Origin of the sequence: Asanoa sp. WMMD1127, assembly GCF_029626225.1 — a bacterium.
Lineage (GTDB): Bacteria > Actinomycetota > Actinomycetes > Mycobacteriales > Micromonosporaceae > Asanoa.
Map to the genome: position 1 here is coordinate 56,768 of NZ_JARUBP010000001.1, position 55,361 is coordinate 112,128.

The following is a 55,361-nucleotide window of genomic DNA, read 5'->3' on the forward strand; positions in this document are numbered from 1 at the left end:
ACGGCCGCATCGGCATGTTCCCACTTGCCTAGCTCTCGGCGCCTGACCGAGGGAGGACTGCGTGGTCGGGCGGCCGCTGCGCTGGAGCGCCTGACGCGCTCCGCGGACCTGGCCGGGACGCACCGCGCACGGGTGCGGAGCGTTGACCGGTCCCACCTCCTACCACCCGACGGGCGTGTCGCCGCATCGGCGTGTCGTCCCGCGGGCGGAGGGGTCATCGAGAGCACACATGTTTTCGCATGTGCCTACATGCCAAAGCATGTCGGCTCTGAGAAGCACTGCCCTGTCCGTGCCGACACGCCGACGCAGCCAGTTGGCGCAAATGGAGGCCGCGGAGGAGTGCGGCGCTGACCGCCCGCCGTCGAAGAGCGGCCGCCGTCACAGACCGCCCGGCGCGGCGCAGACCACCCGCCGTCACAGACCGCCCGGCGCGGCGCAGACCACCCGCCGTCACAGACCGCCCGGCGGCGCGACCGCCCGCCGTCGCAGACCGCCCGGCGGCGCGACCGCCCGCCGTCGCAGACCGCCCGGGGTGGCGCGGCCTGTCGAGGGGCCGCCGGGCGCGGCGGAGACCGCCCACCATGGAGCGGATCGGTTTGCGTGACGTCGTCGCGTGTCGTGCGATGCCGTCGGCGGAGGCGCAGGCAGGGCCACGGCGGGCCCGGCGAGGCTGGTTAGAGCAGCGCACCTTCGTCGTGGAGCCAGTCGACGAAGGTGCTGGAGACGGCGGCGCCGCAGTCGAGCATTTCGACCAGGAGCGCGTCGTGGGCGCCGGCGCCCAGGGGGACCTGGATCTCCGCGTAGATGGGGAGCTGGCCCCGCTCCGTCGGATCACCCACGTAGGCCTTGCAGAAGCGGCGCGTGTGGTTCCACTCGTTGACGACGCGGTAGGCGCGGTCGGCCCAGTCCGGCGGGACCGTCGAGTGTGGACGGGCGCGGACCACCAGGATCTCGTCCTCCGGCCCTTCGAGGGTGAACAGCACCGCGTGTCGTTCCCACATCGCCAGCAGGCTGCCGTCGCCGTCGGCCAGGTAGCGGATGTCGAGCAGGTCGAGCGCGTCGCCGAGGCGGCGGAGGGTGACCGGCTCGACGGCCGCCGGTCGGTCGGACGTCTCCCGCGGCACGGCCAACTGGGCCAGTGGCTCGAGCACTACCGCGTTGGGATCGCGTTGCGGTGGCACTCCCAATCGGACGATGCCATCCTCGGCCCGAAGCTCGGACTCAACCCCACCGGCGTGGCCGGGACGCCATGACCACCAAGGCATCGCTCGCGCACCTCACTCCCCAGCGAATCCGTCCGCGTACGTTGCGTGGGACCCGGGGTGACGGTACCCGGAAGGTCGGCGGAGGGCATCCCCCCAACGCCAGGCCGGACCCGAACGGCCGTCCGTGGATCAGCCGAAAGTACGAGGCGATGCCGGTTTTAGGAGGAATTGCTGGACGGGCGGTAGCCACGCGACCCCGAAGGGTGCAGAGAGGCCGATCCATCTCCCGGATATACGTACGTCGATCGATTCGGTCGAGTCGCCGAGAAAGCCCATCCGAACGACGGCCTGGATCAACCGTTGCGACACATCGACGGTGGACTGTTCGGCTTTGACGACGATCGCCACGTGGTCGAGCAGCGCGTCCCGCAGCGCCCGCTGGCCGACCGCCCGGCCGCCCACGCCCTCGCGGGTCGCGGTGCGCAGCGTGCCGGCCGCGGCGGCGGCGACCCGGCGGATCTCGTCGGCCGGTACGGACTCCACGACCTGGCCACCGGAGGCCGGCGGCAGCGGCCAGCGCCAGTCGGCGTCCCGCCGCGGCGGCAGGTTGGCGCCGCCCCGGGCGACCTCCTCGAACAGGGCCGCGGCCGACACGGTGGCGTCGGCGGCCGCGCCACCGGCCACGGACCGGCCGACCAGCACCCCCCACGGCAGCGGCGCCCAGAGCTGGACATGCCCGTCGGCGGGACGCAGCCGGACCACCGTCGCCGCGTCGAGCCGGACCAGCCGGCTCAGGAACGCGCCCACGTCGGTGCGAGCCGCGAGACCGTGCGTCATGACGGCCCGAACGGCGACAGGAACTCGCGCTCCTCCGCCGAGAGGCGACGGGGCCGGGCCGCGGCCAGGTCGAACGGCACGCACACCGACCGCGCCCGGCTGGCGACCAGGCCGTCGTCGAACAGCTCGTAGCCGATCACGAACCGGGACGGCCGGATCTCCTCGACCCACATCTCGATCCGCACCGCGTCGCCGTAGTCGACCGGGCGCAGGTAGTCGATCTCGTGCCGCGAGATGACCACGCCCTCCTCCAGTGTCGTCAGGCCGTGCTCGCGCGCCGCCACGAACATCAGGGCAACGCGCGCCTCCTCGTAGAGCGTGAGGAAGCGCGCGTTGTTCACGTGCCCGTAGACGTCCATGTCGGACCAGCGCAGTGCGGCCTCGTAGACGAACCTGGCCACGACGTCAGTCGCGGGTCAGCTTGCGGTACGTCACCCGATGCGGCCGGGCGGCCTCGGCGCCGAGCCGGTCGATCTTGTTCTTCTCGTACGCCTCGAAGTTGCCCTCGAACCAGAACCACTTCGACGGGTTCTCCTCGTCGCCCTCCCAGGCCAGGATGTGCGTCGCCACGCGGTCGAGGAACATCCGGTCGTGCGAGATGACCACGGCGCAGCCGGGGAACTCCAGCAGCGCGTTCTCCAGCGAGGAGAGCGTCTCGACGTCGAGGTCGTTGGTCGGCTCGTCGAGCAGGATCACGTTGCCGCCGATCTTCAGCGTCAGCGCGAGGTTGAGCCGGTTGCGCTCGCCACCGGACAGCACCTTGGTCGGCTTCTGCTGGTCGGGACCCTTGAAACCGAAGGCGGCGACGTACGCCCGGGACGGCATCTCGACCTTGCCGACCATCAGGTGGTCGAGCCCGTCGGAGACGACCTCCCAGACCGTCTTGTCACCGTTGAGGCCCTCGCGGTTCTGGTCGACGTAGGACAGCGACACCGTGTCGCCGACCTTCACCGAGCCGGCGGTCGGCTCCTCCATGCCCACGATGGTCTTGAACAGCGTGGTCTTGCCGACGCCGTTCGGGCCGATGATGCCCACGATGCCGTTGCGCGGCAGCGAGAACGAGAGGTTGGAGATGAGCGTACGGTCGCCGAAGCCCTTGGTCAGCTCCTTGGCCTCGATCACCGTGTTGCCCAGGCGCGGGCCCGGCGGGATCTGGATCTCCTCGAAGTCGAGCTTGCGGGTCTTCTCGGCCTCGGTGGCCATCTCCTCGTAGCGGTCGAGCCGGGCGCGCGACTTGGTCTGCCGCGCCTTGGCGTTGGACCGCACCCACTCGAGCTCCTCGGATAGGCGCTTCTTCATCTTGGCGTCCTTGCGCCCCTCGACCGCGAGCCGGGCCGCCTTCTTCTCGAGGTACGTCGAGTAGTTGCCCTCGTAGCCGATCGCGCGACCGCGGTCGAGCTCGAGGATCCAGCCGGCCACGTTGTCGAGGAAGTACCGGTCGTGGGTGATCGCCAGGACGGTGCCCGCGTACTTGGCCAGGTGCTGCTCCAGCCACTGCACGCTCTCGGCGTCGAGGTGGTTGGTGGGCTCGTCGAGCAGCAGCAGGTCGGGCGCCTCGAGCAGCAGCTTGCACAGCGCGACCCGGCGGCGCTCACCACCGGAGAGCGTGGTCACGTCGGCGTCCGGCGGCGGGCAGCGCAGCGCGTCCATGGCCAGCTCGAGCTTGGAGTCGATGTCCCACGCGTCGGCGTGGTCGAGCTCCTCCTGGAGCTTGCCCATCTCCTCCATCAGCTCGTCGGAGTAGTCCGTCGCCATCTGCTCGGCGATCTTGTTGAACCGCTCCAGCTTGCTCTTGGTCTCGGTGACCGCCTCCTCGATGTTGCCGAGCACGGTCTTCGCGTCGTTGAGCGGCGGCTCCTGCGCCAGCATGCCGACGGTGTAGCCCGGCATCAGCCGCGCCTCGCCGTTGCTGGCCTGGTCGAGCCCAGCCATGATCTTGAGCAGGCTGGACTTACCGGCGCCGTTGGGACCGACGACCCCGATCTTGGCGCCCGGCAGGAAACTGAGCGTCACGTTGTCGAGCACGACCTTGTCGCCGTGCGCCTTGCGCGCCTTTTCCAGGACGTAGATGTACTGGGCCACGGTGCGGCCTACCTCCGTGTCATTGGTCGATACCGGCAGAACGCCATCGTCAATCCTGACAGGTGACCAGCCGAACGCCCACATCACCCCAGCCCGTCCTGGCTAAGGCCGCCGCTCGACCACCTCGTAGGTCGACTGGTTGCCGTCGTTCGACTGGGTCAGGGCCGTGCTGGTGACGTGGTAGGTCGTGCGCCCGTCGTCCGTTTCGTTGGTGGCCAGGTAGCCGTCGTCGGTGTTCTCGACCGTCGTCAGGAACAGGGCGTTCTCGCCCGGGCGCAGGTCGCCGCCGATCGGGCCCACGTAGCCCTGGTAGAAGATCGTGCCCGCCGTGTCGCGGCAGATCCAGACCTGCCGATCGTCCTCGGTGCGGATGTAGAGGATCTCCACCAGGCCGCCGGGCGAACCGGCCTCCGCCGCGGCCGACTCCGCCGCCGACGGGCATGGATCACCCCGCGGCGGGTCAGGCTCCCGCGTGCCGGTCGCCGAATCGCGCGCGTCGGCCACCCGTACCCCCGCGATCCAGCCGACCGCCGCGCCGATCACCGCGAGCAGCAGCAGCGCGACCAGGAAGGCCCCGACGCGTGGTTTCGACACGCCTACGAGCCTGTCATCCAAGAGCAACCGAACGGAAGGATCATTACCCGGGAGTACGGGTATCCCGTTTATCGGGGTCGGCCAGGCCCGTGAGCGCCGCAACGCCACGAAGGTAGGCTCGACGGCGGACCCGTGATCACCGGAGGTGTGCGGAGAGTGACGGTTCGTAGCTCTTTTGTCGTCGTAGCGAACCGGCTACCGGTTGACGAGGTGACCACCGACGAGGGGCGGCAGTGGCGGCGCAGCCCCGGCGGGCTGGTGACGGCGTTGCACCCGGTGTTGGCGGAACACAAGGGCACCTGGGTCGGGTGGGCGGGCGGCACCAGCGAGGAGGCGCCCGAGCCGTTCGACCTCGAGGGCATCCACATCCACCCGGTGCCGCTGACCGCGCTCGACCTCGAGCGCTACTACGAGGGCATGTCCAACGCCACGATCTGGCCGCTCTATCACGACGCGGTCGAGACGCCGGTCTTCAAGCGCCGCTGGCGCGAGTCCTACCGCCAGGTCAACGCCCGGTTCGCGGAGGCCGCGGCCGAGGTCGCCGCCGAGGGCGCGACGGTCTGGGTCCAGGACTACCAGCTCCAGCTGGTCCCGGCGATGCTGCGGGAGCGGCGGCCCGACCTCAAGATCGGCTTCTTCCTGCACATCCCGTTCCCGCCGATCGAGCTGTTCATGCAGATGCCGTTCCGCGCCGAGATCCTGCGCGGCCTGCTCGGCGCCGACCTGATCGGCTTCCAGCAGCGGCTCGCGGCGCAGAACTTCGTGCGGCTCGCCCGGCACCTGCTCGGCCTGCGCTACGAGGGCCAGGTCATCGACGTCGACGGCCGGCCGGTCAAGGCCGGGGCGTTCCCGATCTCGATCGACGTGGCCGAGATGGAGCGGATGGCCGCCGACCCGGCCGTGCAGAACCGGGCCAAGCAGATCCGCGGCGAGCTGGGCGACCCGAAGACCGTGATCCTCGGCGTCGACCGGCTCGACTACACCAAGGGCATCGAGCTGCGCCTCAAGGCCTTCCGCGAGCTGCTCTCCGACGGCAAGCTCAGCGTGCCCGAGGCGGTCATGGTGCAGGTCGCCACGCCGAGCCGGGAGCGGGTCGAGCACTACCAGACCCTGCGGGTCAAGGTCGAGCGCGAGGTCGGCCGGATCAACGGGGAGTTCGGTCGCGTCGGCGTTCCGGCCGTCCACTACCTTCACCAGTCGTACAGTCGCACCGAGTTGGCCGCGCTCTACTGCGCGGCCGACGTCATGATGGTGACGCCGCTGCGAGACGGGATGAATTTGGTGGCGAAGGAATACGTGGCGGCGCGCGCCGACACGGGTGGGGCGCTGGTGCTGAGCGAGTTCGCCGGCGCCGCCACGGAACTGCGACAGGCGTTCCTGTGCAACCCGCACGACCCCGACGGGGTCAAGGAGGCGCTGCTGCGCGCGGTGCACGTCGAGCACCCGGAGGCCAGGCGCCGGATGCGCCTGATGCAGCGACACCTGCGTACGCACGATGTCGGTCATTGGGCCCGGTCGTTCCTCAACGAGCTCGGCGTGCCTGACGTGGAGGCCGCGTGACCAACCTGGTCGAGGTCGATCAGAAGGCCGCCGGCCAGATCGACCCGGAGCTCCGCGCGGCCATCGGCCGGATCGCGCGGGTTCCGCAGCTCCTGATCGCGTGCGACTACGACGGCACGCTGGCCCCGATCGTGGCCGACCCGACCCAGGCGGTGCCCCTGCCGGAGAGCGTGGCGGCGGTCCGCGCCCTGGCGGCGCTGCCGCAGACCACCGTGGCCGTGGTGTCCGGGCGCGCGCTGCGTGACCTGGCCACGCTGTCGCGGCTGCCGAGCGAGGTGCACCTGGTCGGCAGCCACGGCTCGGAGTTCGACATCGGCTTCGTCGAGCGGCTGACGCCCGAGCTGGTCGAGGTGCGCACCCGGCTGCAGGTGGCGCTGCGCGAGATCGTGGCGGGCAAGCCGGGCGTACGCCTGGAGAACAAGCCGGCCAGCGTCGCCGTGCACTACCGCACCGCGGAGCCGCCGGTCGCCGACGAGGTCAAGGCGCGCGTGGCGGCGGGGCCGGGCACCTGGCCGGAGGTCACCGTCACGCACGGCAAAGAGGTGATCGAGCTGTCCGTGGTGCCGACCCACAAGGGCACCGCGGTCGACCAGCTCCGCACCTCCCTGTCGGCCAGCGCCGTGCTGTTCATCGGCGACGACATCACCGACGAGAACGCGTTCGCCAACCTGCACGGCCCCGACGTCGGCGTGAAGATCGGCCCGGGCGAGACGAAGGCCGGTCACCGGGTGGCCGAGCCGATCGAGGCGGCCCGGCTGCTCGGGCTGCTGCTGCAGACCCGGCAGCACTGGCTGTTCGGCGAGCGGGCGGTGCCGATCGAGCGGCACTCGATGATCTCCAACGGCGAGACGGTCGCGCTGGTCACGCCCGAGGCCAAAGTGACGTGGCTGTGCCACCCGCGGCCGGACTCGTCGGCGATCTTCGCCGACCTGCTCGGCGGCACCCCGGCCGGCCACTTCACGGTGGCGCCGGAGCGCGGCGGCCTGCCGCTGGGCCAGCGCTACCGGCCCGGCACGATGACCGTGGAGACCCGCTGGTCGGGCCTGACGGTCACCGACTGGCTCGACCGTTCCACCACCGAGGGCGGCTCCGTCCTGGTGCGGCGGCTGACCGGCAACGCCAAGGTCAGCCTCGAGTTCGCGCCGCGACCCGAGTTCGGCCAGGTCCAGGTGCGGCTCCAGGCGCTCGGCGACGGCCTGCTGGTGCTGGGCTCCAACGAGCCGGTCGCCCTCCACTCCCCCGGCGTCCGGTGGGAGATCAGCGCGGACGGCGGCTACGACACCGCCCGGGCCACCGTCGACCTGGCCGCCGTGGACGGCGAGCAGCTGCTGGAGCTGCGGTTCGGCACCAGCAGCCTGCAGTCGCACCCGGCGCCCGCCGCCGACCGGCAGGAATCGGCCGAAGACCCATGGAAGGCCTGGGTACGCGGCCTGCGCCTCCCGCCCGAGGGCCGGGAGCTGGTGGCCCGCAGCGCGCTCACGCTCAAGGGCCTGTGCCACGAGCCGACCGGCGCGATCCTGGCCGCCGCGACCACCTCGCTGCCCGAGGAGCTGGGCGGCGTCCGCAACTGGGACTACCGCTACTGCTGGCTGCGCGACGCCGCGATGACCGCGCGGGCCCTGGTCGACCTGGGCTCACTCGACGAGGCCGAGGGGCTGCTGCGCTGGGTCGACGGTTGCGTCGAGCGCACCGGCGGCCACCCGGAGCGGCTCCACCCGCTCTACACGGTCGAGGGCTACGAGCTGGGCGCGGAGGCGGTGATCGACACCCTGCCCGGGTACGCGGGATCGCGTCCCGTGCGGGTCGGCAACCTCGCCAACCACCAGCTCCAGCTCGACGTCTTCGGTCCCGTCGCCGACCTGCTGGCCGCCGTCGCGGACGCCCGCGGCTCGGTCCGCGAGGAGGAGTGGCGGGTCCTGGATGCGATGGTGCAGGCGGTCGAGCGCCGCTGGCACGAGCCCGACCACGGCCTGTGGGAGGCCCGTCTCCAGCCGCGGCACCACGTCTACTCCAAGGTCATGTGCTGGATGACCGTCGACCGGGCGCTGCACGTCGTGCGCAAGCACGCCGGTCAGGACCGGCCGGACTGGGTGGCGCTGCGCGACCGGATCGGCCACAACGTGCTGGAGCACGGCTGGCACGAGCACGCGGGCGCCTACACGGTGGCCTACGGCGACGAGGAGATGGACGCGTCGTCACTCTGGATCGGCCTGTCCGGTCTGCTGGCCGACGACGACCCGCGGTTCCTCGCCACGGTGCTCAAGGTCGAGGCCGACCTGCGCAGCGGCCCGGTCGTCTACCGCTACCGCTGGGACGACGGCCTGCCCGGCCGCGAGGGCGGCTTCCACATCTGCACCGCGTGGCTGGTGGAGGCCTACCTGCGCACCGGGCGCCGGGCCGACGCCGAGGAGCTGTTCGAGCAGATGGTCGCGACGGCGGGCCCGACGGGGCTGCTGCCGGAGCAGTACGACCCGCTGGCCGAGCGCGGGCTGGGCAACCACCCGCAGGCGTACAGCCATTTGGGGCTCATCCGCTGCGCGCTGTTGCTCTCGGGGCTCGTCAAGCCTTAGGGCAAGGAACGGTCCGTTCCTCACGCTTTACGCGGAGGAACGGACCGTTCCTAACGCCGCAGCGCGGTGACCACGTCGCCGACCACGGTGATGGCGGGGGCGCGCAGGCCGGCCCCCGCCACCGCGTCGGCGATCGTCGCGAGCGTGGCGGTGACGCGGCGTTCCGACGCCGTCGTACCCTCCTGGATCACCGCCGCCGGCGTCACACCGGGTCGGCCGTGGGCGATCAGCGTCGCCGCGATCGCCGAGAGGTGGCGCAGGCCCATCAGCACGACGATCGTGCCGGCCTGCTGCGCCACCGCGGGCCAGTTGACCAGCGACTCCGGGTCGTCCGGGGCCAGGTGACCCGAGACGACCGTGAACTCGTGCGCGACGCCGCGGTGGGTGACCGGAATGCCGGCGCCGGCCGGGACCGCGATCGCGCTCGTCACGCCCGGCACGACGGTGACCGGCACACCGGCCTCGGCGCAGGCGATCACCTCCTCGCCGCCGCGCCCGAAGACGAACGGGTCGCCGCCCTTGAGCCGCACCACGGCCTTGCCCTGCCGCGCCCGGTCCACCAGCAGCTGGTTGATCTCCTCCTGGGTGCGGGCCGGGCCGTAGGGGTTCTTGGCCGCGTCGATCAGCTCGGCGTCGGGCCGCAGCTCGTCGAGGAGCAGCCCCGGCGCGAGCCGGTCCGCGACCACCACGTCGGCCTCGGCGAGGAGCCGCCGGCCCATCACGGTGACCAGCTCGGGGTCGCCGGGGCCGGCGCCGACCAGCGCGACCCGGCCACCGGGATGGCCTCCCTCGGGGGCGGTGGCGGCGGTGGCGCTGGCCGCGGCGCCCGTCCAGCCCGACAGGAACGCGGCGATCGCGTCGCGGGTCGCGACCGCGCGGCGGGGGTCGCCGCCGCCGAGCACCGCGACCGTGACCGGGCCGCGTCGGGTGACGGCCGGCGTCCAGGCCGTGGCGGCGGTGCGGTCGTCGGCGCGGACGCAGAAGATCCGCTGCCGCTCGGCCGCCTCGGACACCCGCTGGGCGGCGGCCGGGTCGTCGACCGCGACCTGCACGAGCCACGTGCCGTCCACATCGGACTCCGTGAAGAGGCGCCGTTCCCAGCGGATCCGGCCGGCGTCGGCGAGGCCGTGCAGGGTCGGCGTCAGCTCGGGCGAGACCACGGTGACGTCGGCGCCGGCGGACAGCAGGGCAGGCACGCGCCGCGAGGCCACCGCGCCGCCGCCGACGACCAGCACCGGCCGGCCGTCGAGCCTCAGCGCCAACGGGTAGAGCTCCGTCATTTCTCGGCCACCCCGGCCGAGTCGAAGGTGGCGACGTCGTGCAGGACGCGGGCCGCGCTGGCCACGATCGGCCACGCGAGCACCGCGCCGGTGCCCTCGCCCAGGCGCAGCCCCAGGTCGACGAGGGGCTCCAGGCCGAGGTGGCGCAGCGCGACCGAGGCGCCCGGCTCGGCGGAGCGGTGGCCGGCGACCATCGCGCCGACCGCGTCGGGGGCCAGCGCCGCGGCGGCGAGCGCGGCCGAGTCGGCGATCACCCCGTCCAGGATCACGGGTACGCGCCGCGCGGCCGCCCCGAGCACGAAGCCCGCCAGGGCGGCGTGCTCCAGCCCACCGACCGCGGCCAGGACGGCGACCGGGTCGGTCGGGTCGGGCCGGTGCAGCGCCAGCGCCCGCCGCACGACCGACACCTTCCGGCCGTGGGTCTCGTCGTCGATGCCGGTGCCGCGCCCGGTCACGTCGTCCGCCGCGGCGCCGGTGAACGCCGCGATCAGCGCGGCCGCGGGGGTGGTGTTGCCGATGCCCATGTCGCCGGTGATCAGGCAACCGGCGCCGGCGTCGATGAGCTCACCGGCCAGCCGGATCCCGACCTCCAGCGCCGCGACCGCCTCGTCGCGGCTCATCGCCGGCTCCTGGCTCAGGTCGCCGGTGCCCGCGCGGACCTTGGCGTGGACGAGCCTCGGCTCTCCGGTGCCACGCGGCGCGGCGCCGCCCGCCGCGGCGGGCGCCGCCGGGTCCGCGGCGGGCGTGGGCACGAGCAGCGGCGTGGCCACGCCGACGTCGACCACGACCACGTCGGCGCCGGCCTGGCGGGCGAAGGCGTTGACCACGGCCCCGCCGGCCAGGAAGTTGGCGACCATCTGCGCGGTCACCTCCTGCGGCCACGGGCTGACCGCCTGGGCGTGCACGCCGTGGTCGCCGGCGAACACCGCGACCACCGCCGGCGCCGGCAGCGGTGGCGGGTTGGTCCCGGCCAGCCCCGCGAGGCGTACACCCAGCTCCTCGAGAGACCCGAGCGAGCCCGGCGGTTTCGTCAGGGTGGCGTGCCGCGCGTGCGCGGCCGTCATGGCGACGGCGTCGAGCGGCCGGATCGCGGCAACGGTTTCGGCGAGGGTCGCTGCCGCCGCCTCCCTTCGGTCGGCGGAGCAGGACCCCGGCGGGCTGAGTTGGCTGGGCTCGCTTCGCTCGCTCATTCCTCCATGATCCCGTCAGCGCGAAGCGGGGCCCCGTGCGGGGCCCCGCTCGCTCAGCGCACGATCGCCGGACTCGGTGGCGGGAAGTTCTGGACGGGTTGGCCCTTAAGGGCGTCCCGGAACGTCTGCGCCACGGAGTCGATCGGTTTCTGCGACTGGGCGTCACCCACCGCGTTGAACGGGTTGTCCGGGTCGGCGATGAAGCTCGCCGCCGCCAGCTCGCGGGTGAAGCCGACGAACCAGGCCGACCGGGTGCTGTCCGTCGTACCCGTCTTGCCGCCGACCGGGCGACCCACCGTCGGCGTCACGCTCGGCGCCGTCGACCACTCCTGGCACGAGCCGGTCTGCGCCTTGCCGCCGGTCGGGCACCGGGCGGCGTCGGCCGCGGCGCGGGCCACGTCCTGGGTGACCTCCTGACGGCATCGCGGCTTGGCCACGTCCACCACGTCGCCGTTCGGGTTCTTCCACGTCACCTGCTTGCCGTCCGGCGTCTGGATCGAGGTGACCGGCAGCGGCTCGCAGTAGACGCCGTCGGCGGCCACGGTGGCGTACGCCGTCGCCATCTCCAGCGGCGTCACGTCGGAGACGCCGAGGGTGAACGCGCCCCAGGTCTTGGACCGCGGCGGCTTGGCCATCATCTGGTCGACGTCGGTGCGCCAGCGCAGGCCGAGCCGCTCGGCCATCTCGACCGCCTTGTCGGCGCCGACGGCCTGTTCGAGCTGCACGAAGTACGTGTTGACGGACTTGCCGAAGCCCGACCACATCATGTGCCGGCCGGTCATCGCGCCGGACGCGTTCGACGGGCACCAACGGCCGCCGCACGAGGCGGGCCCTTCACCCGGATACTGCGAGACGAGCTTCATGGGCGAGTTGTACGCCGTGGACAGCGGCATCCCGGCGTCCAGCGCGGCCAGCATCGTGAACATCTTGAACGTCGAACCGGCCTGGTAGCCCGGCATGTCGCCACCGCCGAGCAGCGGCACCACCGTGTTGGGGTAGTTGCCCTTGATCTTCGAGGCCTTGGCCGGGTCGGAGTGGGTGCCGTTCTTGCTCTGGTCCAGCGAGTAGACCCGGTTGACCGCCATCGACTTGACCAGGCCGGTGCCGGGCTGGATCACCACGAGGCCGTGCGCGAACTTGCTGCTGGACTTCTCCTTCTGCATCACGTTCTTCTCGGCGATGTTCTGGATGTTGGGGTCCAGCGACGTCACGATCTTGTAGCCGCCCCGGCGCAGGTTGTCCTCGCGCTGCGAGGCGTTGTCGCCGAACGCCGGCTGCTCGGCCCACCACGCCTTGAGGTAGTCACAGAAGAAGCCCCAGCTGTTGAGGTTCTTCGGCACCGAGACGCAGTCGTTGGCCGGGGTGCTCAGGTGCAGCTGGATCGGCAGCGCCTTGGAGGCCGCGTTGTCCTGCGGGCTCAGGTAGCCCATCTTCTGCATGTTGTCGAGCACGTAGTTGCGCCGGGCCGTCGCCGCGAGCTTGTCCTGCGTGGCCGGGTCGTACTCGGTGGGCGCCTTGACCAGACCCGCGAGCGTGGCCGCCTCGATCAGCGTCAGGTCCTTGGGCGACTTGGAGAAGAAGACCTCCGAGGCGGCGTAGATGCCGTACGCCCGGTGTCCGAAGTAGGCCGAGTTCAGGTAGCGCTCGAGGATCTCCTGCTTGGAGTACTTCTTCTCGACGGCGAGGGCCAGCCGCATCTCGCGCAGCTTGCGGGTGCTGGTCTGCTCGGTGGCCTCCTGGACCTCGAGCGGCGTCTGGGCACCGTCGCGCTGGGCCATCCGGACGTACTGCATCGTGAGCGTGGAGGCGCCCTGCTGGACGCCGTCGCTCTGGTGGTTGGCGACGAACGCGCGCGCGATGCCCTTGGGGTCGACGCCGTTGTGCTCGTAGAAGCGCTGGTCCTCGGACGCCACGATGGCCTGCTGGATGTACGGCGACATGTCGGAGATCGGGACGTACTTGCGATGCTCCTCGTAGAACATCGTCAGCAGGGTCTTGCCGTCGGCCGCGTACACGTAGCTCGTCTGTGCCGGGGGTTTGACGTTGAGGTCGCGCGGCATGTTGTTGAACGCCTCGGCGCCCTTCTTGGCGCCGAGACCGCCGACGGCGACGAGCGGATAGGCGACCGCCGCCACGACGACGCCGGCGATGAGCCCGGCGCGCAGCAACGGAGCGAACCGGCTGGTCGTGGAGAGGGCGCGCTTAATCACTAGCCCAAGTTAGGACATAAGTGGATATGTCCGTACACGAAAGCGAGCAACGTCTACGTCTCATGTTCCCGGGTACGGTCGTCGGCGTGATCGAGTTGGGACATCATGGCGACGCCGAGGTGGGGCCGGGGTTGGTCGACCTGGCGGTGAACGTGCGGCAGGCCCCGTTGCCGCCGTGGCTGTCCGCGCCGGTGGCGGCGTCGCTGGCCTCGCTCGGTGCTTATCCGGACCCGGGGCCGGCGCGCGCGGCCGTGGCGGCGCGCCACGGCCGGTCACCGTCCTCGGTGCTGCTGACCGCCGGCGCCGCACAGGCGTTCGTGTTGATCGCCCAGGCGTACCGCGGGGCTTCGCACGCCGTGGTGGTGCATCCGCAGTTCACGGAGCCCGAGGCCGCCCTGCTGGCCGCGGGGCACACGGTGGACCGGGTGGTGCTGCCGCCGCCGTACACGCTGTCTCCGGCGCTGGTGCCCGATTCCGCGGATCTGGTGTTCGTGGGGAACCCCACGAACCCGACGTCGGTGCTGCACCCCGCCGCGGTGCTGGCTTCCCTGGCCCGGCCCGGTCGCTTGTTGGTGCTGGACGAGGCGTTCGCGGACACGGTCCCCGGTGAGCCGGCGTCGCTGGCCGGTCTTCCTGACGTGCCCGGCCTGGTTGTCGTGCGGAGCCTGACCAAGACATGGGCGCTGGCGGGACTGCGGATCGGGTACGTGCTGGCGCCGCCGCCGGTGATCGCTCGGCTCTCCGCGGTGCAGCCGTTGTGGCCGGTGTCGACGCCGGCCCTGGCCGCGGCGACGGCGTGCGCGTCGCCGGTCGCGGTGGCGGCGGAGCGGTCGATCGCCATTTCGTTGGCCGCGGATAGGGCGCACCTGCTGGCGCGGCTGGCCGACGTGCCCGGGGTCGCGGTGGCAGCGCCGCCGGCGAGCTCGTTCGTGTTGCTGCGGATGCCCAACGCGGACAAGATCCGGCTGGCGCTGCGGGATGCCGGCTACGCGGTCCGCCGGGGGGACACGTTCCCGGGGCTGGGTCCGGACTTCGTCCGGGTCGCGGTCCGCGACCTGGCGACGACGGACGCCTTCGTCGATGCCCTGGCCGCCATCCTGCGGGGTGGGGAGGCCGCCGAACGGCGGCCCTGATCGGAGGGTCGGGCGGTTTCTCGTGGGCCCGTTTCGGCGCTGGCCCAGCCCGGCGGTGCCACGCCTGCCCGGCGTAGGGCGGCCGGTTCGGTCAGCTGAGGTCGGGTGGCCCCGGGTTCAAGCCTGAGCGGCGACGTACGACGCGCCAAGCGGCTGACGCGGCGGTGCCCGGGTCGCCCAGCCCGCCGTGGTTAGTTGAGGTTCGGGTGGTCCGGAGCGGCGAAGCGGGCGACGAAGCGCTTCTGCCAGGGCGTCTCGACCGCGCGACGGTCGTAGTGCTCCCGGACGTAGGCAACCGCCTCCCGAGGCGCGACGCCGTCGATGATCGCGAGACAGGCCAGCGCGGTCCCGGTCCGGCCGCGACCGCCGCGGCAGGCGAGCTCGACCCGATCGCTGGCCGCGCGCTCCCACGCCTCGTGCAACGCATGGGCGGCGTCGGCCGGATCGGACGGCAACCAAAGATCGGGCCAGCGCACCCAACGACTCTCCCAGGCGACGGAAGAAGCCGGCTTCCCGAGCAGATAGATCCCGAACGTCGGCGGCGGCCCCATCGGATAGGCCCGCAACAGACCCCGCCCGCGGATCAGCCGACCCGACGGCAGCCGCAGCACGCCGGGGCCCGCGGGATCCCACGAGTCGATCATGAGCCCACCATAATGGCCACCCAAGAAGCCAAAGCCAATTCGGCCGTTTTGCGCCGCCACCTCAGGCACCCACTCAAGCATGCCGAGGCGCGGCGGCCATCGCGCGCCACCCGGTCCGCGCTCAAACCCGTCGCACGACGCAGGCGCGGAAGCGGCTCGCGCCGCCTCCATTGGTGGCCCGGCCCCCGCCGACGCGCGGAGGCCGCGAAAGCCACCTATCCCTCGCCGTAGCGCACGCCTAGCCGCCGAGGCGCGTGAGGCCCCGCTGCGCGGCAACCCCCGCCGCCGCTCAGGAGCGGCGGGCGGAAGTGCGGAGGAAGGCCCAGTTGATCGCCCACAGGGCCACGCCGCCCAGGAGGAGCCAGAGGGCCAGCACGTAGATCGACGCTTCGCGGACCATGGGGAGCAGGAAGATCAGCGAGACCACGGCGCCCAGGACCAGGACGGCGGTGGGGGCGCGGAAGTGGGGGTGGTCGACCGGGTCGCGGCGCAGCCAGAGGGCGGACAGGTTGACCAGGAGGAAGACCGCTGTCAGGAGCAGGACCGTCGTGTCCGAGAGGTCGCCCAGGTCGTCGACGAAGAAGAGCAGGATGATCGAGATCGCGGTGGTGAAGGCGATCGCGACCCACGGCGTGCGGCGCGGGCTGAGGCTTCCGAAGACACCGGGGAGTACGTCGCGCCGGGCCATCCCGTACAGCAGGCGTGAGGCCATGAGCATGTTGATCAGCATGGTGTTGCTGACCGCGATGATCGAGACGGCGGAGAAGATCTCGCCGACCGGCAGGTCGGGGGTGCCCAGCCGGACCACCTCGAGCAGCGGGGCGCTCGACTCGGTGAGCACGTCGAGCGGCACGGTCATCGCCGCCGTGAACGCGACCAGCAGGTAGACCACCGCGGCCAGGACCAGGCCCGTGATCATCGCGGGCGGGAACGCGCGGCTCGGCTCGTCGGTCTCCTCGGCCAGGTTGACCGAGTCCTCGAAGCCCAGGAACGCGTAGAACGCCGTCGCCGCTCCGGAGAGGACGCCGGTGACGACGCCGAAGCCCGTACCCGAGAAGGTGAATGCCTGTCCCGGGTCGCCGTCGCCGCCGCCGAGCACGACGATGCCGACGCCGATGATGAACAGCAGGCCGGCGAGCTCGATGCAGGTGATCACGACGTTGATCCGGACCGATTCGGCGACGCCCCACAGGTTGACCGCGGCGACCAGCAGGATGGCGACGATTCCGATGAGGACCATCGGTGGGTTCTCGACGCCGAACAGACCCGTGAAGTAGTCGCCGCCGATCCGGCTCGCCGCGAACGTGGCCGAGGTGACGCCGGACGCCATGATCGCGAAGGTGACCAGGAAGCTGAGGAACTTGATCCGGAACGCCCGGTCGCAATAGAGCGCGCCGCCGGCGGCCTGGGGATATTTCGTGACCAGTTCCATGTACGCGAACGCGGTCAGGAACGCCAGCGCGAACGCCACCAGGAACGAGGCCCAGATCGCCCCACCGACATCGCCGCCGACCTCGCCGGTCAGCGAGTAGATGCCCGCGCCGAGGATGTCGCCGATGATGAAGAACGTCAGCATCGGCCGCGAGATCACCCGGCGGAGGCCGTCTTCGCCGGAGGGCCGGGCCGGGTCTGCGGTGCTCGTGTCGGTGGTCATGCGGGCCGCCATACCCAATTGATGGCTGTGGCATGCCTCACAACGCGGCTAGGGCACGCACATAGTTGACCTGCTGGTGCACGTACTGCACGGCCTGCTGGTCCGTGACCGGAATCCGGGCGACGTATTGATGACGGCCATTGACCACCGTGACCTGCACCGTTCCGTTGTAGATGGTCTCCTTGACCAGCAGGAACAGCAGGCTGAACACGGTCAGCAGGCAGAAACCGAAGATCGCCGCGAGCAGCGCCCAGGTCGGCGTCTTCTGCGTGGTCTGCCAGAAGTCGTTGACCTGCCAGGTGGAGCCGGCCAGCGGGAAACTGCCCGCCGGCGTGTGGACCACGGTGGACGTCACGCCGATGTCGCCGATCTGCGCGACGACCGGACCGTCACCGGACGGCGGCGCCGCCGGGCTGCTCGGGCCGACCGGCGGGGCGCTGGTCGGGTAAGGCTGGGGCGTCTGGCCGCCGAGCCCGTGCGGGTCCGAGGTCGGGTCGGGCAGCGGCGCGACCGGGCCCATCGCGGGCGTCGACCATGGATCGGTGGCCGGCGGGAACTGCCCGGGCTCCCCCGCTCCGGGAAGCGGCAGGGTCGGCTCTGTGCCCATCACGCACCCCCAGTCGTGGCGGTTCCTCCCGGCACCCTACTGCCCACCGCCCACAACCACAGGACACGACATCAGCCGGCCGGCAAGTCCCGGCCGAACGGCGAACCAGCGACGCCTGCGCCCACCACGACGCGGCGTCTGAACCCGGCGCGTCGCCCGCCCACGGCCTGGCCCGGCCAAGGCGCTTCACCGGCCCGCGGCGCGTCGCCGCGCCGGCTCACGGCGTGGCTCGCCTAAGGCGCGGCGCCACCCTGCGGCACCGCGTCCGCCTGCGGCGTGTCGTCCGCGCGCGGCGTGTCGTCGGGCTTGCGCGGCCCGCGGGCCTCGCGCCGCGCGGCCCAGCCGAACGCGACCAGCGTCATCGCCGCGAACAGCCACCACTGCACGGAGTAGCCAAGGTTCAACCAGTCGTTCTCGTAGTCAGGCGGAATCGCGGCGAAGCCCGCATCGGCCGCCGGCACCTGGGTGTCGAGCTGGACGAACGCGCCGCGCACCGGATAGGGCAGCTCGGCGGCGAGCTTCGGCACGGAGATCCGCCGCGTCTCGAGCTTGCCCTCGGCGCGGTCGACCGCGGTGCCGCGGCTCTCTGACAGCTTGACCGCGCCGGTGACCGTGACCTGCCCGGACGGGATCGGCGGCACGACCGGCTGGGTGTAGGCCCCGCCGCCCGGCGGCTGCGGCACCCAACCGAGGTCGACGAGGACCGCCGACCCGTCGGGTAGTCGGAGCGGCGTCACGATCTCGAAGCCGACCTTGTTGTCGACGGTGCGGCCGCGTACCAGCACGATGTTGGCCTGGTCGTAGCGACCGCTCACCGTCACCCGCGTCCACTCGGTCGTGGCGCCCGGACCGGGACCCGGCGTGCCCGTGCTGCCACCCGGCGCCACCACGGTGTCGAGCGGCACCGGCGTCGCGGTGCCCGTCACGTCGATCCGGTGGTTGACGTCTTTGCGCAGCTCGTAGCGCCCGTGCTGCCAGTTGCCGAGCAGCACCATCACCGCGGCGGCGACCAGCGCGAGCGCCAGGTAGCCCAGCCAGCGGGGGGTCAGCAGGAACCGGTACACGCCAAGAGGCTACTGCGGGGGTACGACGGGTTTCCTGGCGGTCACCGGACGTACCCGATTCGTCGATGTGTCGTGCGCCTGATGTTGTCGGACCCATTAGGTATCGTCGGACGGCTCACCTTTTTCCGCCGAGGAGTCGCCGATGTCCGCCGTGCCCCGGGTGGTGGTCAGCGCGCCGTCGTCCGGCCATGGCAAGACCGCGTTGGCGGTCGGCCTGCTGGCGGCGTTCGCGGGCCGCGGCCTGTCCGCGGTCGGCTTCAAGGTCGGGCCGGACCACACCGACGCGGCCTACCTCGGCGCCGCCGCCGGCAGCCCAGGCCGCAACCTCGACCCCAGGCTGGTCGGCGCCCACCGCGTGGCGCCGCTGTTCGCCCACGCCGCGCAGGGCCACGACATCGCCGTCGTCGAGGGCACGATGGGCCTGTTCGACAGCCTCGCCGGCCGGGTCGAGACCGACTCCACCGCCGGGGTCGCCGCCGCCCTGCGCGCCCCCGTGATCATGGTGGTCGACGTCGGCGCGATGGGCCAGTCGGTGGCGGCGCTGATGCACGGCTACCGGGCCTACGACGAGCTGACCTGGCTCGGCGGCGTGATCCTCAACCGGGTCGCCTCCGACCGCCACGAGCAGCTGCTGCGCGAGGCGCTCGACGACATCGGCGTCCCCGTCTACGGTGCCCTCCGCCGCCGCGACCTGCCGTCGACGCTGCCACCGCGGCACGAGGGCGTGGTGCCCGTCCTGCATCGCGAGGTCGAGGCGCTGCGCGGCATCCGCCGGCTCGGCGAGTCGATAGCGGCCACCGTCGACCTCGACGGCCTGCTGGCGCTCGCGCACTCCGCGCCCAACCTCCCCGCGACGCCCTGGTCACCGGCCGGCGAGCTGGCCATGGCGCCCGAGGACACGGCCGCCGTCCACCTCGGCCGCCGCCCGGTCGTCGCGCTGGCGGGCGGTCCAGGCCTGTCCTTCGCGTACGCCGAGACCCGTGAGCTCCTCGAAGCCGCCGGCGCCACGGTCGTGGCGGTCGACCCGCTCCGCGACGAGTTGCTGCCCGAGGGCACCGACGCGCTGGTCGTCGGTGGCGCGCTCCCTGAGGCGTACGCCGAGGAGCTGTCCGCCAACCGCCGGCTCTGCGCCGACGTGGCCGACCTGGCCCGCTCCGGCCGCCCGGTGATCGCCGAAGGCGCGGGCCTGTTGTGGCTGGCGCAGGCGTTCGACGGCCGGCCGATGTGCGGGGTGCTCGAGACGACCGGCACGACGGGCGATCAGATGATCGTCGGCTACCGCGACGCGACCGCCCGCGCGACCACCGCCGTGGCCGAGGTCGGCGCGCGGGTGGTCGGCTACAAGCAGCACCGCGGCGTGGTCAGCCCGCGCGCGGGGCAGACACCGGCGTGGACCTGGAACGGCGGCACGCCGGAAGGGTTCGTCTGGCGGCGGGTGCACGCGTCGCAGCTCAGCCTGCACTGGGCCGGTTTCCCCGAGATCGCGCGCCGGCTGGTGCTGGCTTCGCGGCCGGGCGAGGGTCCGGGCGCGGCGCCGGGCGGCGGTTCGTGGGCACAGGCGACCGGGGCTGTTCCGGTTGTCGGTGGGGCGCTGGACTACGGCACGGCCGAGGCGCCGGAGGATGCGCGCCGCTCGCCGACGTCGGGTGGTGGTGGGCTGCGGCTCGTGCCCGGGGGCGGCGAAGGGGCGGCGTCGACTTCGTCCGGCGGCGAGCCGCCGCGGCTCCAGGCAGCGCCGGGTGGCGGCGCGGCGGGCTCCGCGGACCGTGACCGGCCCGCCCCGGAGCGGGGCGGCGGCGCCGCGGGGTCTGCGGACCGCGACCGGGTCGTCCCAGGGTCGGATGGTCGTGCCTCGAGCTCGGCGGACCGGGACTGGGCGGGGCCGCGTGGCGGAGCGGCCAGCTCTGCCGATCGCGACCGGGTCGTGCCCGGGCCGGGCGTCGGCGGCGCGGACGCCCCGGACCGAGACCGGGTGGTCCCCCGGCCGCCGCGACTGCGCGTCGTGCCGCCGTTGGCGAGTGACGACGACCCGACCGACGGCCGCGGGTTCGCGGCGCTGGCCGGTGACGACGGCGAGCAGCGCACCGACGGGTTCGGTTTCGCCGCGGTCCCTGGCGCGCGGGCCGGGGCCGCCATGGGCGACGGCTACGCATATGTGATGCCTCCGCCCGACGACGCGCCGCCGCAGCCGCCGGCGGCGCCGGATGCCCGGGCGACCGCGGAGTTCGGGTTCCCGCTGGGCCGCGGCGAGCAGCCCGCGGCGGGCAGCGGCTTCGGCCGTGCGCGTCCGCCGGGCCAGGCGTCGGCCATTCCGGCCGACCGGCCGGCCGGAAACGCACCGGCGTTCCGGGCGCAAGCGGGCGGCGTCGGCATGTCGCCGGGCCACGGCTCGGCCGTTCCGTTCCTTCCGCCGCCCGCGGGCGGGCAGCCCGTACCCGCTCAGGGTGGCGAGCCGTTGTCGGGACGGACGGTGGCCGACGGGTCGCTGGCGGGCGGCACGGCCGAGGTGCCGGTCCTGCCGGTGCGGGCGCCGCAGCCGCCGCGCGGGCCGGGCAGCGGCGGACGAATGGTGGAAGACGACGGGGGGATCGCGTGAGGGGCCAACTTCCGCTGCGCACGTTTCCGGTGTTGCAGGTGTCGACGCCGCGATTGCACGTGCGCCAGCTGGTCGACGAGGACGCCAAGCCCGTGGCGGAGATCTTCGCCGACAAGCAGGCGCAGCGGTGGCTGCCGTTCCCGCGCGACTTCGGCCAGATCGACGGCACGGCGTGGTGCACGGAGATGGCGCAGGAACGACGCGACAGCGGCGCCGGCGACCACTACGGGATCATCCGGCGGGAGGACGACCGGCTGGTCGGCTGCCTGTGGACCAAGCGCACGGACTGGGGCGCCAAGGTCACCGAGATCTCGTACGCCGTCTCGGCCGAAGCCCGTGGTTTCGGCGTCGCGCCGGAGGCCGTCGACGCGCTCGCGATCGCGCTGATCCTCGAGCACGGCTTCCAGCGCATCGAGCTGCGGGTGGCGCCGGGCAACACCGCGTCGCGGCGGGTGGCGGAGAAGGCGGGCTTCACCTACGAGGGCCTGCTGCGCAACGCCGGCTATGTCCACAGTGGTCGCGTGGACCTCGAGGTCTGGTCGTTCGTCGCCGCCGACCTGCGTTAGCCCTCCTCGGGCGGCGGCGTGAGCGGCTTCCCGGCGTGGATGGCGAGCACCGTGTCGATCGTGTCGGCCTCGTCGGCGGTCTTGTCGTCGCGGTAGCGCAGCACCCGCGCGAACCGCAGCGCCACCCCGCCGGGGTAACGCGGGCTCGTCTGCACGCCGTCGAACGCGATCTCGACGACCTGCTCGGGCCGCACCCGCACGACCCAGTCGCCCTTGTCGACCGCCAGCTCCTGGAACCGCTCGGTCTGCCAGCGCAGCAGCTCGTCGGTCAACCCCTTGAAGGTCTTGCCGAGCATGACGAACCCGCCGGTACGCGGGTCGCGCGCCCCCAGGTGCAGGTTGGACAGCCAGCCGGTGCGCCGGCCGCTCCCCCACTCGACCGCGAGCACCACCAGGTCGAGCGTGTGCCGCGGCTTGACCTTGACCCAGGCCGCCCCGCGCCGCCCCGCGTCGTAGGCGGCGGTCGCCGACTTCACCACCACACCCTCGTGGCCGGCGTCGAGCGCCTTGGCGTAGAACTCGTGCGCGAGCTCCGGGCTGTCGACCATGGTGCGCGGCACGCGCAGCGACTCGGGCAACGCCGCTTCGAGCGCGGCCCAACGCTCGACACCGGGCGCGTCGAGCAGGTCGGCGCCGTCGATGTGCAGCACGTCGAAGAAGTACGGCGTCAGCGTCACCCCGTCGGTCACCGGCGCCGCCTTGGCCGCGCCCCGCCGGGCCCCGCGGGTCGCCGCCCGGCTGGCCGTCTCCTGGAACGGCCGCGGCCGCCCCTCGGCGTCGAGCCCGATCGCCTCCCCGTCGAGCACGAGGTCACGGGCGGGCAGCCCGCGCACCGCGGCGACCACCTCGGGTAGCCGCGACGTGATCTCGTCGAGGCTCCGCGTGAACACGGCCACCTCGTCGCCGCTGCGGTGCACCTGGATGCGGATCCCGTCGAGCTTCACGTCGACCGCGGCCGGCACCCCGGTGGCGTCGAGCGCCTCGTCGACACTGGGCGCGCTGGAGGCCAGCATCGGCGCCAACGGCCGCCCGACCTGCAGGGCGAACTCGGCCAGCGCCCCCACGCCACCTTCGAGCGCGGCGACGGCGACGGTCTTCAGGTCACCGACGAGCAGCAACGCCCGCCGCACGGCCGGCCCCGGCACGTCGGCGGCCCGCGCGATCGCGTCGGCGAGCAACCCGGCCTGCGCCCCCTGCCGCAACTCGCCACTGAACAACCCGCGCAGCATCCGCTGCTCGTCGGTGGTGGCCGCGGCGAACAACCCGGCAACCAGGCCCTTGCGCCGCGCCTGCGACCCACTGCCGCTGACGGTCGAGATCTCAGCGATCGCGGCGTCGACGGCACCCACGGTCAGACTCGGCTGCTCGGCCGGCGCCGGCAGGTCGCGCAGGCTCGCGTAACCGACCCCGGTCTGCCGCTGCCGCAGCTCACCCGCGAGATAGGCGGACCCGGCCTCGACCTCACTCGGATCGAGCCCTCTGAGCGCAGCCGCCAAAAGATCAACCTTGGCAAGCCGCTTCGTGGTGGCGGCCACCGCGCTCGAGGTCGCCGCAAGATCTGCGAACAGCACCTCCACATCCTGACACCCGGGTACGACAACCACGGCCCGGCAAGCCACAACCGCCTGCGCCGACCGCGACCGACTCGGCCTGCTCCTCCCGTGCGCCGACCGCGACCGACTCGCCCTGCTCCTCCCGTGCGCCGACCGCGACCGACTCGCCCTGCTCCTCCCGTGCCGCGTCGGGGACGACCGGCGACGCCGTGCGACCGTCGGCCGGCGACGCCGTGCGACCGTGGGCCGGCGACGCCGTGCGACCGTCGGCCGGCGACGCCGTGCGACCGTGGGCCGGCGACGCCGTGCGACCGTCGGCCAGCGACGGCCGTGCGAACGTAGGCCAGCGACGGCCGTGCGACCGTCGGCTGGCGTCGCCGTGCGACCGTCGGCTGGCGTCGCCGTGCGACCGTGGGCCGGCGACGCCGTGCGACCGTCGGCTGGCGTCGCTGTGCGACCGTGGGCCGGCGGCGCTGTGCGACCGACGCCGTGCGACCGTCGGCCGGCGGCGCTGTGCGACCGTCGGCCGGCGACGCCGTGCGACCGTCGGCCGGCGGCGCTGTGCGACCGTCGGCCGGCGGCGCTGTGCGACCGTCGGCCGGCGACCGCCCGGCCCAGCGCCGGCGACCGGCGCTGGCGACCGGCGCTGGCGGGCGGTGCGTTGGTCAGTCGCGCGGTGGTAGTTGCTGTAGGGCCCAGGTGTTGCCGTCCGGGTCGGCGAAGTAGACGAACGAACCCCATGGCTGCACGTCGACCTCGCTCGCGTCGACGCCCTTGGCGACCAGCTCCTCGCGCGCCTTGGCCGCGTCGGGGATGACCACCTGGAGGCCCTTCTGGGAGCCCGGCGCCATCTCCGTGATGCCCTGGCCCAGCGCGATGGAGCACGCCGAGCCCGGTGGGGTGAGCTGGACGAAGCGGAGGTCGGGTGACACCCGCTGGTCGTGGTCGGCGTTGAAGCCGCACTGGTCAACGTAGAACGCCTTGGCCCGGTCGACGTCGGTGACCGGGATGTAAACGAGCTCGATCTTCCAGTCCATGGAGCGAAGCTATCGCCCGGGTCTGACACTTTCCCGCCGAAACGCGTGCGGGCCGGCCGTGGAGGCCGGCCCGCACGTCTGACAAATCAGGCGGCCGCCGGCTCCTCGATGCGTAGGCCGCGCGCTCGAACGCCGTCGGCGACCTTGGCGAGCAGGGCGTCGAGGGCACACAGGTTCACCGACAGCTCGCCTAGCTGCTCGCGGAGGGCCTCCTCCGACCACGCGGAGACGTCAACGTCTCCCAGTGCACTGACCGCGGCCCCGAGCCGCGTGATGGCCTCGTTCGTACTCATGTTCGATAGCGTAGGGCATGCCACCGACATTTTCCGCCCAGAGATCGAAGAGTCACCCAACCGAGCCCGCAGAGCCCACAGAGCCGGCAGCGCCGGCAGCGCCCGCGGCCACCTCAGCCACATTGGCGAACAGCAACGCCTCCGCCAGGCAGACCCGCTGGAACTCGGCCAGATGCAGGCTCTCGTTAGGCCCGTGCGCCTTGGAGTTCGGGTCCTCGACACCGGTGACGAGGATCGCGGCCTGCGGGAACATCTCCTGGAAGGTGGCGATGAACGGGATCGACCCGCCGACGCCCATGTCGACCGGCTCGACGCCGTCCCACGCCGCGCGGAAAGCCGAGCGCCCGGCCGCGAACATCGGCCCGCTGGTGTCGATCTCGCACGGCGCGCCGTCGGACTCCAGGACCACCGACACCTGGGCGCCCCACGGGGTGTGCTTCTCGACGTGGGCGACGATCGCCGCGTACGCCCGCTTGGGGTCCTCACCCGGCGCCAGCCGCACGCTGACCTTGGCCTTCGCCGACGGGATCAGCGCGTTGGGCGCGCCCGCGGTCGGCGGGGCGTCGATGCCGAGGATGGAGACGGTGGGCTGGTTCCAGATCCGGTCGGTGAGCCGGCCGGTGCCGATGAACGTGACGCCGTCGAGCATGCCAGCCTCTTCGCGCAGCCGGTCCTCCGGGTAGTCGACCGCCGCCGTGTTCTGCCTGGCCAGCCCGTCGATGACGACGTCGCCGGCCGCGTCGTGGAACGTGGCGATCAGCCGCGACAGGGTCGTCAGCGCGTCCGGCACCGCCCCACCGAACATGCCGCTGTGCACGGCGGCCTCGAGGACGCGTACCTCGACGAAGCAGTTGACCAGGCCGCGCAGCGAGGTGGTGACCGCCGGGACGCCGATGTCCCAGTTGCCGGAGTCCGCGATCACGATGACGTCGGAGCGCAGCGTCTCCTTGTGCTGCTCGAGCAGCCCGCCGAGCGACTCCGAGCCGAACTCCTCCTCACCCTCGACGAACACGACCACGCCGACCGGCAGCGCGTCGCCGAACGCCCGCAGGGCCGCCACGTGCGCCATCACGCCGGCCTTGTCGTCCGCGGCGCCCCGACCGTAGAGGCGGCCGTCGCGCTCGACCGGCTCGAACGGCTCCGACTTCCAGAGCGAGAGATCACCGACGGGCTGCACGTCGTGATGGGCATAGAGGAGTACGGTCGGCGCGCCCGCCGGGGCCGCCCGGTGCCCGATCACCGCGGGCTGCCCACCGTTGCGGACGATCGACACCTCGAGCCCGCACCCGCGCAGCAGCTCCGCCACCGCCTCCGCAGAACGCTCGACGTGGCTGAAGTCGAAGCCGTCGAACGCGATGCCGGGGATGCGGATCAGCCGTTCGAGGTCGGCACGGACGCCGGGCATCTCACGCTCGATCGCAGCGCGCAGCTCGGACTCGGAGAGGATGGGAGCGGTCATCCCGTGATCGTAAGCCGCCCGCCACCAGCACCGACGAGCCCGGCCCGCCAGGCCACGCCCCGCCAGTCAGACGGCGGGATCCGCGTCGTCGCGGCGTTCGTTGCGGCCACGGGCCGCGCGGGAGGCCGCCTCGGCGGCATTGCCCATCCAGGTCCGGGCCCGATTGGCCCCCGTGCCCGCCCAGTCACCGAGGTCGGTCGCACCGTCGCCCAGCCGGCGCAGCAACCCGACCAGCGGATCCTGGCTGCGACCGAAGGCCTCGCGATAAGACGCGGCCGCCGCCTTGATCTCGTCGCTGATCCGCGCTCCGCCGTCGTCGTCGCGGCGCGGGTATTCGCCGCCGACGATCCGCGCATAGTCACCGGCGTCGACCCAGTGACGCAGGTCGGCGGCCCGGGCGACCGGGACCGGGTGGCTGCTCCAGGCGGTCATTCGGATCTTGTGGAAGCTGTCGCGGAGGTCGCCGCCGCCGTCGTAGTCGGCCGCCTGCTCGAGGAACGCCGCCGTGTCGATCTGGCTGAGGTCGCCGCCGCCGGCGAGCTTCATGAGCAGGCGCAGGGAGGCGCCCGGGTCCTGGTTGGCGAGCAGGCCGGCGCGGTCGGCGGACAGCTCGGCCTTGCGCCACCACTCCAGCATCGCGGCGATGATCGCGCGGAGGGCGATCGCGCCGACGGGTAGCCAGCTCAGGTTGGCCGCCCAGCGCGTGAGGATCATCAGGATGGTCTTGTAGACGGCGTGGCCGCTGCGCAGGTGGCCGATCTCGTGGCCGAGCAGGGTGCGCAGCTCCTCGTCGTCGAGCTGCTGCACCGACCCCGAGTCGATCACGATGAACGGCCGGTCGAGCCCGATGGCCCGGCCGCCGAGCGTCGGCGACTGCCGCACGAACAGGTCCGGTAGCTCCGGTAGGTCGAGCGTCTGCGCCGCCTCCGCGTAGAGCCCGAAGACGCGCGGGTATTGCCGGTGGTCGACCCGGATCGACGACGCCAGGTAGCTCAGCCGGAAGCCGCGCTCGTTCCAGATGCCGAAGAAGGCTTTGACCACGTCGTCGAAGCCGCGTAGCTCGCGCAACGCGGTCAGCGCGCCCCGGTCGGCCGGATGCTCCCATGCCCGCGAGCTGATCCCGGTCAGCGCCACCCGCCGTCGGGCGGGAACCGCTGCCTGCTCGTCACTGGTCATGGTGCCCCCCGAGTCGCCGTGGCGTCGTCACCGCTCAGCGTGCCGCACGGCACGGCGTGCGTCTATGCCTGTGGATAACCACTGACCGGTTGGACCACCCGCTCCCCCACGACCAGATCGAAAGCCTGCGGAGGTACGCGAATCGGTCACCCGTCCACGACCACGGGCTCGTCCGACCACACTCCACGCACGACCAGGTCGGCGCGCTCGGCCGTACGCTCCGTGGCGAAATGCCGGTTCTCCCGCCGCCGCCACCGCAGGAGCTCGGACCGCGTCGCCGCGCCGTCCCGCGCCAGTGCCCGCTCCAGCCGCAGCCGAGCCGGCGCCACGACAAAGATCGAGAATGACAGCTCCGACCCGGCCCGCGCCGCCCCGAACCCCTCCAGGATCACCACCGGCGCCGGCGGCACGGGCACCCACGGCCCGACGAACGACGCCCGCTCCCAGTCGTAGCGGCGATGCCGCCCCGGCTCGCCGGCCCGCAACGGCGCCAGCAACGACGCGGCCACGCGATCCCAAGAGGTGAACTGGTCGTCCCACCCGGAGAGAAAGTCGTCAGTGTGCACCAGCGGCACCGGCACGCCGCCGACGGCGACGATCGACGACGCCAGCCGCGCCGCGAACACCGTCTTCCCCGCGCCGCTGGGTCCGTCGACCGCGACCAGCCGGGTACGCCCGATTCGGGGCCGCCGCCGCAGGATCCGCCGCGCCAGGCCGTCGAACGTCGGGGCGCTCACGGCGCGCCGGGCGGCACGAACGGCAGCCCGGCCGGCGCGCCGTCGGTGACCAGCCGCCACAGCGCGCCGGTGTCGAGGTGCTCCTCCACCAGGTCGCCGAGCAGATCGAGCGTGCGCTCACGAACGCTCGCGAACTCGGTCCCGGAAGCCACCGTGAACCCCGACCGCCCGGCCAGCCCCGCCACCGTGCCGAGGAACCACCGCCGGAACTCGTCGGACTCGAACGCACCGTGCCAGTGGGTCCCGAACACGGCCCCGTCCCAGGCGCCCTCCGGCCGACCATCCGAATAGGACAGCATCGGTACGGCCGGCGCGCCCGACGACACGTACCCGTGATGGATCTCGTAGCCCCGGACCGGGATCCCACCGGAAGCCGTCCCGGACGCGAGCGTCACCGTCTTGCGCGTCCCGAACGTGACGTCGATCGGCAGCACGCCGAGCCCCTCGACCGTGCCGCGCCCGCTCTCGACGTCGTCGTGGATGGCCCGCGCGAGCATCTGGTAGCCGCCGCAGATCCCCAGCACCGGCCGCCCCGCCGCCACCCGCGCCGACACCGCGGACGCCAACCCCGTTTCCCGCAACCAGCCCAGGTCATCCACAGTGGACTTGCTGCCGGGCAGCACGACCAGATCGGCCGCGGCCACGTCGGCCGGCTCGATGGTCAGCCGCACCCGCACGCCCGGCTCGGTGGCCAGCGCCTCGGCGTCGGTCGCGTTGGAGATCCGCGGCAGCCGCACCACGGCCACGTCGAGCCACTCGCTGCCGTGCGGCGCGGCCGGCCGCCCGAGCACGCTGCCGTAGGCGAGCGAGTCCTCGGCGTCCAACCACAGATCGAGATGCCAGGGCAGCACGCCGTACGTGGGCCGCCCGGTCACCCGTTCCAGCATGTCGATGCCGGGCTGGAGGAGCCCACGGTCGCCGCGGAACTTGTTGACGACGAAGCCGGCCACGAGGTCCTGGTCGGCCTTGTCGAGCAGGGCGACGGTGCCGAACAGGGCCGCGAACACCCCGCCGCGGTCGATGTCGCCGACGACCACTGTGGGCAGTCGACCGTGCCGGGCGAGGCCGAGGTTGACGAAGTCGGTGTCCCGCAGGTTGATCTCCGCGGGGCTGCCGGCGCCTTCGCAGACCACGACGTCGTACTCGCGGCGCAGTTCGTCGAAGGTCTCGAACACCGTCGCGGCGAGGCGGGACTTGAGCGTGCGGAAGTTGCCGGCGTCGACCCGGTCGACCGCCTCGCCGAGCACGACCACCTGGCTGGAGTGGTCGCTGCCGGGCTTCAGCAGCACCGGGTTGAACCGCACGTCGGCCGGGATCCCACACGCGGCGGCCTGCATCGCCTGGGCGCGCCCGATCTCGCCGCCGCGCCCGTCCGGCCCGACCACCACCGCCGAGTTGTTGGACATGTTCTGGGCCTTGAACGGCGCCACGCGTACGCCCTGCCGGCTCAGCCATCGGCAGATGCCCGCCGTGACAACGCTCTTGCCGGCGTCGGAGGTGGTGCCGGCGACCAGCAGGCCGCCGCTCATCGGCGGGGCCGGGCGTAGGCCGCGACCGCCGCGAGCGCCGCCGCCGCGAGACCCACGGTGCCGGACAGCCGGGCGGCCCGGCCGACGTGCCGGAAGTCGGGGCGCGGACCGTCGCCGAGGTACGGGCGCGTCTCGCTGCGTCCGAAGTAGACATTGCGCCCGCCGAGCCGCACCCCGAGCGCGCCCGCCATCGCCGACTCGCACTGGCCGGCGTTGGGGCTCGGATGGTCGTTGCGGTCACGGCGCCACACCCGCAACGCCTCGGCCCGCCGCCCCCGCACCCGGGGCGCGGCGGCCACGGTGAGCAGCGCGGTCAGCCGGGCCGGCGCGAGGTTGAGCAGGTCGTCGAGGCGGGCGGCGGGGGTGCCGAACCGGGCGTACCGCGGGGACCGGTGGCCCACCATCGCGTCCAGCGTGTTGGCGGCACGGTAGGCCAGCAGCCCCGGCACACCGGCGACCGCGCCCCACCAGAGCGGCGCGACGACGGCGTCGGAGGTGTTCTCGGCGACGGACTCGACGGTGGCGCGGGCGAGCTCGGCCTCGTCGAGCCGCGCCGGGTCGCGGCCGCACAGGTGATTGAGCCGCCGCCGGGCCGCCGGCACATCGCCGCGCCGCAGGTGGCGAGCCATCAGCCGGCCTTCGGCGCGCAGTGTCCGACCGCCGAGCACGGTCCAGGTCGCGGCGGCGGTGACCAGGAAGCGGGCGGCGGGCCGGCCGCGGGTGGCCAGCGCCGCGGCCACGCCGAGCGCCGCGGGAGCGCCGACGGCCACCAGGGTGTACGCCGCCCCGGCGCGCCGGTCGTCGCGGTAGAGACCGCGTTCGAGGCGCTGCGCGAGTGTGCCGAACCCGGCGACGGGATGGAACCGCCGCGGATCACCGAGCCACGCGTCGAGCCCGTAACCGGCGAGGATCCCCGCCGCGTCGGCCGCCCGTTCGCCGGCCACCCGGTCCATCGCCAACCACCCCACGGCGATCACCCTAAGCCGTCGCCTATCGGCGGCCGCCCGGGCCGGGGGAGCGGGCGGCCCGACGCGGCTAGGGGCCGGTGGCCTTCGCGGTGAAGCGGCCCGGCGCGAACTGGTCGATCGTGTGCAGCGTGTGGCCGGTCTGCGCGAGGTCGGCCAGGATCTCGCCCACGACCGGCGCGAACTTGAACCCGTGCCCGGAGAAACCGGCCGCGACCGCGACGTTGGCCGCCTCCGGGTGCGGACCGAGGATGAAATCCTCGTCGGGCGTCATCGTGTAGAGGCAGGCCTTCGCCTCCAGGTATTCGGAGTCGGCCAGCGCCGGCAGCCGCCGCGCCAGCCAGGCGACCACGTCGGCCAGGTCGTCGGGGGTCGCCGACGGCGCGCCGAGCTCGGCGTCGGCCGGGCGATCGCCGGAGTGGAAGGCGGCCTTTACCACGGCGCCGACGCCCGGGCCAAGGTCGTGCAGGTCGGCGGGCGGGGAGAAGGCGGGGATGCCGTACGCCACCGCGTCGTCGGCCGGTTCCCAGATCCAGACCGGGCAGCGGCCGATCGCGAACGGCTCCGACGGCAGCCAGTAGTGCTGGAGCCGGCTCTGCAGCGTCACCGGGTTGCCGCGCATCTGCAGCAGGTCGGCGGCCCACGGCCCCGGGCAGACGATGAGCCGGTCGGCGCTGACCGTGGCGCCGTCGACGTGCACGGTCACCCCATCGGCGTCGGCGTCCCAGCCGGTGACGGCGCCGCCGTAGCGCAGGTCGGCGCCCCAGCCCTCGGCCAGCCGCAGGTGAGCGCTGATCGCGGCCTCGGGCCGGACGACGCCGGCGGCCCGCTCGTAGAGGCCGATCTCGTCGTCGTCGGGCGCGAACGCGGGGAACCGCGCCCGGATCGTCCTGGCGTCGAGCATTTCGTGCTCGAGGCCGTGCGCCTGCGCCGACGCGAGCGCGCCGGCCACCTGCGCGGAGTCGGCCCGGCCGAGCATGAGGCCGCCGGTCGGGGTCATCAGCTCGACGCCGGCGACCTCGCTGAGCTGCTGCCACAGCTCGTAGGCGCGTTGCACGAGGGGCACATAGGCACGGCCTTCCGCGTACGCCTGGCGGATGATCCGTGAACCGCCCGCGTGCTCGCCGCGGGTGTGCGGCGGCCGGAACCGGTCGAGGCCCAGCACCCGGACACCGCGACTGGCCAGGTGGTAGGCGGCGGCCGCGCCCATCGTGCCGAGCCCCACCACGACGACCTCGGGCCGGCTGCCGGTCAGTTCCATTCCGGCAGCCTAGACGCAGGTGGGGGCGACGAAGCGGACAGGAGATGCGTTACCCACCCGTACGCGTGCCGCCCTTTCAGCCCAAGACCGCCGGTTGGTCCACGCATTTGCCCACCGGCCGCCGCAGGCGGCGCGTGACACCGCCGGCGAGCCGGCCGAGGACGTTGGCCGGGCGCAGGTAGTCGTCGTAGCGGGCGGCGCCGGCCAGGACGCCGAGGAACCGCGACGACTCGGCCGGGTCGTCGGCGATCGCGGCGATCAGCAGCCGCTGCGCCAGCGACACCCGCAGCGTCGCGAAGGAGCGGGTCATCCCGTAGACCGGCAGGGCGGCCGCGTCCCGTCGGCGCTGGTAGCCGGCGAGCGCGTCGTCGAGGCCGCCGTGGTCGAGGCCCTCCACGATCGCGGCGGCCAGCAGGTCCGCGTCGCGGAACGCGTTGCTGATCCCCTGGCCGGCGACCGGGTCCATGACCACGCCCGAGTCGCCGACCAGGGCCCAGCCCGGCCCGTGGGCGGCTCGGAAGCCGTTGGGCACGTCGGGCGCCATCCGGTACGGCTCGGCCCGCACGCCGTCGCGGACCCGGTCGCCCAGGTCGCCGCAACGGTCGAGGGCCGCCAGGTAGCCGGCCGCCGGATCGGCTCGGAACCGCTCGAAGTCGGCCAGCGGCGCGAAGATCGCGATCATCGTCAGGCCGTCGTTGGTCGGGAAGGCCGGAACCGTCAGCCCGGGCCGCACGTGGATCTCGCCGATCGGCAGGTCGACGCCCGACCAGTACGTGTAGCAGGCGAACGTCGCCGGCTGGCGGACGTGGTAGGCGGTGGCGCCGACCGCGTCGGCGATCGTCGAGCGCTTGCCGTCGGCCCCGACCACCAGCCGAGCGGTCTCGGCGACGAGGGCGGTGCCAGCAGAGGGGCCCCTCCCCCTCCCCTCCCCGCGTCGTCTGCCGCGGATGCCGGTTACCCGGCCTTCGGTGTCGCGGGTCAGCTCTTCGACCGCGAAACCTTCGCGCACCTCGGCGCCCGCCGCTCGCGCGGCGTCGACCAGGGCGGCGTCGAGCACCGTGCGCCGCGGCCCATAGAGCGCCCCCACACCGTCGACCGCTGGATAGCGCCCTTCCAGCGCGGCCCCCGGCCCGGCGTCGAGCCGCACCACCGGCACCGCCGGCGTGACGGCCGCGATGGGGTCGAGCAGCCCCCACCGCGACAGCCGCGCGATGCCCGGCACCTGCACCTGGTGCGTCGACAGGGTGTCGCTCGGGAAGCGCGCCCGGTCGACGGCGAGCACCCGTAGCCCGGCCCGGGCCAGCAGCATCGCGGTCGCCGCGCCCCCGGCGCGGGTGCCGACGACGATCACGTCATGGTCCATCTCGCCTCCTCCATACGGAACCGTATGGAGAAACCATACGGTAGCGTATGGGGGTGCGTAAACCCCGTCTCGGACCTGACGACTGGACCGCCGCGGCATTGACCGCGATCGGCGAGCAGGGCCTGGCCGGCGTGGCTGTCGAACCGCTCGCCGCCCGGCTCGGCACCACCAAGGGCAGCTTCTACTGGCACTTCCCCAACCGGGAGGCGCTGCTCGAAGCCGCCCTGCGCAGCTGGGACGAGACCTACACCGACGCGATCCTGCGCACCGTCGACGCCGAGCCGGACCCCGTCGCGCGGCTGCAGGCGCTGTTCGTCGCCGTCACCGCCTCCGAGCGGGCGCCGGTCGAGGTGCACCTGCACGCCGCGGCCGACCACCCGGCGGTGGCGCCGGCGATGCGCCGGGCCGTGGCCCGGCGGACCGCCTACATCGCCGCGCAGCTGACCGCGCTCGGCTTCGACCAGGCCGAGGCCGACCGGCGGGCGCTGTTCGTCTACGCCACCTACGTCGGCCACATCCAGCTCGTGGTGCGGATCCCGGACGCGATTCCACAGGGTCCGGCCCGCGACGCCTACCTGGCCACGATCCTGGCCGCCGTCCTCGGGCGGCCCACGGCCGCTCAGACCGGCACCGGCGCCTCCTCCGCGTCGGCAGACGCGCCCTCGAACAACTCCGCGCTGTCGCCGTAGCGGGCCGGCACCTCGCCGTCGGGCACCTCCTCGGTCGGCTCGCCCCGGGCCCGCAGACCGGCGTCGTCGTCCTCGATCTCGCTGGTCGCCCCGGCGGCCCGGAGGCGGACGAAGCGCGCCTTGCCCCGGGACAGGTCGTGGCCGACCGCGACCGCCTCCACCTCGTACGACGTGCGGTTGTTGCCCTCGCCGTCGGCCCAGTCGCGCGTGTAGAGCCGCCCCACCACGACGACCGGGTCACCGGTCATCACCGACGACGCGACCCCTTCCGCGAGCCGCCGCCAACACGTCACCCGTACGCGCAAGCTGTTGCCGTCGACCCACTGGTTGCTGTCGCGGTCGAAGCGGCGCGCCGTCGACGCGACCCGGAAGCTGGCCACGAGCGTGTTGGTGTTGGTCGTGCGCCGCCATTCCGGCGCGGTCAGCACATTGCCGACCATGGTCACATAGGTATCGAACATCATCATCTCCACAGAAAGGCGCGGAACAAAGGGCGAGTCGACTCGGAGCACCAGCCTGACGGCGGGGCGGGCGCGAAGCCACGGCGCGAAGCGCGCCTGTGGATAACCGGGAGCCTGTGGAAATCCCAACGACCCAGTTCGGATGTGCTACGGGAGCGGTAGCGTCTGGGTCGTGGCAGACGTGGAGATAGACGTACTCGGCAAGCCGTACGAACGCCGGGTCATCGACCTCGGGCACGACGACGAGGGACCGCTGGTCGCGACCCTGGTCAGCCGCCGCGCCGAGCGCCCGACGGGCCGCGCCGTCCTCTATTTGCACGGCTTCGTCGACTACTTCTTCCAAACCCATCTCGCCGACTTCTACGTCGACCGCGGCTGGGACTTCCACGCCATCGACCTGCGCCGCTACGGCCGGAGCCTGCTGCCCCACCAGACGCCGAACTTCACCACGGACCTCAGCGAGTACTTCACCGAGCTCGACATCGCCGCCGAGCTGATCGGCGCCGAGACCCTGCTCGTCAACGGCCACTCGACCGGCGGACTGGTCGCGTCGCTCTGGGCGCACGCCCGACGTGACCGAAAAATGATCCATGGTCTTTTCTTGAACAGTCCGTTCTTCGAGTTCAACATGCCCTGGCTGATGCGCCGTCCGGTGCTCGCCGGCGTCGCCCGCCTCGGCCGCCGCCGCCCGCGCCGGGTCGTCCCCCGCGGCCTGGAGAGCCTCTACGGGCAGAGCCTGCACATCAACTACCGCGGCGAATGGGACTACAACCTGGCGTGGAAGCCGATCGAGGCGTTCCCGATCTACGCCGGCTGGATCGGCGCGATCCGCTCCGCGCACCGCCAGCTCTGGTCCGGCCTCGACATCCCCGCGCCGGTGCTCGTCGCCTGTTCGACCCGCACGTTCCGCGGCGCGAAATGGAACGAGAGCATCAACGTGGCGGACGCGGTGCTCGACGTCGAGCACATCGTCCGCTATGCCCCGCGCCTCGGCCAGCACGTCACCCTGGTCCGCGTCGACGGCGGCATCCACGACCTCACGCTCTCGGGCCCGCAGCCCAGAGAGCGCCTGTTCAGCGAGGTGGGGCGCTGGATCGACGCGTACGTGACTCCCAAGGACGGGGGTCCCGCGGTGGCGGAGGTTCTCGACGAGGCGGCGGATAGTCGGAATAGTCCGGTTCTGGCCGCTGACGAGGCGGCTGCCAGCGGCGCTCAACCGGGTCCGGTGCCGAGCTGACCGGCCGCGGCCCCGACCAGGCCGGATCACCGCGCCGGCCGGGCTCCGGCGGCCGCGGACCGGGCGGTGGACGGCGCCCCGGGGTCAACGGCAGCGGCTGCCACATCCCCCGCCGCCAGACCAGCAGCTCACGGCTGAGCGGATGGACGTCACCGGCCATGAACACCCGTTCGACCGCGCGCCGCGCCTTCGACAACCCCGGCGGCGACTCACTCCCGGTGATAATCACGACATCCCGGGCGGGCACCCCGACAACCAGTTCCCCGGGTACGCGCGGCGCCAGCTCGTCCCAGAACTCCTCCGCCAGCAGCACGCTCGACTCGAGCCCCTCGAACGAGAGCATGAGCGTCGGCGGCCGGCCGTGGATCTGGGCGCGGCGCAGGTTGTCGTAGAGGTGGTCGATGGCCAGCCGGCGCAGCGTACGCAGGTTGATGCCCAGTCGGTCGAGATCCGGCCAGCTGACCAACCTCTCACCGAACGGAGGACCGTAGGAGTAGGCGACGGCGATACGCTCCGTGAACTCGTCGAGCACGTGCCCCTCGTGGACCGACCGGTCGGCGGTCGACACCAGGAGCGGTAGAAAGCGGGTGCTCGTCACCTGCACGCGTGGAAACCTAATATGTGCAGGCGAGATCGTCACGCCCTGCCTGTCCGTCAATTTCCCGGACACAGCGCGCGACGATCCAGCCCGGCGCTCGTAGCTCAGTGGATAGAGCAGGGGTCTTCTAAGCCCAGGGTCGCAGGTTCGAATCCTGCCGAGCGCACCAGCAGGACCTGACCTAGGTCTTGAACCAGCAGGCCAGGCGGTGGCCGGACACCACGAAGGGCCTGCGGCCGTCGCGCCGCAGTCGACATCATGGTCGGGCGCTGAAGCTGAAGAGGATCCGACCGCAACTGGTCGACGCACGTCGCGCTAGTCTCAGGCGCCCCGTCGAAGGTATGCGGCGGCGGCGAGTAGGCGGTCCGCGCTGTCTCCCAGCAAGCCGAGCCCAGTGTTACAGCGGGTGCACAACAAGCCCCGTACTCGCCCATCGTCGTGATCGTGATCAACATGGTAGTCATCGTCGAATCGGCGGTTGCAGATGGCGCAGCAACCTTGTTGCTCGCCAAGGAGGTCCAGTACTGCGTCGACCGTAAGCCCGTACAACCTCGCCCACTCGCGTGCTCGCTCTGCGGTACGACATCGCCACGAGGGCCTTGTCGCGTGGACTCGTCGTTCCGTTCGCTTTCGGATCCGTACCGGACCGCAGGCGGCGCAGACCGCAGTCAGTTTGACTGTGTCGATCTCGCTCAAGTCGTGTCGTCGATTAAAGTTCGCCGCGAGTAGGACCGCCATGTCGGGATCGCTGTATCGACATGCTGGTTGACAGTACCGCTTGTTCGATGAGGGGTAGACCTCGAACGAGTTGCTACAGGTGGAGGCCTTACAGACCCGCGTCTCCTTGCCTCTTACCACGCGCCCGGCGCCTTGACCCGGGCGACCGCCGGGAGAGCGGATGACAACTCCCATGTCGCGAAGTCGTTCGGCCATCGCGTGACCGGATCCGAGACCCGCCGCAACGGCCAAAGACGTCAGCGATTCGCCTGACCGATAACGCTTGGCGGCCTCGTCCATCGAGATTGAGGTCTTCGAACGAGGCCGCGCCATGCGAACGATTCTAGTTTTCGCCATCAATCCAAGGCCAGGCGCACCGCGTGCCTGCTTCGAGGAAACCAATCATCCGGAACGCCTGGTCGGTCAGGCCGCCGAAGGTGTGCCGGTTGGCCGAGCCCGACGGCGCGTGGCCCAGGCGGTAGCCCGCCAGGTTCCACGTGTACATCGGCACCGTGGCCGGCACCGCGCGATCGACCAGACCGCCGGCGTACGCCGCCTGCTCGTCGGTGACGACCACGACCCGGTCGTGGCGCGCGTAGTGGCTCCGTAGCGCGCCCGCCGTGTCCGTGCCCTCGCCGTAGAAGTAGCCGTCCGCCTGCCAGCGCTCGATCGCGCGCAGCAGCGACTCGCCGCGCTTGACCGGGAAGGCCTTCGACCCCCACGAGAACGACACCACGTCCGCCGACGCGCACCGCTGCGCGAGGGCGACGCCGAAGATCACCGCGGCGTCCCACCGCCGCAGCGTGCCGTCCTTGCTGAACGTCGCCTGCATCGAGCCGGACGTGTCGACCAACACGAGCGTACGGCCGGCCAGCTCCGGCACCGACGCCAGCGAGTGGCCGATCGCCTGCTCCAGGGCGTACGCCCAACGCAGCGACGGCGCCGCCCGGTAGGCCGACAGGAAGCGCATCGGCAGCTGCCGTGAGCGGGCGACCTCGGCCGGATCCGCGATCCGGGCCGCCACCCGCGCCGCCACCTCGTCCGGAACGCCGGCCTGGTCGAAGTTGCGCAGGTTCCGGATGAGGGCCATGTAACCCATGCCCGGCGCGAGCGCCGACCACAGCTCACCCTTGTCGAGACGGTCGCCGGCCAGCGACAGCGCGTCCTCCCACGTCATGCCCGCGGCACGCAGGCGCTCGGCGTCGAGCAGCGCCCGCGGGTCGGTGGCCGCGGCCCGGCGCAGCGCGGCGTTCGCCGCCACCATCGGCAGCGACTCGCGCACCACCTCGGCCCGCCCGTGCCGGCGCTCCAACGCCAACCGGAACAGGTCGCCCTGCCACGGTGCGGTCGGCGTCGGGTGCACCAGGTCGAGCACGTCGGCGAAGCGGAAACCCCTGCCGGCCGTGTCGTACTTCAGCAGGCCGTACTCCGTGTAGAGCGTGGCCAGCGCGTCGGCGACACCGCGCTTGACCGGCTTGGGGATCGCCCGGCCATGACGCGACATCCAGTACGCCAGCGCCTCACCCGGCTCGTCGGCGCGCCGCAGCACCGACGCGACCAGCTGCCGGCCGCCCGGCTTGCCGGCGTCGACCAGGGCGCGGGTCGCCTCGAGGGCACCGACCAGCGACGCGGAGCGCATGTTGGCGTCGCCGCGCAGCCAGCGGAGGAAACCGGCCGTCCAGGCCGGATCGGCGACGGCGACCTCGCGTACGAGCATGGCGAAACGGCTGTCCCGGTCGCCGGCGGACTCGTAGAACGTGTGCTCACCGACCATGTTGGTCACGGCGAGCAGAAAGAGCTCGGACTTCTGGTCCCGGGCGTAGCCCGGCGCGCCCTCGAACGTCAGCCCGCTCGGCGTCGCCGCCGACTTGACCGGGCTCGCGCCGGTAGCCGTACGCACCTTGAAACGGTTGAACTTGGCCATCCGAACGGCTCCCTTCCGCGCATCGCACCGTCGCAGGCCCCGGTGTCGAACCGGGCGAACCGCCGTTATGAGCAGCGGCCGGACAGCCAACGTCCGCCTGCGAACTCCACAGTGGATGGCGAGGACGACGTACCCGACGTGGAGTGACGCGGTATCGAACCGCGCACGCGAAGCTTGCAAGGCAACGCTGTGCACCAGCACCCACCCCGTGGTTCTAATCGGCGTGCCCGAGATCAAGATCGGTCCGGCGATCGTTAGGTGCTCTACCGCTTGAGCTACACCGGCCAGGGCCGGCGACGGGACTCGAACCCGCAACCACCTGCTCCCAAAGCGAAGAACTCCGAACCTGCGCACCGGGCACTGCCGCCTGCCCGCGCCCTCCCCGAGATCAAGTCGTCGACGGCGTTAGCGGGCTTCGAAACCCGCCGACCTTTACAGGGTCGTCACCAGAGAAGTAGCCGTCGCCTGCGCACCGGGAAGGTGCCGCGGTCGTGCCCCCGGCTGGATTCGAACCAGCGACCTCGGCCTTCGGAGAGCCGCGCTCTTCCGCTGAGCTACAAGGGCAACGTGCGTGGGAGCGGAGGGATTCGAACCCCCTGAGCCATAGGGCAACTGGGTTACAGCCAGCCCCGCCTCTCCATCGGCGGCGCGCTCCCGTGGGGTGATCGCGGGGAGTCGAACCCACGCCCTCCGGATCCACAGTCCGGCGTGCACACCCGTACACCACGAACACCGAGCCCGGACCTGGGATCGAACCAGGGACCCCTGCCGTGTGAAGGCAGTGCTCTCCCGCTGAGCTACCCGGGCGTCGCTTCCCCGGTTGGATTCGAACCAACGACGGCGCGATTAACAGTCGCGTGCTCTGCCAGCTGAGCTACGGGGAAATGGTCGCGCGTGCGGGACTCGAACCCACTTTGCTGGGATGAAAGCCCAGTGGCCTACCCATGACCGAACGCGCGTACGGTGTGTTCCGGGAGGGCCTCGATCCCCCGACCTCCTGCGTGTCGAGCAGGCGCTCCACCAACTGAGCTACCGGAACGTTGGTTCAACGCGTTGAGAACCAACGCATCATGTCCAATGTAGTCCGTTTCACTGCCGTAGGATCTACAGGGTGGCCGGTGCGATTGTGCAGTTGAGGTGCTCGAACTGCGACATCCAATTCTCGCGGCGGGCCAAAGTCTGGCGTCAGGCGGAGAAGCGCGGGCAGCGACTCCACTATTGCTCTATTGCTTGCGCCTCCGCCGCTAGACGGTGCCGACAAGTCGTGTCCGCCACCTGCGTCTGGTGTGGGGACGACTTCAAACGGCCGTCACACGGAAAGCGAGATCGAGCGCTGTTCTGTTCGCGGCGATGCGGAGCTCGCCACAAGTCAGCCAATCGGGTCGGGACTGGTCCAAGATGTCCAGAGTGCGGAAGCGCCAAGAGCTACGCCGGCAAGGTTTGCAGAAGCTGCCGGATCGACGCCCTCGCGAACCGGACCCTGGGCGAACTTCGCGCTACGCACGGCACCTTCGCATTCCACGCCAAGATCAGAGGACTCGCTCGCTCTGCCTACGAGGGCAGCCGCCAATGTGCGGCCTGCGGCTATGCCCTCCACGTCGACATCTGCCATGTCCGTGACATCGCAGATTTCCCGCCGTCCTCGACGCTGCGCGAAGTGAACCACCCATCGAATTTGGTAGCACTGGACAAGCGTTGCCATTGGGAGTTCGATCACGGCTTTCTCACTCGCCAGGGGAACGAGTGGGTGCCGGGTGATGAACCCCGTGTGGGACCACTCCACCACGCCCGCATCGCGCCCCCCAACTCGAGCGGACGACAATCGCGTTGTGTCCCGTGACGGATTCGAACCGCCGGCCGTCGGCTTAAGAGGCCACCGCTCTACCAGGCTGAGCTAACGGGACAGATGCGGAAGGTAGACGAGTCGAACGCCCGCCGTTTCCGGCGCCTCCGGGTTTCGAAGCCGGCTGGCCACCACTGGCCGGTACCTTCCATGGTCGGGCTGCGCCGCAGCCCCGATGTGTGCCCCCAGGAGGAATCGAACCTCCATCCCCGGCTTCGTAGACCGGTGCTCTGTCCGTTGAGCTACAAGGGCTTGGCGGAAGGAGCGGGATTCGAACCCGCGCCGGGGATTTAGCCGGTCCGCATTAGCACTGCGGCGCCTTGGACCGCTCGGCCATCCTTCCGCGTGCGGTGACGGCGGGATTCGAACCCGCGACCTCTTCCGTGACAAGGAAGCGCCCTGGACCTGACTGGGCGACGCCACCCTCGTACCCGCGAAGGGATTCGAACCCCTAACCTCCCGGCCCTGAACCGGGCGCCTCTGCCAATTGGGCTACGCGGGCGTGCGAGCCACCGCTCGGATTCGAACCGAGGACATTTCGCTTACGAGGCGAACGCTCTGGCCAACTGAGCTACGGCGGCAGGTGTTGCTACTCGAGGTCGTACACCGTGACCCGGATGTCGCGGCTGCTGAGCTCCTCGATGATGATCGGCTCTATCTCTTCCCAGCGACCGCCGGCGAGGCCGGCGCCGATGCGTGGCATGTGGACGGACGCGCCCAGCCGGGCCGCCGTGTCGGCCAGGGTGGCCAGGCACTGGCGCAGCGCGTCGTAGCGGATCGGTGGCCGACCGCCGGAGCGACGCAGGCCGTGCTGGCCGACCATGTTGGCGACCCACAGGTCGGCCGCGACCTCGACCACCTGCGTCTCGCCGAGGCCCGCGCCACCGGCACGGTGCCAGTCGCGGTAGGCCCGTTCGGGCTCCGGCCAGCGGCGGGACACGGCGACGACGAACCCGCGGCCCCAGCCGCCGATGTCGTTGCAGACGTGCGCGATGATCTTCGGTCCGGCGCCGCGTGGGGCGGTCGCGTCGCCGACGGCGTACTCGATCGGTGTCATCCTTCGATGATCGCGTGCCCTCGGCGCGATTCGAACGCGCACCACACGGCCCCTCAGACCGTTGCCTCTTCCGTTGGGCTACGAGGGCGTCGTTGCGATCCCGGACAAGGATTCGAACCTCGATCTGCTGGGCCAGAACCAGCCGTCCTGCCGTTGGACGATCCGGGAGAGTGGGTCGGCGAGAGGGAGACTCGCCGACCCGAATCAGCGCAGGGTCAGCGACGCCCACGAGGGGGTCGTCGGCTTGTGCCGCAGGGTCATCCCGGCTTCGGCCGGGGTGCGGTCGCCCTTGCGCTGGTTGCAGCCGTCACAGGCCGCGGTGGTGTTGGTCCAGGTGTTCCGGCCGCCGCGGGAGCGCGGCAGGATGTGGTCGACGGTGCTCGCGTGCCCGCCGCAGTAGCCGCAGGCCCGGCCGTCACGGACCAGGACACCGGACCGGGACCACGCGGGTACGGCGCTGTAGCGCCACTTCGTGACCACGTAACGGACGAGCCGCACGACCGTCGGCACCGGGTAGACGCCGATCAGCCGGTCGGGCCGGGACTCGTGGACCTCGGCGACCTGGCGCACGAGCATCCGCACGGCGTGCCGCAAACTGACCCGGTGGAGCGGGCCGAGGTCGGCGTTGATGACCAGCACGTCCACCGGATCCTCCTTTCGTCTGTCGTTGAAACGGTGAGCGGATGACCGGGTTCGAACCGGCGACCTGCACCTTGGCAAGGTGCCGCGCTGCCAACTGCGCCACATCCGCGGGTACGCCCGAGGGCGTCGTGCCGAGAGCGGGACTCGAACCCGCAACCACGGAGGTTTGAGCTCCGCGCCTCTCCCGATTGGGCCACCTCGGCCGGCGACAAACCACTCCCGTAGGCCGTAGGGGGCTCGAACCCCTGATCTCCGCGCTGAGAACGCGGCGAGCTTTCCAGCTGCTCCGACGGCCCGAAGTCGGGAACCGGGGAGTCGAACCCCGCGCTTCCTGCTCCCAAAGCAGGTCCGGTCACCGAGCCGGTCGTTCCCGATGGTCCTGGCCGCACAGAAAGAGTGCGGGCAGGACCGACAAATGCCATCCACTGTGGAATTCTCAAATCACAAGCCCAACCGCGCCCATAGGCACGGTAGGAGAGCAGGGGTGACAGGACTCGAACCTGCAACCGTCGGATTTGGAAGCCGGTGCGCTACCAATTGCGCCACACCCCTGTGTGGCGAAACGAAAAAAGACGCCGCCCGGTCCCTTGCGGGTGGGCGGCGTCGGCGCTTCAGAAAGAAAGCGCTACGTCAGCCACCGTCCCGCGTGGGCCGGCTTTTCATTGGCGGACAGATAATCGGGTCGCCCGACGCCGGGCATGCCCGCGAGCCCGCGCGGCGTGAACCGCTGCGGTCGCGATAGCTGCTGCCACAACATCGGGATCTCCTTGGTCGTCGGTGTGTCTGTATCAAAGGTAGGCCGGAACATCAGGCGGGGCAACAGATTAACGAGAACTATTCGTTGTGCAGCACCTCGGCAATGCGCAGCCGGGCCGCCCCGCGGGCCGGCAGCAGCGCGCCGAGCAGCGCGATCACCACGCCGGCAACCGCCAGCAGCGCCACCGTCGGCACCTGCCACACGTCGAGCACCGCGGGCGGAATTGCCACCCGCGCGGCGTCCGCGGTCATCGGCAGGATGAGCCGGTGCGCGACCATCCCCAGTGGAATGCCGATCAGCGCGCCCAGCACGCCGACCAGCGTCACCGAGGCCAGCACCATCGTCACGACCTGGCGCGGTGTCATGCCGATCGACTTGAGCATGCCGAGGTCGCGTCGGCGTTCCCGGACGTTGAGCACCACCGTGTTGAAGACGCCGACCGCGGCCACGGCGGAGAGCAGCAGCGCCAGCGCCGACGAGAACCCGACCACCGTCACCAGGTAGTCGCTCAGCTGCGCGCTGTCCCACACGTCCAGGCCGGGATCGGCGGCGAGCACGGCCCGCACGTACGCCGCGACGTCTCCGCCCTCGACCAGCTGCACCTGGTAGCGGACCTCGTGCGGCACCGCCACCCGGTCCGGCGCGAGGCCGGTCAGCACCCGCCAGTCCGTCAGGATGCCCTTCGGCCCGGACGGCCCGTCCATCACCTCGCCGACCACCTGCAGCCGGGCCGAGGCCGCGCCCATGCGCAGGGTCAGCCAGTCGCCGACGGCCAGACCACGGGCCCGCATCAGCTCCGCCGGTACGACGGTCTCCCCCGCACCGGTCATCCAACGGCCTTCGGTGAGCTCGTCCGCGTACCCCATGGTGGTGTAGTCGCCGCGCACGAAGTTGATGTTGAGCGGTTCGGTCTGCCCGTCGACCGACACCGGCAGGTTCAGGATCGCGCTGACCCGCGCCGCGTCGGGCAGGCTCCGCAGCAGGGCTTCGACCTCTCCGTCGGTGCGTTGGGTGACCACCGGCGGGCCGGCCGGGGTCACGCCGTCGGGGGTGAGCCGGATGCGGCCGTTCGACGGTTGCACCGCGATCTGCCCGTCGGAGCGGTCCTCGATCGTCGAGATCCGGACCAGCGTGTCGGCGAGGCCGGTCGCGAACGTCACGGTGGTCACCCCGAGCAGCACGGCGACGACGGTGAACGCGGTGCGCCCCGGCCGGGCGAACGGCAGCCCGAGTCCGAGGGAGATCGAGCGGGGCAGTCGCAGGCCGGCGAGGCGACCCTGCACCCGGGTGGCCCGGCCGGCCCGCGGCGCGCTGCCGGCGCTGATCGCTTCGGCGGCGGAGAGGCGGAAGGCCCGGACCGCGGGTACGAGCGCCGCCAGCAGGACGACCACCGGCACGCCGACCAGCCCCGCGACCCAGATCGCCGGCCCGACACCGATGCCCGGGTCGAGCCCGAGCCCCTGGAAGCCCTCGGTCAGCAGCGGTTGCGCGGCGACGGCGCCCAGCGCGGTGCCGAGCACGGCCCCGACGGCGGCGGGCACCGACACCATCAACAGGTAGACGGCGACCACCTGGCGCGGCGCGAACCCGAGCGCCTTGAGGATCCCGATGTGCCGGTAGCCGGAGACGACCGCGCCGCTGACCACGTTGCCGACGATCACGATGCCCACCACGAGGCCGAGCACGCCGAACGTCGCGAGGAACGGCACATAGGCGCCGACGTCGCCGGAGACCGATTCCTTGACGGCGATGTACGGCTGCGTGGCGAGCAGGGCGTCCGTCGGCAGGCCGGCCGTGGCCGTCGCGAGGCGGGCCTCGACGGCCTCCTTTGTGGACACGTCGCCGGTGAACCGGTAGAGCAGCTGTGAGCCCGTCGGGCCCAGCGCGGCCACCTGCTCCGGCGTCACCCAGGCGTCGGCCGACCCGACCAGGCTGTGCGCCCGGCCGACGATCGTGAAGGTGGTCCCGCCCGCCGTCAATGCGGAGGGCCGCGGCGGTCCCTCGCCGGGGTCCTGCACCGGCTCGTTGAGCACGATCTCACCCGGAGCGGCCGGCCAGCGGCCCTCCCACAGGTCGAGCTTGTCGACCGGACCGGCCGGGTCGGACCGGCCGACGACGGTCATCGGCCCGCGCGGTCCGGGTTCGACGCTCCGGTCGGCCTGCACCGTGGCCAGCCCGAACGGCCCCGCCGAGGCCGCGACGCCCGGCCCACCGGCGGGCACGGTCACGGCCGGCGAGAACACGGCGATCGCGTGCGGGCCGGCCTGCCGGGCGAACGCCTTGTCGAACGGCGCCGAGGTCGCCGACAACAACGCCAGCGCCACCACGATCGTCGTCGTGGACAGCAACACCACCAACCCGATGACGAACGTCTGCACCCGCCGCCGCCGCACCGCCGCCCGAGCGGCCCGCCACACGGCACTCATGCCGCCGCCGCCTCCCTTAGCTCGGCGGAGCAAGAGCGGAGGCGAACGCGCTCGCACACCGCCGCCTCCCTTGGGTCACCGTCGCGAACGGGCCTGCGCGCGTTCATGCCTTCTCCAGCGTTCGCTCGTGGGTGACGCGGCCGTCGGTCAGTTCGACGACGCGGCTCGCGCAGCGGGTGGCCAGGCGTTCGTCGTGGGTGACGATGAGCAGGGTCTGGCCGATCTGGTTGAGGTCGAGCAGCAGGTCCATCACCTGTTCGCCGGCGCGGCTGTCGAGCGCGCCGGTCGGCTCGTCGGCCAGCAGCAGCCCGGGCCGGTTCATCAGGGCCCGCGCGACCGCGACCCGCTGCCGCTCGCCGCCGCTCAGCGCGGCCGGATAGGCATTGCGCCGGTCCGCGATGCCGAGCTCGTCGAGCAGCTCCAAGGCCCGTTGCCGGGCCACGCCGGCGCGGCTGCCGGTGAGTTGGGCCGCCAGCGCCACGTTGTCGAGCGCCGGCAGGTCGTCGAGGAGGTTGAAGAACTGGAAGATCATGCCGATCCGGTGGCGGCGGAACAGCGCCAGCTTCGTCTCGTTGAGGCGGCCCAGGTCCTCGCCGTGTACGCGCACCGTGCCGGACGTCGGGCGGTCCAGCCCCGCGATCATGTTGAGCATCGTGGACTTGCCGCACCCGGACGGGCCCATCACGGCCACCGCCTCGCCGGCCCGGACCTCCAGCGACACCCCGGCGAGCGCGGTCGTGTCGCCGTACTCCTTGCGGACATTCTCCAGCCGTACGACTGTCGTCATGGCAGCAAGCTATCCAGCGACCGGCCGGGACGGCGTCGGCCCGGCGATGCAAACCGGCGACCCCGTCATTCCCGGGATGTAGCCGGCTGGACCCTGCGGATGACGCGGCGCGCGGGCCGTTCTGCGATGGTGGTGGGCATGGGTTGGCTGGTGGCAGCGCTGACGACCGCGGTCGCGCTGGGTGTCGCGGTCGCCTGGTGGAGGGCGAACGCCCGCCACCGCAAGGCGCTCGAGGAACGCGGCTGGCTGCTGGAGCGTGAGCGGGAGAGCGCGGCCCGGTCCGCCGTCGAGGAGGAGCGTGCCCGGATCGCCCGCGAGCTGCACGACATCGTCAGTCACAACGTGAGCCTGATGATCGTGCAGGCGACGGCGGCCCGCGAGGTGCTGACCACACACCCGGACGACGCAAATGCCGCCCTGACCGCCGTGGAGGCCGCGGGCCGCACCACGATGACCGAGCTGCGCCACCTGCTCGGCCTGCTCGCACCACCGGCGGACGGCGACGGCGACGACCAGCCCGACGAGCCGCAGCCGAGCCTGCGCCGGCTCAGCCCGCTGGTCGACCGGATCGCGTTCGCCGGCCTGCCGGTGGAGGTGCGGATCTCCGGTGAACCACGGCCACTGCCGTCGGGCGTCGACGTGACCGCGTACCGCATCGTGCAGGAAGCGTTGACCAACGCCCTCAAGCACGGCCCGGGCAGCGGGGGCAAGGCCGAGGTGACCGTCCGCTACGCGCCGCGGTCGCTGCGGGTCGAGGTGCTCACCACGGGCCCGAGCGCCCTGACGGGTGGCGCGCCGCAGCAGCCGGGCAGGCAGGGAACCGGCCGCGGGCTGATGGGGCTCCGGCAGCGCGTCGCCGTCTACGGCGGTGACCTCGACGCCCGGCGCCGGCTCGGCGGCGGGTACCGGGTCCGGGCCCGCATCCCCGTGGACCAGCCATGACGGCGGGACCGGCCGGGTCAGCGCCGCGCGTGCTGATCGCCGACGACCAGGAGCTGATCCGCACCGGCTTCCGGCTGATCCTGACCGCGCGCGGCATCGACGTCGTCGGCGAGGCCGGTGACGGCGTGGAGGCGGTGGTGGCGACCCGGCGGCTGCGGCCGGACGTGGTGCTGATGGACATTCGCATGCCCACGATGAACGGCCTCGACGCGACCCGGCGCATCCTCGACGACGGCGGCGACTGCCGGGTGCTGATGCTGACCACCTTCGACCTCGACCGGTACGTGTATGCAGCGCTCTCGATCGGCGCCAGCGGCTTCCTGCTCAAGGACGTGACGGCCGACCATCTGGCGGCGGCGGTGCGGCTGGTGAACACCGGCGACGCGCTGCTCGCACCGTCGATCACCCGGCGGCTGGTGCAGCGGTTCGCGGTCGAGGACCGGCAGGGGGCGCAGCCGGCGGTGCACCGCGACCTGACCGCGCTGACGCCGCGCGAGCTGGAGGTGCTGACGCTGCTCGGGCGGGGGCTGTCCAACACGGAGCTCGCCGCGGCGCTGACGCTGAGCGAGGCCACGGTCAAGACCCACGTCGCCCGCATCTTCGCCAAGCTGGACCTGCGGGACCGCGCGCAGGCGGTGGTTCTGGCGTACGAGACGGGGTTGGTCCGGCCGGGCGGCTAGAGACGGTGTCGCGGCTAGAGATAGGCCTGGCGGACGCGGCGCAGCCAGGCTTCGACCGGCGCGATGTCCGGGGTCGTGGGCAGGGGCGTGGTCGTCGTGGCGAAGCCGGCCTCGTGTTCGGCCAGCAGCGAGCGGGCCGCCTCGACGTCGCCGGCCGCCACTCGCGCCCCGAAGTCGTGGTAGGACTGCGGGTCGTCGAGCACGACCGGGATCTCGCCGGTCCGGTAGGCGGCCAGGCCCTGGCGGCAGAGGCGCATCAGGTGGCGGGCGTGCTTCGCGACCCGCGGGTCGGGTCCGCTGCGCCGGTTGGCCAGCAGCCGCAGCTGCTTGCCGGCGTAGCCGAGGTAGGCGGCGCGGACCCGGCCGGCGGAGAGGAAGCAGTGCCGCAGCGCGATCAGTTCGGCGCCGAGCGGCGTACGCACCTCGTAGAGCTGGTCCGGCAGCCACAGCAGCTCGGCGACGGTGGGGTTGCCGGCCAGGGCGAGCCGGCAGAACTTGGCCGCCTCGTGCAGCGTCACGTCGGGCTCGTAGGTCACCGAGCTCTCGGGCGGCCGTTCGAGGCCGTGCAGCTCGACGGTGGGCACGGCGAAGATGCCCAGCCGGTCGACGTCGGAGTCCGGACCCGCCAGGCCGTACGCGGTGGAGCCGATGACGCCCAGCAGCAGAACCGACAACGAATCTTCCCCGTGGGATGCAACCAATGCGCGCGCCGGCGCATCTAATCCAATGTGGACGGACGAGTGGTCAGCGCAGCGCGGTCAGCGGCGCGTGGTCGAGGAAGGGGTCCTCGTCCTTGCGCGGCGCCAGCGCGTGGCTCGTCACCGTGTCGACGCTGGTGCCCCGCCCCTGCGCCGGCCGGTAGCGCACGGTTGCCGCGTGCGGCGACGAGTGCAGCACGATCCCCGGCCGCCAACTGCCCAATGTGTGCACCCAGACCCACGCGCCGGGCTGAAAACCCTCGCTGGGAACGGTCGCGGCTTCCGTGCGGAGGTAGGGGTCGAGCAAAGGCGCGGCCATGTGGATCAACTCCGTCGCGGTTGCGGTGCTGGGGGGCTCGCGGGAGGGGTGTGTGCACATGAGCATCGCAGCCGGCTGATCGCCGTGCAAGATTTCATCCCGATCTTTGACATCCTGAGGACATCCGCTGACGCGGATTTCGGTTACGCTTCGTACGTCGCGGTTTCATGGTGAAAGAAGCAAGCCAGGAGGCGGAGATCCAATATCGGCTACTACCAGGAGAAAGTGGAGCGATGGCAGCGCGAAACCGGCACACGGTGCCGATCTTCGACTACCGAGAGCAATTTCTGGATTGTGGCCGCGCGGGTGTCCGATTCGCCGGAAACCGTGGCAGGCGCCAGTTCCCACGTCAAATGACCAGAAGGGACTAGTCCCATGCCGGACACCACGGGATGGATCATGTCCAGCCGATCTGCGGGCAACGGTGGCAGCTGCGTCGAAGCGCGCCGCCACGAAGGATGGATCGAAGTGCGCAACAGCAAGAACCGGTCCGGTGGTCTGGTGCGGTTCACCACCGAGGAATGGGACTCGTTCCTCTTCGGCGCCAAGGGCGGCGAGTTCGACAAGCTGCTGACCGACTGAGGGCAGCGACAGCAGAAGCGCCGGGCCGGTGGAACCGGCCCGGCGCGCGTGACGTAACGGTCAGCGCACGCGCCCGACCGCGCACAGGCCGCTCACCGTCGGCGAGTCCGCCCCGCGCGGCGAGCGGTCAGAAGCTCTCGAGCGGCACGGACGCCTTGCACACCAGGTCGAAGATCCGGCGGTATTCGGTGACCTCGTGCTCCTCTTCGAGGTAGAGGGCGCCGATCTGGGACTCGAGGTAGACCACGTCCGGGTCGTCGGGATCGTCGAAGTCGAGGATCCGGAAGGCGCCGGCCATCGCGGCGTGCGCGCCGACCGAGAACGGCAGCACGCGGATCTCGACGTTGTCGCGCTTGGCGGTGCGGCGCAGGTGCTCGATCTGGCCGTCGAGCACGGTCCGGCCGCCGACCGGCCGGGTCAGCGCGCTCTCGCCCAGCACCGTCACGAGGCGCGGAGCGCGGGCCAGCAGGGCGCGCTGGCGCTGCATCCGCAGCTTCACGTGGCGGTGGGCGGCCTCGTCGTCAGGGGGCTGGGCGGCGCCGAACACGGCCATCGCGTACTGCTCGGTCTGCAGCTCGCCCGGGATGATCTCGCCGTCGTAGGTGCAGATCTTGGAGGCGCTGGCCTCCAGGCCCAGATAGAGCTTGAACCAGTCGGGGATGACCGGGCTGCCGTCCCACCACTCCTCGCGCGACGTGCCGAGGGCGAGCTCGGCGAGCGCGTCAGTGACGCTCTGGTCGGCCCCGTAGAGCCAGCACAGCGCGCGGACGTTGGCCCCGGTGACGGGCACCTTGCCGGTCTCGATGCGGTGGAGGGTCGGCTCCGAGATGCCGAGCTTGGCCTCCGCGACCTCTCGACGGGACTTGCCGTTGGCCAGCCGCAGCTTGGTCAATCGCCGCCCGAGGGCCCGCCGTACCACCCGCTGGCCCGTGACCGGCACTTCCGACCTCCTGTGCGATGCGCCCCCGCGACGCCTCTCATGTCAACTCCGACACCTTACCGGCCGTACCAGTTCAGTTACACCATCCGAAGGATCAAATTGAAAAGATCGATCCGCGCGGTACGGGTACGGCGCGCGCCACCCTATCGGGGGATACTGCCGTCATGCCGCTCCCCTCCGGCTATGCCGATCTGGTCCAGCAGGCGTCCACCGACATGCGTGGCGGCGCCGACGAAACGGCCGTGCTGCGCCTGTTGCGCGACGGTGGCCTGCAGCTCCTGCCGTCCGCCCGGGCGCTGTGCGAGCTCTACGACATCGACCTCGGCGAGGCGCAACGCCGCATCGACCGCAGCGGCGTCTGGTCCGACGTCCGCGACGACCGCCCGCCGTTCGGCGTCGCCGCGGCCTGAGGAGCGCCGCTACAGTTGCCGTCATGCGGAGATGGCTGTCGATGTCTTGCGTCCTCGTGCTCGCGCTGACGGCCTGCTCCTCCACCGACGACCAGCCACCGCCGGACCTGGCGACGATGGCCAGCCCGTGCGACTTCCTCGACGAGGCGCAGCGGACGGAGCTGCAGCTCGGCCCGGGCCAGCTGTCGACCGCTCCGGGTCTCGCCGGCGGGACCGAGACCACGCTCTGCGTCTACCGCGACGCGGCGCTGGGCGACCGCGGCGGCGACTACGTCGACAGCGTCACGGTCACCTTCCTGCCGACCACGCTCGACGTCGCCCGCCGGGCGCTGGACGAGGTCGAGCAGCGCGGCCTGTTCACGGCGGGCCGGATGTCGGCGTACGCCACCGGACCCGACGGCGTGCTGCGGCGCGCGGGCGTCCGGCTCGGCGAGACCACCTGCGAGCGGCTGTTCGCGGCGTCGCCGACCCGGGCGGTGCAGATCGGCCTCACCGTCGAACGGCCACCGCTGGGCGAAGCGGCCTGCGACGCCGCCGTCCGCCTGGCGCCCTCCATCTTCTCCTAATCCTCTTCGGGGCTGTAGAAGGCGATCGTGTTGGCCACCGCGGTGTTGACGGCCTCGGGGGTCGCGCCGTCGGCGAGCTGCGCCGCGCCCCAGCTCTCGGCGCTGGCCACCATGAAGGACTGCGCCTCCGCCGACTCCTCCCAGCCCTCGGCGTCGTCGAGCCCGCCGCCGGCCAGGTGCAGGCCGAGGCCGAGGAACGACAGGTCCCAGCCGACGCCGGTGGCGCCCGGGCCGTACTGGTCCCACAGGGCCGGGTCGACGACCGCGACGTGGCGCAGCATCAGCTCCGTGCCGCCGTCGGGCTCCGGCGACAGGGTCAGGTGCACCTCGCTGCCCGTCGTCGTGGCGATGTCGGCGCCGAAGACCCAGGTGACCACGAGCTCGGTCGGCCGCTCGCAGCGCAGGATGCGACCGCCGGCGTTGCCCTCGATCTGGTAGAGGCCGCCGACCCGCAGGTCGCCGGCGATCGGCAGGAACCAGCGGCCGAGCCGCTCCGGGCTGGTCAGCGCGTCCCAGAGGTCGTCGGCCGGCGACGGGAAGCTCCGCCGCAGGACCACGGATCGCGCCGGGCCCTCAGGCAGGTTCTGCCGGCCCACCTCACGGGTGGTGGCCTTGATCGCGTCCAGGAAGTCCATGTCGGACATTTTACGACTAGCCCGCCCGGGTACGAGACAGGCGAGGACCGAGGCGCTAGCTCTGCTTTGCGAGATCGGCGCAGCCGGCCGTCTCGTCGGGCAGCAGCGGGCGCAGCAGCACCGACCACTGCTTGCCGCCGGACTCCCACGGCGTGGCGGCGTTGGCCTTGGCCGCCGCGGTCAGCACCGCCGCGGCCTGGTCGCCGGTGGCGGTCACGCAGAACACCTCGACGTTGGGGTTGAGGCGGTCACCGGGCAGCGCCGGGCCGGGCCACGCGACAGGCGCGGGCGGCTGCATCTCCAGCAGCGCCTCCGGCTGCACATAGGGCGTGGCGATCCCCGCCACCGACTTCGCCGGGTAGGCGCCCTCCTCCTTGACCGCGCCGGCGCCGAGGGTCTTCGGCAGGTCCTGCAGGGCCGCGAGCAGATCGGAGAGCTTCTTGCGGGCCGTCTTCTGCGCGCCGGTCAGCGCACCGCCGTCGTCGGGCATCTCCAGGGCGTACGCGTCGGTCTGCCGGGTCTGTGCCCCGGTGTTGACCAGGAACCGGGTCGTGGACGCGTCGGCGACGGGCGGCTGGCCCAGGTCGGCGGCCGTGCCGACGCCCGCGTCGAGGGCGCGCTGCACCAGCGCGTCGACGTCGGCCTCGGAGATGCGCGCCTGCTGCAGGTTGGGCAGCGCCGGACCGGGATAGATCGCCGGCACCGGGCCCTCGGTGATCACCCGGCCGTCACCGTAGATCGACAGCGCCGGCACCCGGCCCGGGATCGACTGCGGTGTCACGAACCCGCCGGTGTGCACCACCCGCAGCGCCACCTCGTCGGCGCCGAGCGCGCCGGCGGCCGGTGGGGCCGGTGGAGCGGCGTCCGCGGCCGGTTGTGTCGCACACGCGGAGGCCAGCACCAACAGCGGCACGGCGGCCACAGCCGCCCACGACGAACGTCCCATACCCGATCTGACGATCCAGCGGCCCGTCGGGTTCCGGCTCGGCCGGCCGGGTTCCGGCTTCGGCGTCGCGTTCCGGCTCGGCCGTCGCGTTCGGGCTTTCTTGTCGGAGGGGCGTGGCACGATCGGATGATGGTGCGTGATGATCGACTGGTCGCCCAGGTGCGCGGCCTGATCGGCGCCGATCCGGGGGTCGACGAGCGCCGGATGTTCGGCAGCCTGATCTTCATGGTCGACGGCAACATGGCCTGCGGCGTACGCGAGGACGGCCTGCTCGTGCGGGTCGGGCGCGAGGCGACCGACGAGGCGCTCGGCCGGCCCCACGTGACGCCGTTCGAGATGGGCGGCGGGCGACGCCCGGCGGGCTGGGTGGTGGTCGGCGCCGACGGGCTGGCCACCGAGACCGAGGTGCGGAGCTGGGTCGAGCAGGGCGTGGCCTACGCGCGCACGCTCCCCCCGAAATGAGCGCCACCCCTGCCCGCGAGGCGGGCCGCAGCCAGGCGCCCGGCCCGGGCGTGCTGGCGGTGACCGGGTCGACGGGCGAGCTCGGGCGCCGGGTCGCGCAACGGCTGGCCGACGCGGGCCAGCCGCAGCGCCTGGTGGTGCGCTCCCCCGACCGCGCGCCCACGCTGCCCGGCGCGACCGTGGCGGCGGCCGACTACGCCGACGCCGCCGCGGCCGAGCGCGCACTGTCCGGTGTGGACACGCTGTTCATGGTGTCGGGCGCCGAGGAGGCCGACCGCGTCACCAAGCACCTCACGTTCATCGACGCGGCCGTCGCCGCCGGCGTGAAGCACCTGGTCTACACCTCGTTCCTGGGCGCCGCGCCGGACTCGACGTTCACCCTGGCCCGCCACCACTACGCCACCGAGCAGCACCTGCACGCGAGCGGCATCTCCCACACGATCCTGCGCGACAACCTCTACCTCGACTTCCTGCCGATGCTGGCCGTCGACGGGGTGATCCGGGGGCCGGCCGGCGAGGGCCGGGTCGCCGGCGTCGCCCGCGACGACGTCGCCGATGTCGCGGTCGCCGTGCTCGGTGAGCCGGGGCGGCACGCGGGGCAGGTCTACGACCTGACCGGCCCGTTCGCGCTCACGCTGGAGGAGGCGGCCGCGACGATGACCGCGATCCTCAACCGGCCCTACCGCTACGAGGAGGAGACGGTCGAGCAGGCGTACGCCGCCCGCGCCCACTACGGCGCCCCCGCCTGGCAGGTCGACGGCTGGGTGAGCACCTACACGGCGATCGCCCACGGCGACCTGGCCGAGGTGACCGACACCGTCGAGCGGGTCGCCGGCCACCCACCCGTCGACTTCGCCGAGGTGCTCCGCCGCGCCAACCCGGTGGCCGAGGCCTGAGCGTGTCCGACCTGATCGTCGCCCGGCTGCGGGCCGCCGGGTGCGTGTTCGCCGAGGAGGAGGCCCGGCTCCTGACGGAGGCGGCGCCCGACCCGGCCCGCCTCGACGCGCTGGTCGCCGAACGGGTCCGCGGCGTCCCGCTGGAGCACGTGGTGGGCTGGGCCGAGTTCTGCGGGCTGCGGGTCGCGGTCGGGCCCGGGGTGTTCGTCCCCCGGCACCGCACCGAGCTGCTGGTCCACCTCGCCACCGCCGCGCTGGGCCCGGGCCGCCGCGTGCTGGTCGACCTGGCCTGCGGCTCGGGCGCGATCGCGGCCGCGATCGCCCACCGGCACGGCGACCTCGACATCCACGCGACCGACATCGAACCAGCCGCGGTCGCCGCGGCCCACCGCAACCTGACCCCACTCGCCGGCGCGGTCTACGAAGGGGACCTGTTCGATCCCTTGCCGGCGGGCCTGCGCGGGCAGGTCGACGTGCTGGTGGCCAACGTCCCCTACGTCCCGTCCGGCGCCGTCGGCCTGCTGCCCCCGGAGGCCCGGGAGCACGAGCCGCTGCGCGCCCTGGACGGGGGCGCCGACGGGCTCGACGTGCTGCGCCGGGTCGCCGCCGGCGCGCCCGCCTGGCTGCGGCCGGGCGGCACCCTGCTCAGCGAGATCGGCGTAGGCCAGATCGACGCGGCCAAGACCGCACTGACGGTGGCCGGCCTGGCCCCGGAGGTCGTCACCGACGACGACCTGGACGCCACGGTCATCCTCGGCCGCCGCTGACCAGGGGCCGTGAAGGCTGCCACAGGGTGGGAAACCGGGTCGGTCCGTGGGGTCGGGCTCGGTAGATTCGCGGGCATGAGGATCGGAATCGTGGGTGCCACCGGCCAGGTGGGCGGCGTGATGCGGCGCGTCCTGGCGGAGCGGGAGTTCCCGGTGACCGAGCTGCGGCTGTTCGCCAGCGCGCGCTCGGCCGGCCGGACGCTGCCGTGGCAGGG

General features: G+C 72.3%; 50 protein-coding genes, 22 tRNA genes and 1 pseudogene (2 of these 73 running past the window's edge). 18 read left to right on the forward strand and 55 right to left on the reverse strand.

Going from position 1 to position 55,361, the window contains the following annotated elements; genetic code table 11:
* Window positions 1-32: the 3' end of a PKD domain containing protein gene (locus O7635_RS00285; RefSeq protein WP_278078369.1), read on the forward strand. The gene continues 1,225 nt to the left of window position 1, outside the view; 32 of the gene's 1,257 nt are visible here — the last part of the coding sequence; its start codon lies beyond the left edge, outside the window; the stop codon is at window positions 30-32.
* A 642-nt stretch (window positions 33-674) separates the two neighbouring features.
* Here the strand turns inward: O7635_RS00285 and O7635_RS00290 are convergent.
* From O7635_RS00290 to O7635_RS00310, 5 genes are all read right to left on the reverse strand, one after another.
* Window positions 675-1,265, reverse strand: a complete 591-nt coding sequence (locus O7635_RS00290; RefSeq protein ID WP_278078370.1) for a YbjN domain-containing protein — start codon at window positions 1,263-1,265, stop codon at window positions 675-677.
* Between the two features lie 129 nt (window positions 1,266-1,394).
* On the reverse strand, window positions 1,395-2,042 hold the full coding sequence (locus O7635_RS00295) for a hypothetical protein (protein WP_278078371.1): 648 nt from the start codon (window positions 2,040-2,042) through the stop codon (window positions 1,395-1,397).
* Window positions 2,039-2,443, reverse strand: a complete 405-nt coding sequence (locus O7635_RS00300; RefSeq protein WP_347405252.1) for a thioesterase family protein — start codon at window positions 2,441-2,443, stop codon at window positions 2,039-2,041. The genes O7635_RS00295 and O7635_RS00300 overlap by 4 nt, the downstream gene beginning before the upstream one ends.
* Before the next feature lie 4 nt (window positions 2,444-2,447).
* A complete protein-coding gene (gene ettA / locus O7635_RS00305; protein ID WP_278078372.1) occupies window positions 2,448-4,124 on the reverse strand; it encodes an energy-dependent translational throttle protein EttA in 1,677 nt (558 codons plus the stop codon).
* A 102-nt stretch (window positions 4,125-4,226) separates the two neighbouring features.
* Window positions 4,227-4,718, reverse strand: coding sequence for a hypothetical protein (locus tag O7635_RS00310; protein WP_278078373.1), 492 nt, complete (start codon window positions 4,716-4,718; stop codon window positions 4,227-4,229).
* 156 nt (window positions 4,719-4,874) lie between these two features.
* Between O7635_RS00310 and O7635_RS00315 the strand changes: the two genes are divergently transcribed.
* Window positions 4,875-6,278, forward strand: coding sequence for a trehalose-6-phosphate synthase (locus O7635_RS00315; RefSeq protein WP_278078374.1), 1,404 nt, complete (start codon window positions 4,875-4,877; stop codon window positions 6,276-6,278).
* Entirely contained in the window at window positions 6,275-8,848 is a 2,574-nt protein-coding gene (otsB, locus tag O7635_RS00320) for a trehalose-phosphatase (protein WP_278078375.1), read from the forward strand. Before O7635_RS00315 ends, otsB begins: the two co-directional genes overlap by 4 nt.
* Before the next feature lie 50 nt (window positions 8,849-8,898).
* On the opposite strand, the gene cobA is transcribed toward otsB, so the two are convergent.
* Genes cobA through O7635_RS00335 form a run of 3 tightly spaced genes read right to left on the reverse strand, consistent with a single transcriptional unit; the run spans window position 8,899 to window position 13,528 of the window.
* Window positions 8,899-10,128, reverse strand: a complete 1,230-nt coding sequence (gene cobA, locus O7635_RS00325; protein ID WP_278078376.1) for a uroporphyrinogen-III C-methyltransferase — start codon at window positions 10,126-10,128, stop codon at window positions 8,899-8,901.
* Window positions 10,125-11,318: a nicotinate-nucleotide--dimethylbenzimidazole phosphoribosyltransferase gene (cobT, locus tag O7635_RS00330; RefSeq protein ID WP_278078377.1), complete on the reverse strand. Its 1,194-nt coding sequence runs from the start codon at window positions 11,316-11,318 to the stop codon at window positions 10,125-10,127. Before cobT ends, cobA begins: the two co-directional genes overlap by 4 nt.
* 53 nt (window positions 11,319-11,371) lie before the next feature.
* Window positions 11,372-13,528 carry a transglycosylase domain-containing protein gene (locus O7635_RS00335; protein WP_278078378.1) on the reverse strand — a complete coding sequence of 719 codons (2,157 nt, stop codon included), beginning with the start codon at window positions 13,526-13,528 and terminating at the stop codon, window positions 11,372-11,374.
* An 86-nt stretch (window positions 13,529-13,614) separates the two neighbouring features.
* Here O7635_RS00335 and cobC point away from each other — a divergent pair, with 86 nt between their 5' ends.
* Entirely contained in the window at window positions 13,615-14,661 is a 1,047-nt protein-coding gene (gene cobC, locus O7635_RS00340; protein ID WP_278078379.1) for an Rv2231c family pyridoxal phosphate-dependent protein CobC, read from the forward strand.
* 191 nt (window positions 14,662-14,852) lie between these two features.
* Here cobC and O7635_RS00345 read toward each other — a convergent pair whose 3' ends face one another.
* The 4 genes from O7635_RS00345 to O7635_RS00360 form a co-directional block, all read right to left on the reverse strand.
* On the reverse strand, window positions 14,853-15,305 hold the full coding sequence (locus O7635_RS00345; protein ID WP_278078380.1) for a protein phosphatase: 453 nt from the start codon (window positions 15,303-15,305) through the stop codon (window positions 14,853-14,855).
* Between the two features lie 289 nt (window positions 15,306-15,594).
* Window positions 15,595-16,959, reverse strand: coding sequence for an APC family permease (locus O7635_RS00350; RefSeq protein WP_278078381.1), 1,365 nt, complete (start codon window positions 16,957-16,959; stop codon window positions 15,595-15,597).
* Window positions 16,960-16,996: 37 nt separating this feature from the next.
* Window positions 16,997-17,566: a hypothetical protein gene (locus O7635_RS00355; RefSeq protein ID WP_278078382.1), complete on the reverse strand. Its 570-nt coding sequence runs from the start codon at window positions 17,564-17,566 to the stop codon at window positions 16,997-16,999.
* A 233-nt stretch (window positions 17,567-17,799) separates the two neighbouring features.
* A complete protein-coding gene (locus tag O7635_RS00360; RefSeq protein WP_278078383.1) occupies window positions 17,800-18,630 on the reverse strand; it encodes an SURF1 family protein in 831 nt (276 codons plus the stop codon).
* A 142-nt stretch (window positions 18,631-18,772) separates the two neighbouring features.
* On the opposite strand from O7635_RS00360, the gene O7635_RS00365 reads away from it, so the two are divergent.
* Both O7635_RS00365 and O7635_RS00370 read left to right on the forward strand, forming a co-directional pair.
* Window positions 18,773-21,226, forward strand: a complete 2,454-nt coding sequence (locus O7635_RS00365; protein WP_278078384.1) for a cobyrinate a,c-diamide synthase — start codon at window positions 18,773-18,775, stop codon at window positions 21,224-21,226.
* The gene (locus O7635_RS00370) at window positions 21,223-21,792 is read left to right on the forward strand and encodes a GNAT family protein (RefSeq protein WP_278078385.1); all 570 of its coding nucleotides are present in this window, start codon (window positions 21,223-21,225) and stop codon (window positions 21,790-21,792) included. Before O7635_RS00365 ends, O7635_RS00370 begins: the two co-directional genes overlap by 4 nt.
* Here O7635_RS00370 and O7635_RS00375 read toward each other — a convergent pair.
* The 10 genes from O7635_RS00375 to O7635_RS00420 all read right to left on the reverse strand — a co-directional run bounded on the left by O7635_RS00375 (window position 21,789) and on the right by O7635_RS00420 (window position 33,165).
* Complete coding sequence (locus O7635_RS00375) at window positions 21,789-23,363, reverse strand: ATP-dependent DNA ligase (RefSeq protein WP_278078386.1); 1,575 nt, start codon at window positions 23,361-23,363, stop codon at window positions 21,789-21,791. The two genes, O7635_RS00370 and O7635_RS00375, sit on opposite strands and share 4 nt — an antisense overlap.
* Window positions 23,364-24,010: 647 nt before the next feature.
* Complete coding sequence (locus tag O7635_RS00380; RefSeq protein WP_278078387.1) at window positions 24,011-24,382, reverse strand: VOC family protein; 372 nt, start codon at window positions 24,380-24,382, stop codon at window positions 24,011-24,013.
* An 86-nt stretch (window positions 24,383-24,468) separates the two neighbouring features.
* A complete protein-coding gene (locus O7635_RS00385; RefSeq protein ID WP_278078388.1) occupies window positions 24,469-24,675 on the reverse strand; it encodes a hypothetical protein in 207 nt (68 codons plus the stop codon).
* A gap of 52 nt (window positions 24,676-24,727) precedes the next feature.
* A complete protein-coding gene (locus O7635_RS00390; RefSeq protein WP_278078389.1) occupies window positions 24,728-26,134 on the reverse strand; it encodes a dipeptidase in 1,407 nt (468 codons plus the stop codon).
* A gap of 66 nt (window positions 26,135-26,200) precedes the next feature.
* Window positions 26,201-27,310 (reverse strand): M48 family metallopeptidase, encoded by a 1,110-nt coding sequence (locus O7635_RS00395; RefSeq protein WP_278078390.1) that lies wholly within the window; start codon window positions 27,308-27,310, stop codon window positions 26,201-26,203.
* Window positions 27,311-27,456: 146 nt separating this feature from the next.
* Window positions 27,457-28,047, reverse strand: coding sequence for a hypothetical protein (locus O7635_RS00400; protein WP_278078391.1), 591 nt, complete (start codon window positions 28,045-28,047; stop codon window positions 27,457-27,459).
* On the reverse strand, window positions 28,044-29,576 hold the full coding sequence (locus tag O7635_RS00405) for a cobyric acid synthase (RefSeq protein ID WP_278078392.1): 1,533 nt from the start codon (window positions 29,574-29,576) through the stop codon (window positions 28,044-28,046). Before O7635_RS00405 ends, O7635_RS00400 begins: the two co-directional genes overlap by 4 nt.
* Entirely contained in the window at window positions 29,573-30,529 is a 957-nt protein-coding gene (locus tag O7635_RS00410; protein WP_278085335.1) for a cobalamin biosynthesis protein, read from the reverse strand. Before O7635_RS00410 ends, O7635_RS00405 begins: the two co-directional genes overlap by 4 nt.
* An 82-nt stretch (window positions 30,530-30,611) precedes the next feature.
* A complete protein-coding gene (gene solA, locus O7635_RS00415) occupies window positions 30,612-31,802 on the reverse strand; it encodes an N-methyl-L-tryptophan oxidase (protein ID WP_278078393.1) in 1,191 nt (396 codons plus the stop codon).
* 76 nt (window positions 31,803-31,878) lie between these two features.
* Window positions 31,879-33,165 (reverse strand): FAD-dependent monooxygenase, encoded by a 1,287-nt coding sequence (locus O7635_RS00420; RefSeq protein WP_278078394.1) that lies wholly within the window; start codon window positions 33,163-33,165, stop codon window positions 31,879-31,881.
* A gap of 53 nt (window positions 33,166-33,218) precedes the next feature.
* Here O7635_RS00420 and O7635_RS00425 point away from each other — a divergent pair, with 53 nt between their 5' ends.
* Window positions 33,219-33,854 (forward strand): TetR/AcrR family transcriptional regulator, encoded by a 636-nt coding sequence (locus O7635_RS00425; RefSeq protein ID WP_278078395.1) that lies wholly within the window; start codon window positions 33,219-33,221, stop codon window positions 33,852-33,854.
* Window positions 33,855-33,946: 92 nt separating this feature from the next.
* Here the strand turns inward: O7635_RS00425 and ssb are convergent.
* Window positions 33,947-34,315, reverse strand: a pseudogene (gene ssb / locus O7635_RS00430) (single-stranded DNA-binding protein); the annotation flags it as partial.
* 181 nt (window positions 34,316-34,496) lie between these two features.
* On the opposite strand from ssb, the gene O7635_RS00435 reads away from it, so the two are divergent.
* On the forward strand, window positions 34,497-35,552 hold the full coding sequence (locus O7635_RS00435; RefSeq protein ID WP_278085336.1) for an alpha/beta hydrolase: 1,056 nt from the start codon (window positions 34,497-34,499) through the stop codon (window positions 35,550-35,552).
* 691 nt (window positions 35,553-36,243) lie between these two features.
* A tRNA-Arg gene (locus O7635_RS00440) sits at window positions 36,244-36,319 on the forward strand.
* A 152-nt stretch (window positions 36,320-36,471) separates the two neighbouring features.
* On the opposite strand, the gene O7635_RS38105 is transcribed toward O7635_RS00440, so the two are convergent.
* The 27 genes from O7635_RS38105 to O7635_RS00575 form a co-directional block, all read right to left on the reverse strand.
* Window positions 36,472-37,224, reverse strand: a complete 753-nt coding sequence (locus O7635_RS38105; RefSeq protein WP_347405253.1) for an endonuclease domain-containing protein — start codon at window positions 37,222-37,224, stop codon at window positions 36,472-36,474.
* Window positions 37,211-38,791, reverse strand: a complete 1,581-nt coding sequence (locus O7635_RS00450) for a TROVE domain-containing protein (RefSeq protein ID WP_278078396.1) — start codon at window positions 38,789-38,791, stop codon at window positions 37,211-37,213. Before O7635_RS00450 ends, O7635_RS38105 begins: the two co-directional genes overlap by 14 nt.
* Window positions 38,792-39,283: 492 nt before the next feature.
* Window positions 39,284-39,355, reverse strand: a tRNA-Arg gene (locus O7635_RS00455).
* An 8-nt stretch (window positions 39,356-39,363) separates the two neighbouring features.
* A tRNA-Tyr gene (locus tag O7635_RS00460) sits at window positions 39,364-39,447 on the reverse strand.
* Between the two features lies 1 nt (window position 39,448).
* Window positions 39,449-39,524, reverse strand: a tRNA-His gene (locus O7635_RS00465).
* Between the two features lie 2 nt (window positions 39,525-39,526).
* A tRNA-Val gene (locus O7635_RS00470) sits at window positions 39,527-39,598 on the reverse strand.
* Between the two features lie 4 nt (window positions 39,599-39,602).
* Window positions 39,603-39,675: transfer RNA gene (locus O7635_RS00475), tRNA-Asn, on the reverse strand.
* A 1-nt stretch (window position 39,676) separates the two neighbouring features.
* A tRNA-Glu gene (locus tag O7635_RS00480) sits at window positions 39,677-39,750 on the reverse strand.
* A gap of 7 nt (window positions 39,751-39,757) precedes the next feature.
* Window positions 39,758-39,830 (reverse strand) — tRNA-Val (locus O7635_RS00485).
* Between the two features lie 791 nt (window positions 39,831-40,621).
* A tRNA-Lys gene (locus O7635_RS00490) sits at window positions 40,622-40,695 on the reverse strand.
* A 5-nt stretch (window positions 40,696-40,700) separates the two neighbouring features.
* Window positions 40,701-40,784, reverse strand: a tRNA-Ser gene (locus O7635_RS00495).
* 30 nt (window positions 40,785-40,814) lie between these two features.
* Window positions 40,815-40,886: transfer RNA gene (locus O7635_RS00500), tRNA-Arg, on the reverse strand.
* Window position 40,887: 1 nt separating this feature from the next.
* Window positions 40,888-40,977 (reverse strand) — tRNA-Ser (locus O7635_RS00505).
* A 5-nt stretch (window positions 40,978-40,982) separates the two neighbouring features.
* Window positions 40,983-41,058, reverse strand: a tRNA-Asp gene (locus tag O7635_RS00510).
* 4 nt (window positions 41,059-41,062) lie between these two features.
* A tRNA-Leu gene (locus tag O7635_RS00515) sits at window positions 41,063-41,136 on the reverse strand.
* Between the two features lie 5 nt (window positions 41,137-41,141).
* Window positions 41,142-41,215: transfer RNA gene (locus O7635_RS00520), tRNA-Thr, on the reverse strand.
* Window positions 41,216-41,223: 8 nt separating this feature from the next.
* The gene (locus O7635_RS00525) at window positions 41,224-41,691 is read right to left on the reverse strand and encodes a macro domain-containing protein (RefSeq protein WP_278078397.1); all 468 of its coding nucleotides are present in this window, start codon (window positions 41,689-41,691) and stop codon (window positions 41,224-41,226) included.
* A gap of 15 nt (window positions 41,692-41,706) precedes the next feature.
* A tRNA-Leu gene (locus tag O7635_RS00530) sits at window positions 41,707-41,779 on the reverse strand.
* A 9-nt stretch (window positions 41,780-41,788) separates the two neighbouring features.
* Window positions 41,789-41,859, reverse strand: a tRNA-Gln gene (locus tag O7635_RS00535).
* 36 nt (window positions 41,860-41,895) lie between these two features.
* The gene (locus O7635_RS00540) at window positions 41,896-42,336 is read right to left on the reverse strand and encodes an HNH endonuclease (RefSeq protein ID WP_278078398.1); all 441 of its coding nucleotides are present in this window, start codon (window positions 42,334-42,336) and stop codon (window positions 41,896-41,898) included.
* Between the two features lie 33 nt (window positions 42,337-42,369).
* Window positions 42,370-42,442: transfer RNA gene (locus tag O7635_RS00545), tRNA-Gly, on the reverse strand.
* Between the two features lie 20 nt (window positions 42,443-42,462).
* Window positions 42,463-42,536: transfer RNA gene (locus tag O7635_RS00550), tRNA-Leu, on the reverse strand.
* A 19-nt stretch (window positions 42,537-42,555) separates the two neighbouring features.
* Window positions 42,556-42,629: transfer RNA gene (locus O7635_RS00555), tRNA-Glu, on the reverse strand.
* Window positions 42,630-42,633: 4 nt separating this feature from the next.
* Window positions 42,634-42,706, reverse strand: a tRNA-Pro gene (locus O7635_RS00560).
* 106 nt (window positions 42,707-42,812) lie between these two features.
* Window positions 42,813-42,885: transfer RNA gene (locus O7635_RS00565), tRNA-Trp, on the reverse strand.
* 282 nt (window positions 42,886-43,167) lie between these two features.
* A complete protein-coding gene (locus tag O7635_RS00570) occupies window positions 43,168-45,516 on the reverse strand; it encodes an FtsX-like permease family protein (RefSeq protein ID WP_278078399.1) in 2,349 nt (782 codons plus the stop codon).
* Window positions 45,517-45,619: 103 nt separating this feature from the next.
* A complete protein-coding gene (locus O7635_RS00575; RefSeq protein ID WP_278078400.1) occupies window positions 45,620-46,303 on the reverse strand; it encodes an ABC transporter ATP-binding protein in 684 nt (227 codons plus the stop codon).
* 138 nt (window positions 46,304-46,441) lie between these two features.
* Between O7635_RS00575 and O7635_RS00580 the strand changes: the two genes are divergently transcribed.
* A complete protein-coding gene (locus tag O7635_RS00580) occupies window positions 46,442-47,245 on the forward strand; it encodes a histidine kinase (protein ID WP_278078401.1) in 804 nt (267 codons plus the stop codon).
* Window positions 47,242-47,925, forward strand: coding sequence for a response regulator transcription factor (locus O7635_RS00585; RefSeq protein ID WP_278078402.1), 684 nt, complete (start codon window positions 47,242-47,244; stop codon window positions 47,923-47,925). The genes O7635_RS00580 and O7635_RS00585 overlap by 4 nt, the downstream gene beginning before the upstream one ends.
* Before the next feature lie 14 nt (window positions 47,926-47,939).
* On the opposite strand, the gene O7635_RS00590 is transcribed toward O7635_RS00585, so the two are convergent.
* Together O7635_RS00590 and O7635_RS00595 are read right to left on the reverse strand one after the other, a co-directional pair.
* Window positions 47,940-48,626 (reverse strand): nucleotidyltransferase domain-containing protein, encoded by a 687-nt coding sequence (locus tag O7635_RS00590; protein WP_278078403.1) that lies wholly within the window; start codon window positions 48,624-48,626, stop codon window positions 47,940-47,942.
* A gap of 43 nt (window positions 48,627-48,669) precedes the next feature.
* The gene (locus tag O7635_RS00595; RefSeq protein WP_278078404.1) at window positions 48,670-48,942 is read right to left on the reverse strand and encodes a hypothetical protein; all 273 of its coding nucleotides are present in this window, start codon (window positions 48,940-48,942) and stop codon (window positions 48,670-48,672) included.
* 399 nt (window positions 48,943-49,341) lie between these two features.
* Here O7635_RS00595 and O7635_RS00600 point away from each other — a divergent pair, with 399 nt between their 5' ends.
* Window positions 49,342-49,524 carry a DUF397 domain-containing protein gene (locus O7635_RS00600; protein ID WP_278078405.1) on the forward strand — a complete coding sequence of 61 codons (183 nt, stop codon included), beginning with the start codon at window positions 49,342-49,344 and terminating at the stop codon, window positions 49,522-49,524.
* 127 nt (window positions 49,525-49,651) lie between these two features.
* On the opposite strand, the gene O7635_RS00605 is transcribed toward O7635_RS00600, so the two are convergent.
* The gene (locus O7635_RS00605) at window positions 49,652-50,464 is read right to left on the reverse strand and encodes a helix-turn-helix transcriptional regulator (RefSeq protein ID WP_278078406.1); all 813 of its coding nucleotides are present in this window, start codon (window positions 50,462-50,464) and stop codon (window positions 49,652-49,654) included.
* Window positions 50,465-50,628: 164 nt separating this feature from the next.
* Here O7635_RS00605 and O7635_RS00610 point away from each other — a divergent pair, with 164 nt between their 5' ends.
* Complete coding sequence (locus O7635_RS00610; RefSeq protein ID WP_278078407.1) at window positions 50,629-50,874, forward strand: hypothetical protein; 246 nt, start codon at window positions 50,629-50,631, stop codon at window positions 50,872-50,874.
* Window positions 50,875-50,897: 23 nt separating this feature from the next.
* Window positions 50,898-51,440 (forward strand): hypothetical protein, encoded by a 543-nt coding sequence (locus O7635_RS00615; RefSeq protein WP_278078408.1) that lies wholly within the window; start codon window positions 50,898-50,900, stop codon window positions 51,438-51,440.
* Here the strand turns inward: O7635_RS00615 and O7635_RS00620 are convergent.
* Window positions 51,437-52,075 (reverse strand): SRPBCC domain-containing protein, encoded by a 639-nt coding sequence (locus tag O7635_RS00620; protein WP_278078409.1) that lies wholly within the window; start codon window positions 52,073-52,075, stop codon window positions 51,437-51,439. The two genes, O7635_RS00615 and O7635_RS00620, sit on opposite strands and share 4 nt — an antisense overlap.
* A 55-nt stretch (window positions 52,076-52,130) precedes the next feature.
* Window positions 52,131-53,021 (reverse strand): hypothetical protein, encoded by an 891-nt coding sequence (locus O7635_RS00625; RefSeq protein WP_278078410.1) that lies wholly within the window; start codon window positions 53,019-53,021, stop codon window positions 52,131-52,133.
* A 129-nt stretch (window positions 53,022-53,150) separates the two neighbouring features.
* Between O7635_RS00625 and O7635_RS00630 the strand changes: the two genes are divergently transcribed.
* From O7635_RS00630 to O7635_RS00645, 4 genes are all read left to right on the forward strand, one after another.
* Window positions 53,151-53,483 carry a TfoX/Sxy family protein gene (locus O7635_RS00630; RefSeq protein ID WP_278078411.1) on the forward strand — a complete coding sequence of 111 codons (333 nt, stop codon included), beginning with the start codon at window positions 53,151-53,153 and terminating at the stop codon, window positions 53,481-53,483.
* Entirely contained in the window at window positions 53,480-54,379 is a 900-nt protein-coding gene (locus O7635_RS00635) for an SDR family oxidoreductase (RefSeq protein WP_278078412.1), read from the forward strand. Before O7635_RS00630 ends, O7635_RS00635 begins: the two co-directional genes overlap by 4 nt.
* Window positions 54,376-55,146 (forward strand): putative protein N(5)-glutamine methyltransferase, encoded by a 771-nt coding sequence (locus O7635_RS00640; RefSeq protein ID WP_278085338.1) that lies wholly within the window; start codon window positions 54,376-54,378, stop codon window positions 55,144-55,146. The genes O7635_RS00635 and O7635_RS00640 overlap by 4 nt, the downstream gene beginning before the upstream one ends.
* 75 nt (window positions 55,147-55,221) lie before the next feature.
* Window positions 55,222-55,361, forward strand: the start of a protein-coding gene (locus O7635_RS00645) for an aspartate-semialdehyde dehydrogenase (RefSeq protein ID WP_278078413.1). The gene runs 883 nt beyond the window's last position; the window shows 140 of its 1,023 coding nt (coding positions 1-140); it begins with the start codon at window positions 55,222-55,224; its stop codon lies off the right edge, out of view.

What these genes read in the sequence shown, in the direction of transcription:
- O7635_RS00290 (WP_278078370.1), bottom strand. Translation starts at nt 1,265, where the DNA reads ATGCCTTGGTGGTCATGGCGTCCCGGCCACGCCGGTGGGGTTGAGTCC.
- O7635_RS00295 (WP_278078371.1), bottom strand. Translation starts at nt 2,042, where the DNA reads ATGACGCACGGTCTCGCGGCTCGCACCGACGTGGGCGCGTTCCTGAGC.
- cobA (WP_278078376.1), bottom strand. Translation starts at nt 10,128, where the DNA reads ATGACGGAGCTCTACCCGTTGGCGCTGAGGCTCGACGGCCGGCCGGTG.
- cobT (WP_278078377.1), bottom strand. Translation starts at nt 11,318, where the DNA reads ATGAGCGAGCGAAGCGAGCCCAGCCAACTCAGCCCGCCGGGGTCCTGC.
- O7635_RS00345 (WP_278078380.1), bottom strand. Translation starts at nt 15,305, where the DNA reads ATGATCGACTCGTGGGATCCCGCGGGCCCCGGCGTGCTGCGGCTGCCG.
- O7635_RS00350 (WP_278078381.1), bottom strand. Translation starts at nt 16,959, where the DNA reads ATGACCACCGACACGAGCACCGCAGACCCGGCCCGGCCCTCCGGCGAA.
- O7635_RS00355 (WP_278078382.1), bottom strand. Translation starts at nt 17,566, where the DNA reads ATGGGCACAGAGCCGACCCTGCCGCTTCCCGGAGCGGGGGAGCCCGGG.
- O7635_RS00365 (WP_278078384.1), top strand. Translation starts at nt 18,773, where the DNA reads ATGTCCGCCGTGCCCCGGGTGGTGGTCAGCGCGCCGTCGTCCGGCCAT.
- O7635_RS00380 (WP_278078387.1), bottom strand. Translation starts at nt 24,382, where the DNA reads ATGGACTGGAAGATCGAGCTCGTTTACATCCCGGTCACCGACGTCGAC.
- O7635_RS00385 (WP_278078388.1), bottom strand. Translation starts at nt 24,675, where the DNA reads ATGAGTACGAACGAGGCCATCACGCGGCTCGGGGCCGCGGTCAGTGCA.
- O7635_RS00390 (WP_278078389.1), bottom strand. Translation starts at nt 26,134, where the DNA reads ATGACCGCTCCCATCCTCTCCGAGTCCGAGCTGCGCGCTGCGATCGAG.
- O7635_RS00395 (WP_278078390.1), bottom strand. Translation starts at nt 27,310, where the DNA reads ATGACCAGTGACGAGCAGGCAGCGGTTCCCGCCCGACGGCGGGTGGCG.
- O7635_RS00405 (WP_278078392.1), bottom strand. Translation starts at nt 29,576, where the DNA reads ATGAGCGGCGGCCTGCTGGTCGCCGGCACCACCTCCGACGCCGGCAAG.
- O7635_RS00410 (WP_278085335.1), bottom strand. Translation starts at nt 30,529, where the DNA reads ATGGACCGGGTGGCCGGCGAACGGGCGGCCGACGCGGCGGGGATCCTC.
- solA (WP_278078393.1), bottom strand. Translation starts at nt 31,802, where the DNA reads ATGGAACTGACCGGCAGCCGGCCCGAGGTCGTCGTGGTGGGGCTCGGC.
- O7635_RS00420 (WP_278078394.1), bottom strand. Translation starts at nt 33,165, where the DNA reads ATGGACCATGACGTGATCGTCGTCGGCACCCGCGCCGGGGGCGCGGCG.
- O7635_RS38105 (WP_347405253.1), bottom strand. Translation starts at nt 37,224, where the DNA reads ATGGCGAAAACTAGAATCGTTCGCATGGCGCGGCCTCGTTCGAAGACC.
- O7635_RS00450 (WP_278078396.1), bottom strand. Translation starts at nt 38,791, where the DNA reads ATGGCCAAGTTCAACCGTTTCAAGGTGCGTACGGCTACCGGCGCGAGC.
- O7635_RS00525 (WP_278078397.1), bottom strand. Translation starts at nt 41,691, where the DNA reads ATGACACCGATCGAGTACGCCGTCGGCGACGCGACCGCCCCACGCGGC.
- O7635_RS00570 (WP_278078399.1), bottom strand. Translation starts at nt 45,516, where the DNA reads ATGAGTGCCGTGTGGCGGGCCGCTCGGGCGGCGGTGCGGCGGCGGCGG.
- O7635_RS00575 (WP_278078400.1), bottom strand. Translation starts at nt 46,303, where the DNA reads ATGACGACAGTCGTACGGCTGGAGAATGTCCGCAAGGAGTACGGCGAC.
- O7635_RS00580 (WP_278078401.1), top strand. Translation starts at nt 46,442, where the DNA reads ATGGGTTGGCTGGTGGCAGCGCTGACGACCGCGGTCGCGCTGGGTGTC.
- O7635_RS00585 (WP_278078402.1), top strand. Translation starts at nt 47,242, where the DNA reads ATGACGGCGGGACCGGCCGGGTCAGCGCCGCGCGTGCTGATCGCCGAC.
- O7635_RS00595 (WP_278078404.1), bottom strand. Translation starts at nt 48,942, where the DNA reads ATGGCCGCGCCTTTGCTCGACCCCTACCTCCGCACGGAAGCCGCGACC.
- O7635_RS00600 (WP_278078405.1), top strand. Translation starts at nt 49,342, where the DNA reads ATGTCCAGCCGATCTGCGGGCAACGGTGGCAGCTGCGTCGAAGCGCGC.
- O7635_RS00610 (WP_278078407.1), top strand. Translation starts at nt 50,629, where the DNA reads ATGCCGCTCCCCTCCGGCTATGCCGATCTGGTCCAGCAGGCGTCCACC.
- O7635_RS00615 (WP_278078408.1), top strand. Translation starts at nt 50,898, where the DNA reads ATGCGGAGATGGCTGTCGATGTCTTGCGTCCTCGTGCTCGCGCTGACG.
- O7635_RS00620 (WP_278078409.1), bottom strand. Translation starts at nt 52,075, where the DNA reads ATGGACTTCCTGGACGCGATCAAGGCCACCACCCGTGAGGTGGGCCGG.
- O7635_RS00625 (WP_278078410.1), bottom strand. Translation starts at nt 53,021, where the DNA reads ATGGGACGTTCGTCGTGGGCGGCTGTGGCCGCCGTGCCGCTGTTGGTG.
- O7635_RS00630 (WP_278078411.1), top strand. Translation starts at nt 53,151, where the DNA reads ATGGTGCGTGATGATCGACTGGTCGCCCAGGTGCGCGGCCTGATCGGC.
- O7635_RS00635 (WP_278078412.1), top strand. Translation starts at nt 53,480, where the DNA reads ATGAGCGCCACCCCTGCCCGCGAGGCGGGCCGCAGCCAGGCGCCCGGC.